General features: G+C 42.8%; 54 protein-coding genes, 1 pseudogene and 1 riboswitch (2 of these 56 cut by a window edge). Of the genes and pseudogenes, 6 read left to right on the top strand and 49 right to left on the bottom strand.

Features of this window, described 5'->3' with window-relative positions; genetic code table 11:
• The 10 genes from AC1DLM_RS13540 to AC1DLM_RS13495 form a co-directional block, all read right to left on the bottom strand.
• On the bottom strand, positions 1-1,559 hold the 5' portion of the coding sequence (locus AC1DLM_RS13540; RefSeq protein WP_477570248.1) for a cache domain-containing sensor histidine kinase. Its footprint begins 199 nt before the window's first position; the window shows 1,559 of its 1,758 coding nt (coding positions 1-1,559); its start codon is at positions 1,557-1,559; its stop codon lies beyond the left edge, outside the window.
• Positions 1,560-1,970: 411 nt separating this feature from the next.
• Positions 1,971-3,659 (bottom strand): cellulase family glycosylhydrolase, encoded by a 1,689-nt coding sequence (locus AC1DLM_RS13535; RefSeq protein ID WP_477570247.1) that lies wholly within the window; start codon positions 3,657-3,659, stop codon positions 1,971-1,973.
• Entirely contained in the window at positions 3,659-4,519 is an 861-nt protein-coding gene (locus tag AC1DLM_RS13530) for a carbohydrate ABC transporter permease (RefSeq protein ID WP_477570246.1), read from the bottom strand. Before AC1DLM_RS13530 ends, AC1DLM_RS13535 begins: the two co-directional genes overlap by 1 nt.
• Positions 4,516-5,403 carry a carbohydrate ABC transporter permease gene (locus AC1DLM_RS13525; RefSeq protein WP_477570245.1) on the bottom strand — a complete coding sequence of 296 codons (888 nt, stop codon included), beginning with the start codon at positions 5,401-5,403 and terminating at the stop codon, positions 4,516-4,518. The genes AC1DLM_RS13530 and AC1DLM_RS13525 overlap by 4 nt, the downstream gene beginning before the upstream one ends.
• A 33-nt stretch (positions 5,404-5,436) precedes the next feature.
• Positions 5,437-6,747, bottom strand: a complete 1,311-nt coding sequence (locus AC1DLM_RS13520; RefSeq protein WP_477570244.1) for an ABC transporter substrate-binding protein — start codon at positions 6,745-6,747, stop codon at positions 5,437-5,439.
• 123 nt (positions 6,748-6,870) lie between these two features.
• A complete protein-coding gene (locus AC1DLM_RS13515; RefSeq protein ID WP_441990702.1) occupies positions 6,871-7,959 on the bottom strand; it encodes a response regulator transcription factor in 1,089 nt (362 codons plus the stop codon).
• Positions 7,952-9,730, bottom strand: a complete 1,779-nt coding sequence (locus AC1DLM_RS13510; RefSeq protein ID WP_477570243.1) for a sensor histidine kinase — start codon at positions 9,728-9,730, stop codon at positions 7,952-7,954. Before AC1DLM_RS13510 ends, AC1DLM_RS13515 begins: the two co-directional genes overlap by 8 nt.
• Positions 9,731-9,974: 244 nt before the next feature.
• Complete coding sequence (locus tag AC1DLM_RS13505; protein ID WP_477570242.1) at positions 9,975-10,457, bottom strand: (2Fe-2S)-binding protein; 483 nt, start codon at positions 10,455-10,457, stop codon at positions 9,975-9,977.
• The gene (locus AC1DLM_RS13500) at positions 10,447-11,292 is read right to left on the bottom strand and encodes an FAD binding domain-containing protein (protein WP_477570241.1); all 846 of its coding nucleotides are present in this window, start codon (positions 11,290-11,292) and stop codon (positions 10,447-10,449) included. Before AC1DLM_RS13500 ends, AC1DLM_RS13505 begins: the two co-directional genes overlap by 11 nt.
• Positions 11,279-13,624 carry a xanthine dehydrogenase family protein molybdopterin-binding subunit gene (locus AC1DLM_RS13495; protein ID WP_477570240.1) on the bottom strand — a complete coding sequence of 782 codons (2,346 nt, stop codon included), beginning with the start codon at positions 13,622-13,624 and terminating at the stop codon, positions 11,279-11,281. Before AC1DLM_RS13495 ends, AC1DLM_RS13500 begins: the two co-directional genes overlap by 14 nt.
• 375 nt (positions 13,625-13,999) lie before the next feature.
• On the opposite strand from AC1DLM_RS13495, the gene AC1DLM_RS13490 reads away from it, so the two are divergent.
• A complete protein-coding gene (locus tag AC1DLM_RS13490; RefSeq protein ID WP_477570239.1) occupies positions 14,000-15,043 on the top strand; it encodes an FUSC family protein in 1,044 nt (347 codons plus the stop codon).
• 604 nt (positions 15,044-15,647) lie between these two features.
• On the opposite strand, the gene AC1DLM_RS13485 is transcribed toward AC1DLM_RS13490, so the two are convergent.
• The 11 genes and pseudogenes from AC1DLM_RS13485 to ehuB all read right to left on the bottom strand — a co-directional run bounded on the left by AC1DLM_RS13485 (position 15,648) and on the right by ehuB (position 24,662).
• A complete protein-coding gene (locus tag AC1DLM_RS13485; RefSeq protein WP_477570268.1) occupies positions 15,648-17,177 on the bottom strand; it encodes a glycine betaine uptake BCCT transporter in 1,530 nt (509 codons plus the stop codon).
• A gap of 220 nt (positions 17,178-17,397) precedes the next feature.
• On the bottom strand, positions 17,398-17,814 hold the full coding sequence (locus tag AC1DLM_RS13480; protein WP_441990695.1) for a hypothetical protein: 417 nt from the start codon (positions 17,812-17,814) through the stop codon (positions 17,398-17,400).
• A gap of 61 nt (positions 17,815-17,875) precedes the next feature.
• Positions 17,876-18,036: riboswitch (cyclic di-AMP (ydaO/yuaA leader) on the bottom strand.
• 5 nt (positions 18,037-18,041) lie between these two features.
• A pseudogene (locus tag AC1DLM_RS13475) lies at positions 18,042-18,316 on the bottom strand (DUF2179 domain-containing protein).
• 60 nt (positions 18,317-18,376) lie between these two features.
• Positions 18,377-19,288: an ectoine hydroxylase gene (gene thpD, locus AC1DLM_RS13470; protein WP_477570238.1), complete on the bottom strand. Its 912-nt coding sequence runs from the start codon at positions 19,286-19,288 to the stop codon at positions 18,377-18,379.
• Positions 19,289-19,306: 18 nt separating this feature from the next.
• Complete coding sequence (locus AC1DLM_RS13465; RefSeq protein ID WP_477570237.1) at positions 19,307-19,693, bottom strand: ectoine synthase; 387 nt, start codon at positions 19,691-19,693, stop codon at positions 19,307-19,309.
• Between the two features lie 12 nt (positions 19,694-19,705).
• A complete protein-coding gene (gene ectB / locus AC1DLM_RS13460; protein WP_477570236.1) occupies positions 19,706-21,010 on the bottom strand; it encodes a diaminobutyrate--2-oxoglutarate transaminase in 1,305 nt (434 codons plus the stop codon).
• Positions 21,007-21,531 (bottom strand): diaminobutyrate acetyltransferase, encoded by a 525-nt coding sequence (gene ectA / locus AC1DLM_RS13455; RefSeq protein WP_477570235.1) that lies wholly within the window; start codon positions 21,529-21,531, stop codon positions 21,007-21,009. Before ectA ends, ectB begins: the two co-directional genes overlap by 4 nt.
• 15 nt (positions 21,532-21,546) lie before the next feature.
• Positions 21,547-22,425: an ectoine/hydroxyectoine ABC transporter ATP-binding protein EhuA gene (gene ehuA / locus AC1DLM_RS13450; protein ID WP_477570234.1), complete on the bottom strand. Its 879-nt coding sequence runs from the start codon at positions 22,423-22,425 to the stop codon at positions 21,547-21,549.
• 12 nt (positions 22,426-22,437) lie between these two features.
• Positions 22,438-23,091: an ectoine/hydroxyectoine ABC transporter permease subunit EhuD gene (gene ehuD / locus AC1DLM_RS13445; RefSeq protein WP_477570233.1), complete on the bottom strand. Its 654-nt coding sequence runs from the start codon at positions 23,089-23,091 to the stop codon at positions 22,438-22,440.
• A gap of 1 nt (position 23,092) precedes the next feature.
• Positions 23,093-23,755: an ectoine/hydroxyectoine ABC transporter permease subunit EhuC gene (gene ehuC, locus AC1DLM_RS13440; protein ID WP_477570232.1), complete on the bottom strand. Its 663-nt coding sequence runs from the start codon at positions 23,753-23,755 to the stop codon at positions 23,093-23,095.
• Between the two features lie 4 nt (positions 23,756-23,759).
• Positions 23,760-24,662 (bottom strand): ectoine/hydroxyectoine ABC transporter substrate-binding protein EhuB, encoded by a 903-nt coding sequence (gene ehuB, locus AC1DLM_RS13435; RefSeq protein ID WP_477570231.1) that lies wholly within the window; start codon positions 24,660-24,662, stop codon positions 23,760-23,762.
• Positions 24,663-25,000: 338 nt separating this feature from the next.
• Between ehuB and AC1DLM_RS13430 the strand changes: the two genes are divergently transcribed.
• The gene (locus tag AC1DLM_RS13430) at positions 25,001-26,845 is read left to right on the top strand and encodes a cation:proton antiporter domain-containing protein (protein WP_477570230.1); all 1,845 of its coding nucleotides are present in this window, start codon (positions 25,001-25,003) and stop codon (positions 26,843-26,845) included.
• Between the two features lie 24 nt (positions 26,846-26,869).
• On the top strand, positions 26,870-27,196 hold the full coding sequence (locus AC1DLM_RS13425; RefSeq protein WP_477570229.1) for a hypothetical protein: 327 nt from the start codon (positions 26,870-26,872) through the stop codon (positions 27,194-27,196).
• 100 nt (positions 27,197-27,296) lie between these two features.
• Here the strand turns inward: AC1DLM_RS13425 and AC1DLM_RS13420 are convergent, their stop codons facing one another.
• Positions 27,297-27,539, bottom strand: a complete 243-nt coding sequence (locus AC1DLM_RS13420; RefSeq protein WP_477570228.1) for a spore germination protein — start codon at positions 27,537-27,539, stop codon at positions 27,297-27,299.
• A 429-nt stretch (positions 27,540-27,968) separates the two neighbouring features.
• On the opposite strand from AC1DLM_RS13420, the gene AC1DLM_RS13415 reads away from it, so the two are divergent.
• Genes AC1DLM_RS13415 through gerPC form a run of 3 tightly spaced genes read left to right on the top strand, consistent with a single transcriptional unit; the run spans position 27,969 to position 28,781 of the window.
• Positions 27,969-28,187, top strand: a complete 219-nt coding sequence (locus AC1DLM_RS13415) for a spore germination protein (RefSeq protein ID WP_441990683.1) — start codon at positions 27,969-27,971, stop codon at positions 28,185-28,187.
• 13 nt (positions 28,188-28,200) lie between these two features.
• The gene (locus AC1DLM_RS13410) at positions 28,201-28,389 is read left to right on the top strand and encodes a hypothetical protein (RefSeq protein WP_477570227.1); all 189 of its coding nucleotides are present in this window, start codon (positions 28,201-28,203) and stop codon (positions 28,387-28,389) included.
• Positions 28,390-28,427: 38 nt separating this feature from the next.
• Positions 28,428-28,781, top strand: coding sequence for a spore germination protein GerPC (gene gerPC, locus AC1DLM_RS13405; RefSeq protein WP_477570226.1), 354 nt, complete (start codon positions 28,428-28,430; stop codon positions 28,779-28,781).
• Positions 28,782-29,397: 616 nt separating this feature from the next.
• Here gerPC and AC1DLM_RS13400 read toward each other — a convergent pair.
• The 27 genes from AC1DLM_RS13400 to AC1DLM_RS13270 all read right to left on the bottom strand — a co-directional run.
• Positions 29,398-29,844, bottom strand: a complete 447-nt coding sequence (locus tag AC1DLM_RS13400; RefSeq protein WP_477570225.1) for a PNPOx family protein — start codon at positions 29,842-29,844, stop codon at positions 29,398-29,400.
• A 134-nt stretch (positions 29,845-29,978) separates the two neighbouring features.
• Entirely contained in the window at positions 29,979-31,433 is a 1,455-nt protein-coding gene (locus AC1DLM_RS13395; protein ID WP_477570224.1) for a methyl-accepting chemotaxis protein, read from the bottom strand.
• Positions 31,434-31,553: 120 nt separating this feature from the next.
• Positions 31,554-32,573 (bottom strand): 4-hydroxy-2-oxovalerate aldolase, encoded by a 1,020-nt coding sequence (gene dmpG, locus AC1DLM_RS13390; RefSeq protein WP_477570223.1) that lies wholly within the window; start codon positions 32,571-32,573, stop codon positions 31,554-31,556.
• A gap of 13 nt (positions 32,574-32,586) precedes the next feature.
• Positions 32,587-33,480 (bottom strand): acetaldehyde dehydrogenase (acetylating), encoded by an 894-nt coding sequence (locus AC1DLM_RS13385; RefSeq protein ID WP_477570222.1) that lies wholly within the window; start codon positions 33,478-33,480, stop codon positions 32,587-32,589.
• A 2-nt stretch (positions 33,481-33,482) separates the two neighbouring features.
• On the bottom strand, positions 33,483-34,268 hold the full coding sequence (locus AC1DLM_RS13380) for a 2-keto-4-pentenoate hydratase (protein WP_477570221.1): 786 nt from the start codon (positions 34,266-34,268) through the stop codon (positions 33,483-33,485).
• Positions 34,269-34,281: 13 nt separating this feature from the next.
• Entirely contained in the window at positions 34,282-35,142 is an 861-nt protein-coding gene (locus tag AC1DLM_RS13375; protein WP_477570220.1) for an FAD synthetase family protein, read from the bottom strand.
• A 186-nt stretch (positions 35,143-35,328) separates the two neighbouring features.
• On the bottom strand, positions 35,329-36,282 hold the full coding sequence (locus AC1DLM_RS13370; RefSeq protein WP_441990673.1) for a VOC family protein: 954 nt from the start codon (positions 36,280-36,282) through the stop codon (positions 35,329-35,331).
• A gap of 50 nt (positions 36,283-36,332) precedes the next feature.
• Positions 36,333-37,529 carry an acyl-CoA dehydrogenase family protein gene (locus AC1DLM_RS13365; protein WP_441990672.1) on the bottom strand — a complete coding sequence of 399 codons (1,197 nt, stop codon included), beginning with the start codon at positions 37,527-37,529 and terminating at the stop codon, positions 36,333-36,335.
• A gap of 10 nt (positions 37,530-37,539) precedes the next feature.
• Entirely contained in the window at positions 37,540-38,178 is a 639-nt protein-coding gene (locus AC1DLM_RS13360) for a GntR family transcriptional regulator (protein WP_441990671.1), read from the bottom strand.
• A 135-nt stretch (positions 38,179-38,313) separates the two neighbouring features.
• Positions 38,314-39,159, bottom strand: a complete 846-nt coding sequence (locus AC1DLM_RS13355) for an alpha/beta fold hydrolase (protein WP_477570219.1) — start codon at positions 39,157-39,159, stop codon at positions 38,314-38,316.
• 283 nt (positions 39,160-39,442) lie between these two features.
• Positions 39,443-40,423 carry an electron transfer flavoprotein subunit alpha/FixB family protein gene (locus tag AC1DLM_RS13350; RefSeq protein ID WP_441990669.1) on the bottom strand — a complete coding sequence of 327 codons (981 nt, stop codon included), beginning with the start codon at positions 40,421-40,423 and terminating at the stop codon, positions 39,443-39,445.
• A 53-nt stretch (positions 40,424-40,476) separates the two neighbouring features.
• Complete coding sequence (locus AC1DLM_RS13345) at positions 40,477-41,271, bottom strand: electron transfer flavoprotein subunit beta/FixA family protein (protein WP_441990668.1); 795 nt, start codon at positions 41,269-41,271, stop codon at positions 40,477-40,479.
• A 35-nt stretch (positions 41,272-41,306) separates the two neighbouring features.
• Complete coding sequence (locus AC1DLM_RS13340) at positions 41,307-42,152, bottom strand: aspartate/glutamate racemase family protein (protein WP_441990667.1); 846 nt, start codon at positions 42,150-42,152, stop codon at positions 41,307-41,309.
• A gap of 53 nt (positions 42,153-42,205) precedes the next feature.
• Positions 42,206-43,564, bottom strand: a complete 1,359-nt coding sequence (locus AC1DLM_RS13335) for an FAD-dependent oxidoreductase (RefSeq protein ID WP_441990666.1) — start codon at positions 43,562-43,564, stop codon at positions 42,206-42,208.
• A 4-nt stretch (positions 43,565-43,568) separates the two neighbouring features.
• Positions 43,569-44,018: a GlcG/HbpS family heme-binding protein gene (locus tag AC1DLM_RS13330; protein ID WP_441990665.1), complete on the bottom strand. Its 450-nt coding sequence runs from the start codon at positions 44,016-44,018 to the stop codon at positions 43,569-43,571.
• Positions 44,019-44,047: 29 nt separating this feature from the next.
• Positions 44,048-44,776 (bottom strand): SDR family NAD(P)-dependent oxidoreductase, encoded by a 729-nt coding sequence (locus tag AC1DLM_RS13325; RefSeq protein ID WP_441990664.1) that lies wholly within the window; start codon positions 44,774-44,776, stop codon positions 44,048-44,050.
• A gap of 5 nt (positions 44,777-44,781) precedes the next feature.
• Entirely contained in the window at positions 44,782-46,191 is a 1,410-nt protein-coding gene (locus AC1DLM_RS13320) for an FAD-binding protein (RefSeq protein WP_477570218.1), read from the bottom strand.
• 30 nt (positions 46,192-46,221) lie between these two features.
• A complete protein-coding gene (locus tag AC1DLM_RS13315; RefSeq protein WP_441990662.1) occupies positions 46,222-47,097 on the bottom strand; it encodes an isocitrate lyase/PEP mutase family protein in 876 nt (291 codons plus the stop codon).
• Positions 47,098-47,123: 26 nt separating this feature from the next.
• Positions 47,124-49,157 (bottom strand): (Fe-S)-binding protein, encoded by a 2,034-nt coding sequence (locus AC1DLM_RS13310; protein WP_477570217.1) that lies wholly within the window; start codon positions 49,155-49,157, stop codon positions 47,124-47,126.
• A 26-nt stretch (positions 49,158-49,183) separates the two neighbouring features.
• Positions 49,184-50,161 (bottom strand): electron transfer flavoprotein subunit alpha/FixB family protein, encoded by a 978-nt coding sequence (locus tag AC1DLM_RS13305; RefSeq protein ID WP_477570216.1) that lies wholly within the window; start codon positions 50,159-50,161, stop codon positions 49,184-49,186.
• Between the two features lie 16 nt (positions 50,162-50,177).
• Positions 50,178-50,945 (bottom strand): electron transfer flavoprotein subunit beta/FixA family protein, encoded by a 768-nt coding sequence (locus tag AC1DLM_RS13300; protein ID WP_441990659.1) that lies wholly within the window; start codon positions 50,943-50,945, stop codon positions 50,178-50,180.
• Between the two features lie 38 nt (positions 50,946-50,983).
• Entirely contained in the window at positions 50,984-51,919 is a 936-nt protein-coding gene (locus tag AC1DLM_RS13295) for a fumarylacetoacetate hydrolase family protein (RefSeq protein WP_477570215.1), read from the bottom strand.
• 44 nt (positions 51,920-51,963) lie between these two features.
• Positions 51,964-53,157 carry an acyl-CoA dehydrogenase family protein gene (locus AC1DLM_RS13290; protein ID WP_441990657.1) on the bottom strand — a complete coding sequence of 398 codons (1,194 nt, stop codon included), beginning with the start codon at positions 53,155-53,157 and terminating at the stop codon, positions 51,964-51,966.
• Between the two features lie 29 nt (positions 53,158-53,186).
• Positions 53,187-54,683, bottom strand: coding sequence for an FAD-dependent tricarballylate dehydrogenase TcuA (gene tcuA, locus AC1DLM_RS13285; RefSeq protein ID WP_477570267.1), 1,497 nt, complete (start codon positions 54,681-54,683; stop codon positions 53,187-53,189).
• Between the two features lie 26 nt (positions 54,684-54,709).
• The gene (locus tag AC1DLM_RS13280; protein WP_477570214.1) at positions 54,710-55,663 is read right to left on the bottom strand and encodes a VOC family protein; all 954 of its coding nucleotides are present in this window, start codon (positions 55,661-55,663) and stop codon (positions 54,710-54,712) included.
• Between the two features lie 25 nt (positions 55,664-55,688).
• Positions 55,689-56,528 carry an alpha/beta fold hydrolase gene (locus tag AC1DLM_RS13275; RefSeq protein WP_477570213.1) on the bottom strand — a complete coding sequence of 280 codons (840 nt, stop codon included), beginning with the start codon at positions 56,526-56,528 and terminating at the stop codon, positions 55,689-55,691.
• 122 nt (positions 56,529-56,650) lie between these two features.
• Positions 56,651-57,671: the 3' portion of a V4R domain-containing protein gene (locus AC1DLM_RS13270; RefSeq protein ID WP_477570212.1), read on the bottom strand. It continues 800 nt past the right edge of the window; 1,021 of the gene's 1,821 nt are visible here — the last part of the coding sequence; the start codon falls outside the window, past its right edge — the gene reads right to left on this strand; the stop codon is at positions 56,651-56,653.

The raw sequence follows: 57,671 nt of genomic DNA, 5'->3' as shown, positions 1-57,671 counted from the left end.
CCATTGTCCTCTATACGAATCACACAATCATCCTCTTGAATAAAACCCTTGATACGGATATGGCCCTTTTTACGACTATTCTTAATGCCATGGTAAATCGCATTTTCAATAAGTGGCTGCAAGGTCAACTTTACAATATTAAAATCAAGCACAGCTGGTTCCATATCTATTTCATAGGTAAAGCTGTCCCCGTAACGCAACTCTTGAATTGTAAAATAATGATTGATATGCTCGATCTCCTGAGACACAGGAATAATCTCGCTGCCTTTACTAATCGATATACGAAAAAAATCGGAAAGTGAGGTTACCATCTGGCTTGCTTCTTTCTTTTCGTCCAGTTCAATCAGATGCTTAATAGAATACAGTGTGTTATAAAGAAAATGCGGCCTGATTTGAAACTGTAGTGCTGCTAATTCCGCCTTCCGCTTTTTTTCCTGCTCTTTCTCTATCTGCAAGAGCAGCTGTTTGATCCTATGGATCATATCCCTTATCCCTCTATTCAATACGCCAATCTCATTTCGCGACAGTTCCTTGAATTCGATGTCAAGGTTGCCTTCTTCGATCGTATTAATTTTTCGCGTAAGTCGAATGATCGGCTTCGTAATGATATTGGCCAGAAAGTTAGACAAGAAAATTGCAATCACAAATAAAATACACATAATCACTAAGATCAGGTATTTGATGTAGCTCACTTTATGGAGTAATTCATCCTTAGGTACAACCGCAGCTATTTTCCATTTGTTGATTCTTAATGTATCGTAAACAACAAGCATCTCATTCCCAAATTTATTGGTAATTGTGATTTGTCCGGATGCTTGTGCGGTTTGCATGACTAACCGCTGCAATTCAGAATCCTTAATCTTATATTTTTTCGCAACATTCTTGTAGGAGATAATTCCTTCCTCGCTAATTAGGCTTAAATAGCCATTATTACTTATTGTTGGATTACTTAAAATCGTTTGAAAAAATGAATTTTTTATATTAAAAAGAATAATACCTTTACTATGCTCAACATCTTTACCCAGCAGATTATATAAGCTTACCACTTTCCCGCTATCATTCTGATTATGAGAAGTCCCAAAAGGGTCAGTATGAAGGGTTTCCCAATGGATAACAGAAATCGGGTCGGTTGCTTGTCCAATCCTGTAAGGTTCAAGCGAAAATTTCACCTGTTCGGTCAGGTCATCTTTTCTGTAGAACGCTGGACGGTCATGGTTGTAATAGATCAGCGTAGAATCGATCAAAGCTCGATCGGGAGAAGCTCTGTTCAATACTCTATTCAATTGCAGATAATCTTCCGTTTGTAAGTTATATGCTGGATCTTCCGTACGCATCGAAATATCGGATAAGTCAGAATCACTAACGAGAATAGTCAGACTCGTCACCACATCTGTTAATTTATCGTTTAGAAATCTTTGGGTTTGAGAGACGGTATCGGAAATACTCGTAAATGCATTTTTTTGCAACTGACTGGAAGCAAGTAGGTAGGAAAATAAGCCAGTAGTAAATACGAATAACATAATAATTGGGATAATTATTACTAATATGGTCGATTTCAACGAACGATTCCGAATGAATGACAGGGTAACCCCTCCATAGTTTGATCAGATATTCGATTGGTGTGTAGGTTGTCTATGAAATGAATATATAGGGAAATAGATAAATGAGGAATTCAATATTTTTTTAGCTTTAATCAATATCTTTTCAAGATTAATTTCACTTCGTCGCCTTTTCATGGAAATTTTTCTAATTTTTTAATCATACGATAAACTTCTTACTTAAACACTCAACAATTTTTGCAAATGCTGAATTATTTTTTCTGAAAAAGGGCATCGTGTCACAAGCGACATACCGGTCCGGATGAAATCAGAGAATTTTTGATAAATGAGGTTGATTTTTATGAAACCGAAAAAGCCGCGTTTTCACGCGGCCCAGATTTTTTAGGAGAACTATATTTTATAATGCTTGTTCTATTTCTCTTCTAACTCATTCACCGGTATAACTTCGAGCCAATCAATGCGCACTCTGTTTTCCACGGATTTAAGTACAATGCGATGTAATCCAGGACTAAGCTGGAAACCGTTGTTCAATCGTTGCGTACTCCATGATTCCCCAATAATCTCTACCATCTCAATTAATTTGTCATCGACTGAAACGGCCATCCGCGCTCTTTCATTAGGAGCAATTGCGCGCAATTCAACTGTATACAGAGAGACATTGGAATTATGACCCACTGTGAATTCATAAGCAAACCAATCTTGAGGTGTTAATTGTACACATAATCGTTCATCCGCTTGCCAAGGTTCCCCTTTACCATGGTGAAAGTTAGGTGTCGTTCTAGATCCTTCAATAAAGAAGATATTCGTTCCGTCATTTATCCGAAATCCAATGTTTTCATCCACTCGATTCATGATTCCGTAACTTATGCCCTCACCTTGATAGCCATAAAAAATAGCTGGAATACGAGTCGATGGTCTGCGGAAAAGGGAATCCGTTACTTCTTTTTGATACAAACATTGCTCAAAAGAAATATTGTGCAGGTATTCCCATAAAATGTGCTCGGCTGCTGCCTTATCTGGTTTAACTCCGCCTTCTAAATAGTCAATCAACTGCTGCCAGCCTGCTKGCTGTATCACAGAGCAAGGCGAATTAATTTTATCCATTTTCTTCCAAGTCCAAAAATTCCAAGAAATATTATGATCCTCGAATAATCGAAATGCACCAGCATACCATTMCTTATTATTCTCGCCGCCTTCGCCCATAAAGATCGGCACGTTCCATTCTTCACGCTTATCCAAATAAATCTGAATACTCTCCGTATCCGGGCTGTTCCAGTATTTATGAAATTGAAGCATAAGATTATCGTCAATCTTTTCATTAAAAATCGACCAATCTGTGGCCCAGTGCACACCTTCCAAAATAATCATATGACGATCATCGACTTCACGAATGGCTTTCGTAATTTTTTTATAAAGCGGCATGACTTGATCATTATAGGCTGAAAACCATTCAGGCAACGGCTCGTTCAAAAGATCATAACCTGCCACAATCCACTCATCCTTATAACGCTCAGCCAGCATTCGCCATAACGCGACTGTGATCTCTTGATTCCGCTCGTTCATAAACAGCTCAGGTTTATCGAACTCCGAATCATCGATATTCGTTCCTGTCTGTCCTCCACTGGCACCGTGCAGATCAAGAATCACATAAAGCCTATGCTCACGACACCAATCAATGACGTTGTCTATGATCTTCAAATGAGCTTGATGATAACGAACAACCTCACCATCACTATCCTCTATCAAAAACCTGGCAAGAATCGGTACACGAACAGAATTGTAACCATCCGCAGAGATTTGCCGAATATCCGACTCAGACGTATATCGATTATAATAAATCTCCCAGAATTGCTCAGCCTTCTCTTCGCCAATCAACTCCTTAACCATTTGTTCGATTCGTCTTGGTCGATCCCCCTGATCAGGAAAAAGCCACATGTACCCTTCCGGAAGCATCCAACTGCCAAAGCCAACGCCACGAAGCAGAATCTCCCTTCCTTCACCGTTTATCAGCTTTTTGCCTTTGGCTTTTAAAAACCCAGTTACTTCATGACCTCCAGTTATCACAACAAGACTCCCCTTCTCCAATCCAATTGATGGCATTATCCTTTGATCGCACCTTCTGCAATCCCATTAAGAATATATTTTTGCAGAAATAGATAAAAGATAATGACAGGCAGCATAGCCAGCAATAAGGCAGCTAAAATATTTGACCAATCATTGCTGTATTCGCCAAATAACATATTCGTTGATAAGAGCAGTGTATATCGATCCGAATCGGTCAATATTAACAATGGCAAAAGAAAATCGTTCCATATCCATAATAAATTCAAGATCGCAATGGTAGCTGTGACAGGTAGTAGTAGCGKAAAAATCACAGTAAAGAACAATTTAAACTCTCCACAGCCGTCAATAACGGCAGCCTCATCCAAATCTCGAGGTATGGATTTCACAAAACCATGATATAGAAAAATGGCCATGGACACACCTAACCCGATATAGATGAAGCCAAGTCCATAAATTGAACCTTGGATGTGTAGTTCTCTAGATATTTTCACGAGGGTGATCATGACCGAGTGAAAAGGGATTAACATCGAAAGAATGAAAAGTCCAAACAAAAAGGCACTCAATTTCCCTTTCGTTCTGGACAGCTTGTATCCAGCCAAGGAAGCACAACCAATAATCCCAAATAAACCAACAACAGCAATTTGGATCGTATTCGATAGACTTCTTAGAAAATGTATTTTTTCAAAGGCGCTCGAATAATTGGAAAATTGAAAATCAGCAGGAAAGGATAGAATATTCGTCAACATCTCGCTTTGCGTTTTCACAGAATTCAATAACCCCATATAGATTGGAAATAACATCACAACCGTTCCGACGAGCAAGAAGAGAAAAATAAGAGATGAGCCGGCACGACGACTTATTAGGCTAAGTCTAACACGTGCATCTTGACTACTCATGCTTCCACCTCTTTTCTTTTCATGATCCACAATTGAACGAGCGTGACGATAAAGACAATCAAGAACAGAATCATTGCCTTAGCGCTAGCATAACCATATCGACTACTCAGACTAAATGCTTCTTCATAAATATTAAGCGCGATAACCTGTGTAGCCCGCCCCGGTCCACCGCCAGTCAAAGCAAATACCGCATCAAATACTTTAAAGGAACCGTTTAAAGTCACGAAAAGACCAATGGTCAAAGCCGGATATATCATGGGTAGCGTAACATTTCGAAAGGTTTGCATCGCATTAGCACCATCTATCGCAGCAGCTTCTTTCAGCTGTTGCGACACCCMTTGAAGTGCTGCAATATAAATGACCATTAAATATCCTACGCCACTCCAGAGGGAAAGAATTAAGAGTGTATAAAAGGAGAATCTTGGATCCCCTATCCACGATTGGTCTAAAAAGTGAAAGATCGTATGTTCAGCTATATAGGGTAAAACCTTAGTGAAAATAAACATCCACATAAACCCGCCGATAATTAAGCTAATCATATTCGGCATAAAGAAGATCGTCCGAAACCAAACCTTACTTCGTTGTTGAGATTCAATTAACACTGCCAAAAGGATAGCCAAAAAATTTGATAATACGACCATGAAAATAACGTATTTGAGTGTAAACCAAATGGCATCCAGAAAGTATGGATCATCTGTGAGCGCTTCGATATAGTTGCTCAATCCCACCATATTATAGGTGGGATTGAGCCCATTCCAATCCGTCAAGCTGTACCATATCCCCCCAAAAGAGGGGCCGAGTACAAAAACGGAATAGAATAGTATTGCGGGAAAAACGAAGGCTAACAGGATGATGTTTTGCTTCCTATTCCTTGTAAAAATCATTTTGTATCACTCCTAGTTAACCRTTACTCAGCTTTACTTAGCAGCTTTAACTGCTGCTGCCCATGTTTTATCCATTGTTTTAATAAATTGCTCTTTGGTTATGTTTTTAGCATAATAACTTTGCAATAATTTAGCTTGCTCGTCTGTAACTCCATTTGGCAGCTTCAAATCCTGATACGCTTTCCCTTTTTCTACATAGGCGGAGGATTCCTTAACCCACGGATTCACTTCGAATTTATGAACGGTTGAGATGGGATTGAATTTCAATTGTTTAAATAGCGCGGAAGAATCTTTCTCATCCAGCATATAGTTTAGTAAATCAAGTGCTACTTCTTTGTTTTTAGTTGTTGGAGATACAGCTAAGGAAGTAGAGGTTGAAAGATTAATCATGGTATCTTTGGAATCATTGCTTACAGGTAGTGCTGCAACACCCATTTCAAAGCTTGGATTAACTTTCAGAATGGCATCCGCATTCCAAGGACCTTGCACCCACATAGCGGATTTTCCATTGGCGAATTCAGCGGCACCAGCTTCATTACCAACCTCGAAAGGTTTTTTCGTGCCGTTTGCGTTAATGAGATCGATAATATCAAAAATGGCTGCTACATCACTATATGAAGCCTGACCCGCACTCATCTTTTCAATCCAATCAGGATGCTTCGAGGAAACAATACCACCAAGCGATTGCGCAGTCATAAGTTGTGGGACCCATGATTCTTGAAAAGCCAGTTCAAATGGTGCAATATTCGCTGCAGTTATTTTTGCGATAACAGCTTTCATTTCATCCAATGTGTTTGGAGGTGTAATACCCAAATCCTTGAATATTTTTTTATTGTACAAGTATCCCCATGTTGTGCTTTCAAAAGGCAGCACGACGATTTTACCATCGATCGTAACGGTCTTCTTCACAGGTTCATACAAGCTTTTAATGGCTGCTTGACTAGATAAATCACTTAGGTAACCTGCCTTGTAATAAGCCGGTATATCATTTGCATGAATGGTAAACAAATCTGGTGCGTCATTCGATGCTAGACGAGTTTGTAAGATCTGCTTGGATTGATCCGAATTAGGCATTTCCGTTTTAATCGTGACATCTACATTTTTCTCAGCCAATTCTTTCGCTTTAAATTGCTCGAAGTATTTTTCAAATTGTTCTTTATACTGGGGATAGCTCATAAATACATTTAGTTCTACTTTTTTCGGAGTTGCCGTCGCCTTTGTACTGACTGGTGCGCTTGCAGGTGCTGCAGGACTCGTGTCTGTATTCGTCTTACTTGTGCTAGTGCCGCATCCTGTAGTTAACATCAAGCCTAGAATAATACCCAAATGAAGCGTTTTCCTCATGGATCGTTCCCCCTCTGATTTAACTGCTCCTTCAGTATAGTGGAAGCGTTTTCTATAATCATTTCAGGATATTAACATCTTCTATTGCACAATATTGATATATCATTTGGACGTACAATCCAATTATTTTCGCAATTCTCCGGGGGCAATTCCATAATGTTTTTTAAACACCCTGTAGAAATAGGCAAGGTCTGGATACCCTGTCATTTCAGCAACGTGTTTAATAGATAACTTATGATCCACAATGAGTTCTTTGGCTTTTTCCATGCGTTTGAGATGAATATAATCGGTCATCGTTTCTCCAGTGAATGTTTTGAATGCCCGACTTAAGTGCTCTTTACTTATATAAAAATAAGCGGCGAGTGACTCCAAAGTAATCGATTCGTTATAATGCCTATTGATGTACGCGGTCACTTCTCTCAAATCCAACTTATTTCTATTTTTCCGTGCCTCCAGTAGTAAAGCAATAGCCTGATTATACATCCGTTCAATCTGTCCAATGGTCTCTATCTCAGAATTCCAGCCCATTTGATCGGACGGCTGTTGTTCCAATTCAGATATGATATGGTTCCATTCCAGCTCACTTGTGGAAACAAACTCTTCGAGCATTAGTGTAAAGTCATGACCGATTTTATTCAGAATACTGCCATCGAATTGTTCAACCTGCATCGACTCCATAAATTCTCCTAACGACTTCAACGTTTGAATGACACCTGATGCGTTTAAATCCAACATATAACCGTAGATCAATTGACGATATTCCAAATACTTATCGAGTGAACCCTTATCGGCAAATACAAGAGGTGTTTTCCAAGATACTTCTGATGTTTGCTTGGCTTGCTGCAGTTCACGAACACATTGCGCTAGGGCAGCATTCAGCTCCACTGGATCCACCGGTTTTAATAAGTATTCCTTCGCTTGGGATCGAATAGCTTGCTTTAAATAAACAAAATCATCATATCCACTCATCACAATGATCTTAAGCAAAGGATGTTTATCATTCAGCGCCTTTAAAAGCTCGACACCATCAATACCCGGCATTCTCATATCTGTTACCACGATATCAGGTGTTAGCTCTGCGACCATTCGCAATCCTTGTGTTCCGTCCTCGGCCTCACCTATTATCGTTAATTGGAGCTTGTCCCATTCTCCAAGCTGCTTGATTACTTTTCTTGACCAAGGCTCATCGTCTATAATTATCACTTTATACATCTTCAAACTCCTCCTCTTCCAATACCGGCAATACGAATAAAACGATCGTTCCCTTCCCTAACTTGCTGAAAATACGTATACCATATCTTTCGCCAAAATGCAGCTTCAACCGGGAGTCGACATTTTTCAACCCAATGCCTTTTCTTTTTCCACTTTGCTCATCTTCAGATAATTTCGAATTATTATTTTCAATGCAAGAACGTAAACCTATTCGGATATGTCCAAGCTTCTCTTCGTCTAGACCTACGCCATCATCTTGAACAGCAATTAGAAGTTGATTACGGATTCGTTTGATTCTTACCTCAACGAGCCAGTTGCCTTCTTTTTTATGCAGTCCATGTTCAAATGCATTTTCTACAATAGGCTGGAGGGTGAATTTGGGAAGCTGGCTCTCAGCAGGCAAATCATCTTTCTCAACCAACACTTGACATCGCCCAGTAAACCGCTGCTCCTGAATAAATATATAGTTCTGCATATGTTTGAGCTCATCTCTAAACGTAACCAAATCGCTCCCCGTACTGATTGAATATCTTAATAAATCTCCAATCACCCGTGTAACTCGATAAATCTCAGGTGCATCCTTCTCTAAAGCCATTCCTCCAATTAGATGTAGGGTATTGTTGAGAAAATGYGGATTGATCTGAGCTTGCAGTGTCCTCAGTTGCGCAGTCTTAATGTCTATTTTCCCTTGATATTCTACTTCAATTAATTCTTTAATGCGTTGCATCATGGAGTTGTATCCATGCTCGAGCAGGCCAAGTTCATCACTGTTTTTGACTGATTTTAATTCAAAGCTTTGAATTTCTGCTCTTCTCATGGTTCGAGCTAGACTTATAATCGGCTTACTAATACGAAGCGAAAAAAGAATAGAGAGAATGATCGAGGCAGCAACAAATAAGCTCCCAGTGACAATACCGGCATTAATCGTAGCTTGTGCGCTGCGATTTATCGTTTCGAGCGGTATGGCTTTTATCAGGGTTAATTTACCATTGCTAACTTTCTGCATAAAAAAATAATACTTATTGGTTTTCTGAATGCCAAGACCACTATCAGGTACAGCAAGACTTTTTAATAGCATGGAAATATCTCCCAACGCCTGTTCATTCTTAGACCCAGATAATAATTCCCCTTCATCGTTGCTCAATAAAATGGAGCTGTCTGCTTCAGATCCAAGAATACTACCGACCTCATCCCAAACCTTACGGTTGATCTTAACGGAGAGACCACCCAGCAGCTTACGGTCTTCAAACCGATTCATACTGTGAAACGCATAAACTCCATTTAGTTCCTGCTTAAAATAAATATTAGTCGGGGTATCTAGCATTCGGCTCCAAGGTCCAGTCTGGATATCCATAAAAGAAATTAAACGGCCAACATAACTTACGGATAATGCCTGTTTGTTTTCATGAATATAAAGCGTAAAATCATCAATTTTACGGGAATTCGAATGTAATAATGAGGTTAGGGTATCACCAACATATTTTTGCGTTAGATATTGTACATTTAAATTTGGATTAGCTACTTGTTGAAGATTCCCCATTAATTCCGAATTGATTTGAACCGTATAAAATAAAATGTTCATCTGCTCAATAAGCTCATTCAGATATTGATTAGCCCATTCCATACGTGAGTTATTGGCACTAATCATTTCCTGTTCCACCGAATGACGTGTATTGTTGCTAGCAAGCCATGTTACAGTTACAACAGGTAGTGTAGTTAAACAAATCATCAAAACCATCAACCTAAAACGGATTCCTATTTTTCTTTTCACGAGTAGCCCCTCTCCCCAATTTTACGATCGATAAGAAACTATTCGTGTGATATAACGCGAATCCTCTAAGCAGCAGGATAAGATTTCAGCAAGCTTTTGTTAATTGGATTTACTGACGTTGCGATGGTTGAGTTACAGAATAAGCAGTCCAAGACTGTTTGATCCAGTTTTGGACTGCTTATTGTTGGTGCCCACTTATAAAACTACCACTATTAAAACTTGAATGGAATGAATCCATTTTATGTTATGCCTTTCCAGCTTTACGAATAAGAACGGATTTCACCGCTTGTTCTATTTCTTTGTACCCCGTACATCGGCATATATTTGATTGTAACCAATCTATAATTATCTTATCATCTGCATCAGGATGGGTTTCTGTTAGAGCATGACAGTTCATAATAAATCCGGGAGTGCAGTAACCACATTGAAATGCCCATTCCTCAACGAAAGCTTCTTGTATAAGGGTGTTATGTAAGCCTTCAATCGTGGTGATTTCAGCACCTTCCGCTTCCATGGCTAACATTAGACATGATTTGATAGGCAGTCCATTATATAGTATTGTACAAGCCCCACAATCCCCATTCTCACAGCCAGGTTTTGCTCCGGTCATTCCAAGGTTCTCTCTTAATACATAAAGTAACGTATTCGCTGTTCTACAATGAACACGCATCTTTTCACCGTTAATATGAAGTTCTACAATTAAATTGTTATTATTACTAGTTGGCAAGGTATTCCCCTCCCAATTGATGTATAACATCAGTAAGTGCACCTTTCAGAACCCATTCGCGGTATTCGGATGATGCTTTTATATCATTTAGAATTGGAGCAGGCAATCTTTTAACCGCTTCATCAATTCTGCTTTGAACTGACAGATGCCTGTTATTTATGACTTCCTCAATCGACTTAGATCGAAAGGGAAACGAGCATACGCCGCTGAAAGCAACTCGAATTTCTTTACCYGTATTCAGTGCTGCTAAAGTAACAAGTGGGTAGTCAATTGCTGCCTGTTTTCTTTTTTTCATAACTACGTAGGGCATATCAATAAACTTTTTGTCGATAATCGCTGTAACTAACAGTTCACTTGGTTTAAGGTGGAGAGTTTGATGGAACAATTGATGAATAGAAACCTCCCTGATTTCGTTTAACAGTGCGATTTGTAGCTTACAGTCCGTTAGCAAAAGAGGTAAAACCGCTTCTTTATAGATAAACCTGCYACAGATATTTCCACCCAAAGTAATCTTATTGCGTGTAGTCCTATCTGCAATTCCCACGGCCGATTCCCCAAGGAGTGGAAAGGTCTTTGAATCATATAACTCATTTAAAGTAAGAGCAGAGCCAAGCATCAATTTCTCATCTGCATACGTTAATGCTAGGCAATCTGAAATTCTTTTGATGTCAATTACAGCTCCGGTATATTGGATATTTATTCTTCCAAGTGAAATGATCTCTGTTCCACCGGAGTAATAAAGGGGCTGTTTCCCCTGCTGAGTTAATTGATGATGTAGGTGGACAGCCTCTCGAATAGTTGATGGCCTATAATATTCAAAATCATATGGAATCATACTGGGTCTTCCCCCTAGTCTTCCATATATATTCTGGAAAAAGTGGCAATCGAGTAAGCGCTGTTCCTGCTGCTCTGGATAGCGCGTCTGCGAGTGCAGCAGGCATGCCAATCAAGCCCTGTTCTCCTAATCCACGCGCACCATAGGGGGCTTCAAGACAAGGCGTTTCTACAAATACAACCTCATATTCTGGATTCTCCCCATACCTCATAAGATTGTAATCCCTTAGAGTAGGGTTTAAAACTAATGCGTTTTGGTCAAAAATAAATGTTTCTCGATTTGCAAAACCAAGGCCCATATTCATTGCACMCATAATTTGACMTTCGGCTCCTTTTTGATTCAGCACTTTCCCAGCATCAAGTACTGAAACTGCCTTCACAATTTTATAGGTACAATCCCTTGAGTTGAATTCTACTTCAACGGACTGTGCGCCTACGCTCCATTCCGGACCTGGACGGCCCTCTCCAGTTTCCGAATCTATATATGTCATAAGATTCTGCGTATAGGTACCTCTCCCGATAATTTGTCCTCCAATCGTATTACCGTTAGGATACGTATAGCCATAACAAATGTCCTTTATCTCGATTTGAATCAACGGATTGGGTACATAAAACACTCTTCCTCCGCTCACTTCTAAATCTTGAGCCCTTACTCTCAAAACTTGTTCTGCAATTACCTTTAATTGATAAATTGCGTCCGCAGCTGCATCAATGACTGCCCAGCCTGCCATTAATGTCCCACGGCTTGCAACCGTTTTCCAGTGTTCCGGAGTTGATGATGTATCAACCTCCATTTTGACATGGATTTGATTTACATCCATTTTCATTTGTTCCGCCAAAATCTGAGTTAGCACTGTTTTGGTACCTGTTCCGATCTCGACAACTCCGCAAATCAAATTGATACTGCCGTCAGGGTTAAACATTATGACTGCTCCTGAGCCGGCATTAACATCAATGGATGAGTTTTTCCAAAAACAGCTGATTCCCTTAGATCTTATGGTATATGGGTCAATTTTCTTTATTCTCCAAGTATCCCAAGAAATAATTTCTCTTAGCTTATGGATACAACCTGGTAAATCTCCCAAATTACTGTTGGTTAGCTGTTGTTGGGTCGGGCTTGTATCCCCTGGAGAAATGGCATTCTTTAAACGAAGTTCGAGGGGATCCATTTGTAGCTTTTCCGAAAGACAATCCATCGCCCGTTCCATAGCAAATGTCAGTTCAGAGTGGCCATACCCTCGATAAGCAGAAGCATATGGATGGTTTGTGTATATACATAAACCGTCACAATGTACATGTTCAATTGAGTAAGGTCCTGAGCAGTCTATAACCGCTGCATTTACAACATCAATCGCTTTATCTGAATATGCACCTCCGTCGAAATAATAAGTTATCACTGCAAACTTAAGCTTACCTTCTTTTGTTGCACCTAGCTTCACTTCCGCCTCAAGCCCAATATGAACTGGAGAAGTTATCAAGTCTGCTTCTCTCTGATTTTGTATCTTTACCTTTCTTCCTCCTACCGCTTTAGATGCTAAATAAGCAATGAGTTCCAATTGAATAGATGCCTTGCCACCGAATACTCCGCCTACCAATGGAGTATTAACAATAATTCGACTTGGCTCTAATCCAAAGTAAAGCGCCATATATTTTTTCACGGCAAATGGAGCTTGAGATGACGTTTCAATCACAACTGTGCCGTCTTTCTTAATTTCTGCCAACGCACATCGGGTCTCCATGGCAGCATGATCCGAAGGAGCGAACGCAACCGTTTGTTTAACAACGAACTCACTTTCATGCCTACCTATTTCTATATTTCCTTTCCTAACTTTGCTTATGTTTGCTATATTGGTGCCGGACTGAGGATTGGCATTATTGGTATGTTCATACTTATCCAAGTGCTCATGGATCAGTGGTGAATTTTTTTCAATTGCTGCTAATGGAGAATTAATAACTGGTAATTGATCATAAGTGACTTGTATAAAACTCGATGCTCTTGTGGCAATTTCCTCGCTATCGGCTACGACGGCGGCTATTATTTCCCCATGATATCTCACTTTATCAATTGCAATAATTGGTTTATCTCTTAGATCTTCCCCTGTTAGCACATCACAGTACGCTCCAGTTAAAATCGCACGAACTCCATGGATATTCCAGGCTTTGGATAAATCGATCTTCAAGATTCTGGCATGCGCATAGGGACTAATGACCAAGTTGCAGAACAGCATTCCAACTTGTATGAGATCTCCAGTATATCGGGCATTTCCTGTTACCTTATCCAGTGACTCTTTTTTGGGTATGCTCTTCCCGATATACACTCTTTCTTGTTCCATTGCCCACACCATCTCCGTTATATACTTGTTTGTTAATTATATGAGGTATAGCAATGGTTATTACAAGATAAGAACGATTGAATAAAGCCCAATATTCCTGCAGGAGCTAGTTAACATCCACGTCAAAAAATCCGATATGTTTTTTCTAAAGCGTACTTAAATAACTAATTTGGATAATTCAGTATTATGTACACACATATTATTCAATAGTTAGTTGTCGTTTTTACTTATGTAAAAAACCACATATAAAGGAACTTAATAAAACGAAGAGCTATTTAAGCTTGTGTTATTAAAATGGCTCTATTTGGGGAATAAAGATGGTATGAATATTTGAAGCATGGCCATCATGATGTAAAGAATTTCGGAGGATAACGTATGACCAATAAAAAAAATCAAACAAGTGTCTACACTGGGAAAATAATTTTGAAAATAGCTGTCACTTGCTCTTTATCGTGGGAAATAGGAAAACTATTAGGATCTGCACATCCTTATCTCGCTCCGTTGTCTGTAATCCTCTGTATGAAAAGCACACTAACACAATCCCTTCACTTTGCTATGAATCGTATGGTTGGAACAGTCATAGGGGTGGCTTTTACTGCAATAGTTCTCATTTTTTTTCCCAAGCCAAACGCTTTGATATTGGGTTTACTTATTTTTGCAGGTCTATGGATAGCCAAAGGATTACGAAGAAATCAGATTGTATCAGAACAGTTAGCAATAACCATTTTGCTCGTGCTTGTATTTGAACCTAAGTCTGGTAACTATATCGTTGACCGTCTTCGAGATACAAGTGTTGGAATTTTGCTTGCAGTTATCATACAATTGTACGTATTTCCGGCTAATTATAAAAAAGAAATTAAAAAGATGATCATTCCATTTACTAATCAATTATCAGAATTATTTCGGCGTACTGCTGGCTGGGTTCATCGGGGGTGTCATAAAGATGAAGGAGAACGGTTAACACAAGAGATTAAACATTTCCTTGAGATGAGCCAAAATACAGACAAGTCCTTAATGGAAATGAATAAAAATATGAAATATTATCCCCTCTCAGCACAAAAATACAGAACAATAACAGGTTATCAGAAACAATTAAACAGTTGGAGAGATGCTATTATGTATCTAGAATGTACGGTAAAAACCGTTGGCAAATGGTCTACTACCGGACTCATGTCAAATATGGATAGAAAAAATTGTTCTAAACAATTGAAAGAAATAGGGGAATTTTTCCATCATCAAGCCGAAACATTGGAAGCCATTAGGGGAGAAATGGCTATAGAACCCTTTAATATGTATGTCAAACCAATTTTTCTACATATTTGCCTTCCTGAACAAATAAATTCACCTCCATTTAACATCGTATTCTATCAAGATACGCTAGATCTTGTCAGGAGCTTAAATGAGATCAACAAACTTTAAATGTTCATTACTGTAAAGCAACCGAAAATTAGTAACTTGGATTACCTCTCTGTAATCCTTAGCTATTGTCGATTTAGAGGCGAGAAATCAAGATCAAGAATAGCATTAATGACAGGGATTGCCCAGATTCTGAAAAAGATTGCCAACAACTGGCCAGGGGGCCAATAGGATGGCAATCTTTGGAGGTATAGTGCTTTAGAGCTTTTTTATTTGCATTCGTATTTTACAATTCTGTTTACTAGTAAGTAAGCCCGACCAATCGCCTTGTAAAAAAGGGGTAGAATGCGCATGGATTATGGTATTACTTTCGATAAAGATACAGGAGGCATCACCAATATTAACATTTGAATCTCTAGAAACGTGATTGATATTGATATACCCGTTAACAAATGATTTCACCATGGCATCGTAGCGGTTGTCTTCATGAAATTTATATTAATCATAATAACCACTCCCTTCTATTTAGCCGCCTAACAACTACGAACTTTTTATTATAGGCTATTCACTTGAATCATAAATGTGTTCTATTCCAAAAAGTTCTATATGGTCAAGGGTGGAATATTGCATGGACTGTTGTATCATTTATGCAACCATACATATTCCGTTATGACTCTCTTCCCATTAATAGCTCGTCAATTTTCTTCATACGACTCTGTTCTCTACTTCTCATCGTCCTTTCCTCCTGCCTTAGGGAAACGATTAAGGAAACACACATCCCGATAATGATGATCGCAAATGGAAGAGCTGCTACAATGGATGCTGTCTGTAAACCACTTAAGCCACCGCTAATTAGAAGAACTATAGCAATAGATGACTGAAGAACTCCCCACACAATTTTCACTTTATTCGACGGGTTTGGATTACCTTTGGTTGAGAGCATGCCCAAAACAAAAGTGGCTGAGTCAGCAGATGTAACAAAAAACGTAATAATCAATAAGGTGGCAATAAAAGCAATAATCCCCCCCATAGGCAGCTGCTCTAGTGTTAAAAATAAAGCAGATGTAACATCCTTTTCAGCCGCGGCCGCAATCGGATAATGATCAAACAACTCTAAGTGCAACCCTGTTCCTCCGAATACAGAAAACCAAACGAAGCTAAATAAACTTGGGATCAAGAGAACACCTAATACAAACTCCTTGATTGTTCTGCCTTTGGAAACACGTGCAATAAAAGTACCGACAAAAGGACCCCAAGCTATCCACCATGCCCAATAAAATAACGTCCAGACACCAACCCAGGTTCCCTGTGTAAACGGAGTCATTCGTAGGCTCATGTACACAATATTTTGCAAATATCCCCCTAAAGTAGAAGTAAATAAATCCAGAATGAAGGAGGTAGGGCCAACTACAAATACGAAAGTCATTAGCAAGACGGCTATAATTAAATTGGTATTGCTCAATATTCGGATCCCTTTGTCCAAGCCTGTCGTGGCCGAGAGCAAGAATAAAACCGTAACCACTGCAATAATGACCACTTGAACAAATGGACTTATTGAAATACCGAACATATGATTTAATCCGCCATTAATCTGAAGTGCACCTAAACCAAGCGAGGTGGCAACACCAAATACAGTAGCAATGATGGCAAGTGTATCTATCACACCTCCAACCCATCCCTCTGATATCTTGCCAAGAATGGGTGAAAAGACGGCGCTAATTAGCCCCCTCTTACCTTTCCGGAATTGAAAGTAAGCTAAGGCTAGCGAAATGATGGTGTAGATTGCCCATGGATGAACTCCCCAATGGAAAAAGGAATAACGCATGGCTAGTCGTGCAGCTTCTATGGATGCTACAGAAGCTCCTTCAGGAGGGGATAAAAAATGGGATAATGGCTCAGACACCCCCCAAAAAACAAGCCCAATCCCCATTCCAGCACTAAACAACATAGCGAACCAAGATGCTGTTGAATATTCAGGCTCATCTTCATCTTTTCCCAGTTTAATCCTTCCGTACTTACTAAACGCAAGATAGAAAGCAAAGAGTAAGATACCAAACGTTGAAATTAAGAAAAACCATCCAAAATTATTAATCGAAAAGTCGAAGAGTGAAGTCGCGGAATCAGCCAGCTTATTAGGGGCAAGAGCTCCCCATAAAACAAAAGCCAAAATAATAACAATTGAAATATACAAAACCATTTTTATAACCATCCCTATATACTATTTTATATTAATCATTACCTAATTAGGAAATATAATGCATTAAAATGCCATTTCATCTGATCCGAAACAAAATATAGCCCATCAAACCACAGCTTTAAACACATAGTTGTGGTTTGATGAGCTCTTACTTTTTACTCTCTTCTATTTAAACTCTACAAGTTTCCATAAACAACTTAGGAAATGTATCGACCTACCTTTAAGGCAAAAGAGATGATACCTCATTGTTCGTGTTTATGTACGTAAATTGGTTAGCACCCAGGCCTCTATATGCACTCCTTGACTTATCCCCTTTTGTTACAACGTGTATCGACTCAGAGCCCCACTCTTTACAAATTTGAATATACCTGCTGCATAGATTAAAACTAATTTCAAATAAATAAACTTTACTTATTTGGATATCAGGGAGCACCCAAGTCGCGGCATCTTCGGTGTCAACCATAATAATCGAATCCACACCCATAGCTTCCAGCTTTTTCTTTCCATACTTATTGTTCGTGAGTGCATAATATTGAATGCCTTTTGAACGTAATAGATGAATGAAATCTTTTCCCGCTCGGTTCGGAGCATTGACCAGTACATACTCAGATGAATTGGATTCTTCCTTGTTTTTCATTTTACTTTTCCCCCTTTGAGAGGCAACGAAAATTAGCCTTTAAGCCACACTCCTCCTCGTTACCTCTACACAATTACGCTTACGAAGTTAGCTGTCGGATTCGGACCTGAGAATAGCCCTACTCAATACATCTGAGATTCACCCCAACTGTGCATGCTGCCATACACCTGCTTACTTGGTTCCCCCGCTCTTGCCTCGTGCAAGACTCAGCGCTTACCCATGCCTGCTTATTTCCGAATCATTTTCAACCAGAAGCCACCATGCAAGCTCTTTGGTTCAAGCGTAATAATAAACGCTTTCGAATCCACGTTGCGAATGCAGGCGTATAAAAACTTTTCATTTTTTCTTCGTGCCAATACTTCCAAAACCAATCGTTCTCTTCTATCATGCTAATCGCAGCGGCTGTATATTTCTCCCCTTTTAAAGTCAGGATCATACGGAGTGTGAAACAAGAAACATACACGATTTGAATGCCTAGAATGCTGCTTAATATTGCTAACACACCGCTTCACCTCTTTGATTACCGATGAGGACCTCACTAGGAAGATCCTTAAACATCATGTCATGATAAGCGTTCAGCGATAAAATCTGGTCTAGGTCCCTTACCTGAGTAAGGAGCATTGAGTTTATTCAGCATACTATTATATACAATGAAAACATTGCTGCGCGGATCTGGGGTAATATTACTATTTGAACCGTGCATTAAATTACAATCGAATAGGAGGATGGAGCCAGCTTTACCCGTAGGTGCAACAATACCGCCTTGTTTGGCAAGCTGTTTTAGACTCTCTTGGTCAGGAACCCCATATTCTTGACGGCGAAGCGAGGATTTATAATTCTCATCCGGCGTTTCCCCGACACAGGAAACAAACGTACGATGTGAGCCAGGTATAACCATAAGGGGACCGTTATTGGCATGATTATCTTCTAACGCAATTGAACAGCTAAGCGCTCGCATTCTCGGCATCCCATCTTCCACATGCCAAGTTTCAAAATCCGAATGCCAATAAAACTCTTTACCTGTAAATCCTTGTTTAAAATTAATTCTGGATTGATGGATATAGGTTTGGCTACCCAGAATTTGATTAACGATATCTTGTATACGTGGATCCGAAGCCATTTGTTTGAACACTTCGTCATCCCGATGCACAGCGAATATAGATCTAATTTCATCATTCCCTGGTTCTCTGATCACTTCAGGCTTCTGCACTTCTTTGCTTTGCTCCCAAAGTCTTGCTAGCTCTTGCTTCCAGAATTGAACCTGTTCCTCGGTAAAAAAGGATTCCAAAAACAAATAACCATTTTCCTCGTAAAATGTAAGCTGGTCCTTACTAATTTCTGTCTGATTAATTGTAGGGTTATAAACCACCAGATCCTGCCGCTCCAGTAGCTTTGGCTCCTGATAGATTCTTGATGGATAGCTGTCTTGCATGCTCGATCGATTCACCGTAATTTGCCCCTTGGATGTTAACATGGATTGCCACTCTCCTTATTAGATTGGGTCTAACGGGTATGTCCCTTCAGCATCATGAACTTCTCGGCCTGTTGTAGGCGGATTAAACACACAAATCATACGCATATCCGTTCTACCGCGCAGCAGATGTTTCTCATGACCGTTTAAGACATAGAGGGTTCCTGCGGAAATGGGATAAATCTCTTTGCTTTCGAGGACTTCAATCTCACCGTCTCCTTGAATACAGTACACGGCTTCAACATGATGTTTGTACCATATCTCTGTTTCAGTACCGGCTTTAATCGTCGTATCGTGCAAAGAGAAGCCTACCTGGTCACTTTTCACAAGCAATCGTGTACTATACCAAGTTTCTGTATCTACATGGAATTCAGTGCCGACTCTTTCGGCTAATTGTCTTACAATCATGTCCTGCTCCTCCTATGCCTGTTTACTTGTCAACTTTAATTCTGCAGCAATTTCTTCCATACTTTCTCGTAAAATGTCCAATCCTTGGACTAAGCCTGCTTCATCAATGATTAACGGCGGCATAATTTTGGCAACCTCACTGTCGGTTCCAGAGGTTTCCATGATCAGTCCCTTCGAGAAGGCACGTTCGGATATTCTCTCTGCTACGCCACTAATTTCGAAGACAATACCTTGCATAAGTCCTCTTCCTCTGACCTTCCCTTTTAATTGTGGGTAAGAGGCTACCATTTCTTGCAGACGGATATTCAGCAGCTTGCCTTTCTCCATAATACTCGTCGAGAATTGCTCATTCTCCCAATACCGAAGCGCTTCCGAGGCTGTAATGAAGGCCAAATTGTTGCCTCGGAAAGTACCGTTATGTTCACCAGGTTCCCAAATATCCAGTTCAGGTCGAATCAGTGTCAACGCCATTGGCAAACCATAACCACCGATGGACTTGGACAGACAGATAATATCCGGTTTAATTCCTGCCTCTTCGAAGCTGAAGAAAGTTCCCGTTCTTCCACAACCCATCTGTACATCATCGACGATGAGTAGAATACCTTGCTCTTTACATAACGTATCAAGACTGCGCAACCATGAAATGCTCGCCTCGTTGATTCCGCCTTCACCTTGAATCGTTTCCACGATGATCGCAGCCGGCAGCGAGACGCCGCTTCCCGTATCTTGAATATAATTTTTCATGTATTCAATTGTGTCGACGCCCTCACCCATATACCCGTCATATGGCATAGATACCGTATGATGTAAGGGAACACCTGCACCTCTTCGCTTGAATTTATTGCCTGTTACGGATAAAGCACCGAGCGTCATCCCATGGAAGGCATTCGTAAAACCAATAACCGTTGATCTTCCCGTCACCTTACGGGCAAGTTTTAATGCGCTTTCTACAGAATTAGCACCTGTTGGACCAGGAAACTGAATTTTATAGGAAAGCTGCCTAGGCTCCAAAATAATTCTTTGAAATCGTTCAAGGAACTGTTCCTTCGCTTCTGTTGCCATGTCTAGACTATGCGTAACGCCATCAGCTTGAATATATTGAATCAGCTTTTCCTTTAAATCAGCATTGTTATGTCCGTAATTCAATGCGCCAGCACCCGCAAAGAAGTCAATATATTCTTCACCTGTACGATCCCATAGCTTATACCCTTTCGCTTTTGTAAAAATAGTAGGAAAAGAACGGCAATAGCTGCGAACCTCAGACTCCAGCATGTCAAAAATATGTAGGGATGGTTTACTCGGATCTAATACTTTCATGAGTGAGTTCCTCCTAATTGTTGATTAATAGGTCCAATTTGTATCAATCGTTCATCCTCGTGTACATCTCCTGGGAACAAGTAGGAAGAGAATCCTTCACTTTCTAATAGTGGTGCTTCCATTTCTTCCGCCAATTTACGGAATAACCGGTTTGATGCTGCGTTGCTTGGTGAGATGGTTGTTTCTACATACCGTACCTCGGTACATGAAGCTCCGGATATTAACTCACGTAGAAGAGAATACGCAATTCCCTTTCCTTGATGCTCCGATGAAACAGCTATTTGCCATACAAATAGTACTTCAGGATTGGATGGTCGAATAAGTGAGGTCACGAATCCAACAATCTCCGTGTCGATTTCCGCTACTAAACAAGTATCAGTAAAATATTCACTCAACATGATGTAGCAGTAGGCTGAATTCACATCAAGCTTCTGACTATCCTTAACTCGCTGCCACATGTACCTGCCATCCTGCACGGTTGCTTTTCTAATTACGCAGTTATTCGTATCTAAAAGAGTCAAGAGGAATCCTCCTTCTTATTCGATGGATGTCGATACCTGCCCTACACCGCCCATAAACCAGGTTTGTCGAAAGCGACTTAGAAAGGATTGCAATCTAGGACTATGTGGATTTCCGAAAATCTGGTCCGGTGTTCCCTGCTCAACGATCGATCCGCCATCGGTAAAGAGGATGCGGTCCGCAATATCCTTGGCGAAATCCATCTCATGTGTGATCAGCATCATGGCCATATCCCTTTGCGCGGCAAGATCCTTGATGACGGAAAGCACTTCACCTACAAGCTCGGGATCAAGAGCAGACGTTGCTTCATCGAACAGCATAATTTTCGGTCGCATAACCACAGCTCTTGCAATCGCAACTCGTTGTTTTTGTCCGCCTGACAAGCGAGACGGATATTCCATCGCTTTATCGGCTAAGCCAACTTTGTCCAGCATCGCCATGGCACGTTGTTCCGCATCAGCCCGTTTCAAACCAAGGACATGAATTGGGGCTTCTATAACATTACCCAGCACAGTCATGTGCGGAAATAGATTGAAATGCTGAAACACCATACCAATGTGACTGCGAATTTGATGCAAGTGTTTATCATTTGCCGGGATTAACTTGCCCTTCACTTCTTGATGCCAGAGCATCTGTCCATTCACCTCGATGGTGCCTGCGGTTGGTCGATCTAACGTCATGAGCATCCTAGCCAATGTCGTTTTCCCAGAACCACTCGGTCCAATGACAGCTACCTTTTCACTAGGGAAAATATCCAGATCAATGTCTTTAAGAACTTGAATATCTCCATATGACTTACTGACACCACGATATTTGACAATGGGATTCCCATCTTGTGAAGCAGGTGTATTGAAACGTTCAATAGGGTTGCTGACTGACTTCTCTATTGCATCCATGTAAATACCCCTCTACTTATTTCTTTGAAAATATCTCTCTAGCCATCCAACAAGCAGTGATGAAGGATAGCTGAGTAGCAAGAACAACAGCCCCACTAGCGTAAATGCTTCCAAATAACGAAATGATCCAGAACCAATCGCTTTCGCTGTCTGTAAAAGCTCTACGAGTGTGATGGCAGACAGAATGGGTGTCTCTTTGAACATAGTAATTAAATAATTCMCCATAACAGGAATGATTGGCGGCAGCGCTTGGGGTAATATAATACTCCMCCACGTATGCTTAACGTTGAAGTTTAGCGCCCTAGATGCTTCCCACTGTCCCCTTGGAACAGCTTCAATGCCAGAGCGAAACACTTCAGACATATAGGTACTATAATGAATACCTAGCCCAATAACACCCGTGGTGAATGGTGAGAAGGAAATACCGTACAAGGGAAGTGCATAAAACAGGACAAACAATTGCACGAGCAATGGCGTACTTCGTATAAACTCCACCCACGCTAGAGCAGTTCCAGCAAGTACCTTACTTTGTGATCTGCGAGCCAGTGCTAGCGGCAATCCAAGTACGATGGCAATGAAAAAACCTACAAGTGTCGCTCCGATCGTGATMGGTAATACCTTCAAGAGTTGAGGAAAAATATGCCAAGCATAGTGCCAATCCCACATGCTAATACCGCCCCCTAATTGTCCTACGCTCCATGTAACGAATGATTAACGTTAAGGCATAGGAAAGGATAAAGTACAGGATCAGCATGCTGGTGAATATTTCAGTTGTCTTGGAGCTGTCGAACGTACGCAGTATCATACCTTGATAGGTAAGATCTGTGAGCGTAATTAAATAGACCAATGAGGTTCCCTTCAACAACTCAATTTGCAAATTGCCGAAGGAGGGGAGCATTCGAACAAATGCTTGTGGAAGAAGGATACGACGCATTCTTCCATACCGACTCATGTTCAGCGCAATGGCTGCCTCATATTGCCCTTTGGGAACTGAAAGAACTGAGCTTCGCACAACTTCAGAACCGTAAGCCCCATAGTTCAGCCCCAGCGCAATAACTGCCGCTGTCATGGCTGGAATCTGGATATCCAGAAGCATTGGAAGTGCAAAGTACAACCAAAACAATTGAATTAACAACGAAGTGCCTCGAAAAACTTCAACATATACCGTAGCTAAATTACGTACGAGCCAAAAGCCAGATAAGCGCATCAAACCAATAGCGAACGATATAATTGCTGAAAGTATAATTGCGAGCAAAGTAATTTCAAGCGTAACAAGTGCTCCTCTTGCCAACAAGGGGAAAAAGGAAAAGAAGGTCTGTAAGCTAAACATGCGATTACCCTTTGGACAGCTGTTCGGCCGTCATATCACCGGGTAATTCCTGATCCGTAAATCCGAATGGCTTCAATATTTCTAGTAATTGTCCTGACTTTTTCAGCTTATCCAATTCTGCGTTGAAGGCTTCTCTAAATGCTGTATCCTCCATACGAAATGCCGCCGCGCCATAGCCTCTAATGCTTTTCCCATCAATTTCTGGTTGTTTAAAATCCATCACCCGCTCTATCTTACTATCTTTGGCTGAGGCTAGTGATGCTTGTAAGGAAGGTCCTGTCATCGTTACCGTCTGTACACGTCCCGCTTGTAAGGCAGAAATAGCCGAGGGTTGATCTGGTACTGTAACGATTTGATCTTTGGCCACGCCAGATTTCACCAAGTATTCATTCTCGATAGCGCCTACCATAACAGCTACCTTTACGTCTTTATTAGCAGCAATATCTTTATAGCTATGTAAATTGTGAGGATTTCCTTGTTTAACTGCAATCGCTTCGCCAATACTGTACTCTGGATTTGCAAATGCAACTTCTTTGCTTCGTGCTGGGTTAACAAACATACCTGCCGTAATGACATCGAAGCGTTTCGCCTTCAATCCGGGAATTAAAGACCCGAATTCGGTTAAGACGCCGTTCATCTCATTGATCCCCATATTTTTCAAAATAACACGTGCCACTTCTACGGCCTCTCCCGTTAACTTACCGTCTGGCGTTGCATAAGCATACGGATTTTCATTCGCAAATCCAACTGTAATGAACCCTTGTTTTTTGGCTTTCTCAAGTGTATTCTCCTGGGTCGTTGACTTTTCATCGTTTGCATTTGTTTGGCTGCTTGTACTTTGGGATGTACAACCCACCACTGTCAACACGAGCAGTAAACATAGCGCGTACGAAAACAACTTATTCATTCAAAAACTCCTTTTTTCCATTAATTTGGGGCCCTACACAAGTGTAACATGATCCTTTATGTATCACACCCTTGGTTATCCTGCCTCAGAGTCGCTCAGCCCCTCTGTCCCTCCTTAAGCGTAAATAAGATGACATATGCAAGAAAAAACTCGCTTATCCCTCCAAATGCTCAATTATACGCAATATTCAAATTATATCGTTAAAGAAGAGAAATACCGCAATAATGCTCATTATCACGTGATTATTCTATATATGTTTGTATAAATGGCGATTTTTCGCTAAAATTATGTTAATTAGATCATTTACGGCTTATTTTCGAAAAGTTTAGGAAGCGGTGATGCTGAGTATGGAACACGGCAGTGGTTCATTAGGAAGTCTTATCCTTGTGGTTACAATTTCATTTGTCATTCCGATCCTTCTATATCATTTACGATTACGCGTAATCCCTGTCGTCGTCGCTGAAATACTCGCAGGCATCCTTATTGGAAAAAGCGGATTCGATCTGGTTGGTAATGACCCTTGGGTGGAATTGCTCTCTTTACTTGGTTTTATCTATCTCATGTTCCTAAGCGGCGTTGAAATCGACTTCTCTTCCTTCTCCAAACAAAAAGATACCACGCTCAAAAAATATCAACCAATGACTGTTGCGGTCATCATTTTCTTAGGTATCTTCGTTCTTTCAGGTGTGATGTCTTGGGGACTGGTGGCATTGGGTCTTGTTAATCGCGCATTTTTGACAACACTCATTATTGGTACGATCTCGCTTGGGGTTGTTGTTCCCGTTTTGAAAGAACGTAAGATGCTGCAATCGAACTTGGGACAAACCCTGTTATTAATCACTGTACTAGCTGATTTCTTCACGATGATTCTCCTCGCATTTTATGTAAGCTTTCTTTCTCGAAATATGACCAAGCTGGTATTTTTACTGTTGTTTTTTTTATTAGTCATTCTTATCTATAAGTTTGTTAAAAGGTTTGCTTCCGGCAAAGTTTTTCAAGTCTTGGGGGAAAGTTCCATTCAATTCGGGACGAGAGCTATCTTCACCTTGATAATGGCCATTGTTTTTCTTTCCGAAAGCTTAGGCGTCGAGAATATTTTAGGTGCTTTCCTAGCCGGAATAATTGTGTCGCTGATGCGTCCAAAAAAAGAATTTATCCATCAACTCGAGTCATTTGGCTACGGTTTCCTAATCCCCATCTTTTTCGTAATGGTCGGAGCCAAACTGGATCTCACTTATTTATTCAAAGATACGAAGATACTAATGGCGATTCCACTACTATTACTTGTGATGTTCCTTGCGAAGATGATTCCCATGCTCATTTTGAGAAAATGGTTTAGTTGGCGTGATGTTATCAGTTCTGGCATCCTCTTGTCATCTAAGCTTAGTCTTGTTATAGCTGCGGCTACATTAGCCTTAGATCTGCATATCATTGGTGAATCCTTTCATGGCGCACTCATCATGGTTGCGATATTAAGCTGCCTACTGTTTCCAACTCTATTTAATAAATTGGCTCCCGTGGTAACAGAAAGTAAGCAGTCCATTGCCATTATTGGATTAAATCATATCACACTCCCTGTTGCACAAGATTTCATGAAGGATGATATGTACCTAATTCGTGTATTTACGGCAAATGAGTTCGAAGAAAGCTCACGCGGGCATGAGCAACCTATTAGCGAGTTTGTTCAGGTTCTGAAAGAGATGACGGAATCACTGTTAGAGCAGAGTGGCGCTTTTGATGCTGATATCCTAGTACTTGCTACGATGGATGATGCCTTCAACATCCACATCGCTAGAAAAATAAAAGCTGATTCTGATAAGAGAGTTCTCGTTCGAATCGAGAGTCCTGAAACACAGCGTGAAATCATGAGTGAAGGATTTGAAGTATTCTCCACCCTCTACGCGGCGCGAACCGTGTTAAGAKCTCTGATCGATAGCCCAGGTGCGCTAAAGTTACTATCTGAAGAAGAAGGAACGATATTTGAGGTATCTATTCAACACCTGCCCTATCGCTCCACTTTCCTTCGTCAGTTACCAAATTTAGAAAATTTGTTGATTTTGCGTATATACCGCGGCCAATCGTATCTGATACCACATGGGAATACTGAAATAAGGTTAGGAGATCGTTTACTGGATAGTGGCCCACCAGAGCATGTCGAGGCATTTCGAGCAGCAGTAAGTTAACCAACTATCTTAGGAGGACTAATATTGAATCAACGTATTTCTTACACGCATTTGCAAAAGCTTGATGGGCAACAACAAAATAAATTACGCGAATTGTGGGAGCCGCAAGAAGGCGAATACATGGCCACAGGTGACCATGAAGAAATGATTTATTTTTTAAATGGTGTACAAAAAAATAAGTCACTTCCCTTGCTGTCTCTTGGTCAAATGATGGCTTGCTTGTCTCAAACTGGAGACAAGTTATCTGTAAATTTTTCTGAGGATACTTGGGAGGTTACGATTGACGGTAAAACTTTTCAAGACTTTGAATTATGTTCTGCTCTCTTCGAAGCGCTTATCTCTAACTTATAAGCAAATATTTTAAATGCCTAGAGCCCTCCGAACAAATCCTGCTGAATAGAGTTGGGTTTGTTCGTCTTTGGGTAGTACTTCCTTTATAATTTTGCTGTTTTTACACTTGATTTGTTGTTGCAGGTTTAAAATCTTGATCATTAATCGGTGCATCGATGAAATCATTATCATTAATAAAGTTCCATACATTTATTGTTATAGAATTTCCAATAAAAAGGCCATTTCCTAAATTATTCTTACTATGTGCATCCCAGCTTGATTGGGCATTTTCTCCAATACCTACTGATGCATTTCTTTGCTGATTGTTGATGTTTATACTGTTAAATAAGATTGAACTGGGCATAAATGCTCCTCCTGAATCCTCTGCTAATTGCCAATTTTTTCCATACTAAGCGATAAGGTTCTTTGTACATGTTGGTTCTATGAACAATTAGTGATTTTTTATTGTATTCGCCTATAAAGTAATTGTTACTAACTTGGCGTGGCAATAGCTTAAAACACACTTAAAGTTCGCTCCGCTTTTCTCCAGCAACAATTTGAGACACAGATGCCCATGAAAATGAATACACTACATCATAAAAGTGAATGAAAKGGAGTGGGAATCGGATGAAACGGCTGCTCGACAGCATCAAATTATTAATAGTGCCGGTTGCCTTGTTAATTATGAGGCTTACTCGGGCATCTTTCAGGCATCTCAACCTCCCCCTCGCAAACACCGCATGCGCGCAGACGTCTGATATTTTGCGGTCAAACCTCCTAAAGGATGAGTTTTATGCCGAATGTATTTAACATTTTTAACATCAGAATCAATGAAGTCGCTACTGGTGGCGTCGTCAATTTCGGAGACAACCTATTGCGCGGAAATGCGGCAAATTCTAAAGCAGTCGGCGGCAACACTGTCATTGGGGACGCCACTTCTTCCGTAAATACGGACCGAAACAATGTTCTGGATCCGGATCTCAACGATCAAGGAAACAGCAATCTCGTATAGGAGAGCGCAAAAAATGAACTTTTATATTAACAATATTAAAATCAACTCCATCGCAAACCTAGGTGCCCTCAATATCGGCTTCAACATTCTGTCGGGCAATCAGGCGACAGAAATTGCGGAAGGCATAAATGAGAAGACTGCCAATGTAGTGCCAGATGAAGAGTTGTTGCCGCCCCCACATCCTGTGGTCAACACCACTTGATCGCTGAGAGTAAAGTCATATCTGAAGGAGGCGGCATCATGTACGATGCAAATGTTTATCTGCATTCCTGTATTTGCCAATTTGAGCAAAGGATCACTATGCTGGAATTTAAGCAATCCGAGTTAGAGGCGGAAAATCAACGTTTGAAGGATCAATTGTTTGGGCTCAAAGATACGCTGAACAATCCGGCCGAACCAAAGCATACAACGCCTCCAAATATTACCTACAAGATTCAGGAACTGCACGTTAATGAGCTTAAAGGTACATTAAACATCGGTATAACTTCAACCGCAAATACCGAACAATTGCGCGATATGATTGAAAAACTCAAAACTAATCAGGGAAATATCGCCGAAAATATGGTTTTTTCACAAGATACAGAAAGCCCCTAATAATTGATTATGAACATCAAATATCCCTCACCTGGCGGTTGGAGAAGGTTCCGGGCTAATTGTTGGCAAAGATCATCTTTTTAGAGTTTTTCGACAGCTTAAACATAAGCTTCTCTTTTGTAAGTACAAAGAGGAGCTTTTTAGCCGTTCAATTCCCCATCTTACTTCAAGTGATTTCCCGGAAGAACCCGCCTTAATCTTGCTGATCTGAGTATGATGCTCCGGAAGGCATTGGTGTTTTGTATTGTATGCAAACTATATTCTATTAGAGTTCTATTCAGTAAAACTATTAAGCTTAAATAGTAATGTATTATGTAACCTTTCCCTCACTTTTTTATACATATTAGAATTGAAAAAATAATATATTGCTGGTTAACTATCAACTAAGAGTACTATTGCTTATAAAACAAAAGACCCTAGCACTAGGCTAAGGATCTTAGATTTAGGGTTAAAAGTATTATGATCCCAATGGCACAAAATATATACTCAGTTATTTCGTTATAAATATAATATTGCATTATAAATAAATTTTATCTTATATATTACATCATTAATGAGGATGTCAAAATATGAAAATTTGAAGGGCTGCCGGATGTCGGCAGCCCTTCAAGTTGCATTAATCTTTTAATAACTCATACACTTCCGTATCCAACTTCTTGGCAAGTTCTGGATTGTATGTTTTCTCATAAGCTGGCTCAACGGTTACTTTTCCTCCGTAGAAGATGACATCCTCCACCTCATAAACATGTAACGTAACCACACATAACTTCATGGTTTTCTCAATCACTCCAGATACCTCTGCAGCACCATACACCGCGTAACAGCTTCCGGCTCCTATGAAGTTAAGAACCACATTCGGATTATTACGGATATTCTCAATACTAGAGGCTTTATGGCCCAGTGCAATCTTTACTTTAGTTCCGTCTTGAGATGCAAGCACCCAAGATACAGCACTAATTTTAGGCAAACCTGTATTCACGTCGATCGTAACCATCGTTACAATTTTTTCACCTTGTAGTGAAGTGACTAAATCAGAACTCAGTTGCTTCGCAGAAATTACCATGCTTTTTCCCCCTTTTCTAAATGGTGCTAATTCTCTACGCCTACTGATAGACCGAGTTCCAACTTACCGAAAATCTCCCCTACATAGTGACATCATCATTTTCGCATGAGACCGTTTTAGCAAGTTTCATGCATCTAATAAACTATAGCCCTCAGGGAATGTTCAACCTCATTGATGCTTTCAGAACTTTTCTTATTACTTTCAAATAATGCTTCTACTGTTGCCAAAAGCTCTTCGATTGCAGCGGCTGATTGTTCGGACACGGCAGCGAGGTGCTCTGTGGAATCTTCGATGGTTTCCACGGTATGGTTCATATCATCCATGTGGCGACTGTAGCTATCGGAAATTATATCTAAATTGGATATCGCATGATTGATCCTTTCGAACGTCGCTTGGGTATTCCTCGAGATCGTATAGCTCTCTTCCATCTGAGAAGATACATGTTCTATTCTATCTAGGTTTTGATTCGAAAGATTTGATAATTGCTTCAAGCATTCCGTAATCCGATCTGCTGCATTCGATGATGTATCTGCCAGCTTACGGATCTCAAAAGCGACAACAGCAAACCCCTTCCCTTGCTCTCCGGCTCTAGCAGCTTCAATGCTTGCATTAAGCGAAAGCAGATTCGTTTGGTTTGCGATTTCTTTGATTGTCTGGCTGAATTCGCCAATTTGCGCAATTTGATTAATTAGGGTATTAAATTCCTCAGTCATGGCGCCTGTGTTATTTTTAAACTCAGTTAAGGTGTGAATCAACGTCTCAATCTGCACATGTCCCGAATGAGATAGATCCTTCGTACTGGCACTTTCCATTCGAAGGGTATTCGTCGAAGCGGACATCGTCTTAATCATCTTGGATAGATCTCCAACTCTGTCGTTTATGGTAATTGTTGATTCCATCTGTACATTGGATCCGCTTGCAATTTGTTGAAACGATTCTGTCATTTCTTCGAAAGATTTATTATTTTCCCTGCTGTTTTGGGTAATGAGTGCCATATTCTCCGAGATCGTTTTTACCATGTTCAAGATAGCTATTTTCTGATGTTGTTGGATGAACATCAGTTCTTCTGTTGTGTTGCGAGATTGCGCCATCTCACGCAAAACATAATTCGTTACACGCAGCAAGGAGAAAAGCACAATGTTAATCAAAATAAAGTAGATAACATATTTAGAAGCAAGATCACTCGACAGCTCAAATTCTTTCATCGTCTTGATCATGTAAATCAGCAATCCTAACCCGTAAGCACTTGCGGCAATCATCAAGGATAATCGCATATAAATTAAAGTGATGATGATGAAAAAATAGATTTGGAATATATTCGAGAGATCGGGCTGGGTGAAAACCATGACCGTTGTATTGGATGCAGTTAATCCTACGGCCAGGTAGCAAATATAAGGTATGAAACGCTTAGTAAAATGCAGTGTTCCGAAGACAATAGTAAGGACAAAACAAGTTCCTACGATGATTAACGGGCTTCCTGTTACTTCCTTTAATGCAACCAATGATAACAAAGCGAGCAGTAAAACAAATAACAAAGCTATAAACACAACATGATTTCGGCGAACCCAATCTCTTTCTTGGGGAGTCAACTGATTTTCTCGTGACGATCTAGGAGAAAAATAACGAAGATATGAGATCATTCGCCCATTCCTTTTCTACTTATTTAATCATGTCCAAGCCGAGTCAGTATATAACAAATTAACAAACTGTTAAACGAGTGCTTTTTTCTGTTCTGCAAACCGGGCAGCGACATCATAAATCAAATCTTCCTGGCCGCCAACCGCCTTCATTTTGCCGAGTTCCACTAAAATATCGCGCTCATCCACGCCGAATTTTTTCGCCGCTTCTTCCGTATGAAGGAGAAAACTTGAATAGACGCCGGAGTACCCCATAATCAAGCTTGAGCCCGTTATCTCCTGCGGACGCTGCATATATTTCGCAACGATATCGTTCGCTACGTCCATAATTTTGTACAGATCTATTCCCGTTCGGTAGCCCAATCTTTCAAGCACTGCCACCATGACTTCTGTCTGCGTATTTCCACTTCCTGCCCCGAGGCAGCGCAGGCTTCCGTCGATGTAAGTCGCCCCTGCTTCTACAGCAGCAACTGTGTTCGCCATTGCCATAGATAAATTGTTATGCCCATGGAAGCCTATTTCGCATGATAGTGCATTCTTCAACGCAGAAATCCGCTCTTTTACTTCGTGAGGCAAGAGCGTTCCGGCAGAGTCTGTTACATAGACGACTTCAGCCCCATAACTTTCAAATAATTTGGCCTGCTCAACAAGTACGTTAACTGGCGCCATATGCGCCATCATTAGAAAGCCAACGGTTTTAAGCCCAAGCTCACGACCTAGTTCAATGTGTTGGCGTGCAACATCTGCTTCCGTAACGTGTGTCGCCACGCGTACCATCTTCGCTCCTGCTTTCACCGCATTCTGAAGATCTTCCTTGATACCGATCCCKGGGATGAGCAGAACGGATACCTTGGCATTGCTGCTTTCGTCCACTGCCGCCTCGATTAGCTTTAATTCGTCGACTTTGGAAAACCCGTATTGCAGGGAAGAACCACCAAGACCGTCACCATGTGTAACTTCGAAATAGTTGACGCCTGCCAGATCGAGTCCGCGTGCTGTTGTTCTCACCTGTTCTTCCGTGAAAGCATGCCTTATCGCATGGCTGCCGTCCCGCAGCGTCACATCCAGTATTTCCAAACTCCGATTCGCCATGATGTTCCCTCCTTTATTTGTTGGTCGCAGCATTCGCCTGCTTCGCTATCTCATTTCCTACCTTTGCCGCAGCAGCGGTCATAATATCCAGATTTCCGGAATAGGAAGGGAAAAAGTCACCCGCGCCTTCCACTTCGATAAACACAGAAATTTTCTTTCCATCGATCTGTGGTTTGCCGCGCAGGCGGTAGCCCGGAACATACGTCCTTACTTCTTCAGCCATTTTTTCAATAGAATCAATAATTTCCTGTTCCTTGCCTTCTTCTTTGACGAGGGCATGTATCGTATCACGCATAATAATCGGCGGATCGGCCGGATTTAATATGATGATGGCTTTGCCTTTTTTTGCGCCACCGACTTCCTCGATCGCTCTGGCGGTTGTCCGTGTGAACTCATCAATATTCGCACGTGTGCCTGGTCCCGCGCTTTTGCTCGCTACAGTAGCAACAATTTCTGCATATTCAACCTGGCATACACTGTTGATCGCGCTGACGATAGGAATCGTTGCTTGTCCACCGCAGGTCACCATATTCACGTTAGACTTGTCTAGATGCTCATTGAGGTTCGCCGTTGGAACCGTAAAAGGGCCAATCGCGGCTGGGGTTAAATCAATTACTTTCTTCCCAAGTGCAATCAACTTCTCACTGTGGAGCTTATGTGACTTCGCAGATGTTGCATCAAAGACGATATCAACAAGTCCCGGACACTCCAGAAGACGCCCCACAAGTCCGTCGATTCCATTGTCAATGGTTTCATAGCCGCGATTACGGGCCCGCGCCAGTCCTTCTGAATCAGGATCTATTCCGACCATAACACTCATTTCTAAATACTCACTGCGCTCAATCTTATACATTAAATCGGTTCCGATATTGCCGGAGCCGATAATTCCCACTTTATACTTGATCATGGTCACTCCCCCTGCTTTTTAAAAGTAGCCGATACGGATCCGATTTTGGCAAACTCTGCTTTAAACGTATCCCCATCCTCAATTGGAACAGCCCTGGAAAGTGCTCCTGACAGGATCACTTCGCCGGCATGCAGAGAAATATCGTAGTGCCCGATTGCATTCGCCAACCAGGCTACAGCTCGCGCTGGATGGCCCATGACCGCTGCGCCTGCCGCCGAATCCATGAATTCGCCGTTTTTATAAGCCACCATACCTAGCAATGGAAGATCTAATTCACTTAGTTGAACAGGCTTTCCTCCGATAATGGCTGCCGCTGAAGATCCATTGTCTGCCACGGTATCCTCATACTTGATCTTCCAATCTTCAATACGACTATCAATAATCTCAATTGCCGGTACTACATAATCCGTCGCTTCGAATACATCTTCAATCGTCACACCAGGACCCTTTAAATCCTTTTTCAAGACGAATGCAATTTCAAACTCAATCTTTGGCTGAATAAAGCGGTCCAGTGGAACCGTTTCACCGTCTTTGTACATCATATCATTCAGAATAAACCCGAAATCCGGTTCATCCACTTTGAGCATATCCTGCATCGCTTTACTTGTCAGTCCGATTTTTTTTCCAATAATGACTGCACCCATTTCCACCTTTCGGCGGATGAATTCAAGCTGGATCCGATAGGCATCGTCAACCGATACCGCTGCGTCAGATGATGTTAGTGGACTAATCGGCTTTTTCGTCGTTTCCGCTTCCATGAGAGCGACAGCTACTTTTTGAATATCCATGTTCAGTTCTCCTTTATACCATAAATTCCCATTTTCGCTCATTCCACTCTCTCTTATAAGAAGAAAAGCTCGCAGCATCCGGGATACGGCGGTGCCATATAATGGTTAACCGCCCTTGAATATGCTGGCCTATCTCTGTAACAAATCGAAGAGATAGGCGTTCATTGTCTTGAGTCACGATCACTATTGCTGGTTCTGATTTCATGCCATTATGAATGGTAACCGCGTAGCGACCCGGTGCAGGCAGTGTATAGTAGGGTCTTAGCTGAAGTGAAACACCATCCCAGTCACACTCCACTTCGTATAAGCGTCCGAGAAAATCGGGCAGATCCTCCACAGTTCCTTTTGACAGCTTTTCACGAATGCATGTTGAACTGATTTTTTCACCTCGGCTCTCAACTTTAGGCACTTGTGTCACTTCAATGAGACCGCCGGAGTCGCTCTTCAACCGCCCCATATTCCCTACTCCCTTGTGTCCGTAGGAATAATCAAATCCAGCGACTACATGAATAATACCAAAATCTGTCAAATATTGGGATGTGAATTGTTCAGGTGAAAGAGAAGCAAAACCTATATCGAATTCAACGATATAAAACGTATCCACACCTAATGTTCGAAGCACTTTTTCTTTGTCAGAAAGCGGCATTAAATAGTCAACCTTCGTTTTCCCTTTGGATAAAACAATTCTTGGATGCGGGAAGAAACTCATGACCGAAAGAGAAAGTTTTTTTTCTTCAGCTATACCGGCAGCTGTCTCAATCACTTTTCGATGTCCAATGTGGATACCATCAAAAAATCCTATGGCAATTACGCTCGGTCTTGCTTTTTGCTGCCAATGCGACAGATTAGCCGGGTTTACATATACCGTCTCCATGCAGTCCCCTTCTTTCATTAGTGATCTACAATAGACCGCCTGACAAAACCGGCTTTCCGTCAAGTCGTTCAAACAATACTTCTTTATGATCCTTCAGTGGCAAAAATCATCGATAATTCCTGCTGATTGGCCCGCTAGAATATTGACAGAAAATGTTTTTCACTATTTACCGTTTCGTAAATGCGCTTAAGCTTCGATTGTTGGATTATTATCCGGATCCATGTCCATCTGATCGCCCCAATAAGTAAACCCAACATCCATATCCTCTAAGCCCCACTCCACTGGCTCCCAGTCCGGTTCAAAGATTAAATAACTGCCGGTAAACAACTCTACTCGCAAGCCGCTGCCCGGATCTACAACATATATATACATCGCTTGAGAAATACCATGCTTACCTGGGCCTTTAAACTTTATGCCATGCTCGCTCAGGATGTCTGCCGCACGAAGAATATCTTGGCCGTTGTCAAGCCAATAGGACATATGGTGAATTTGATTCGTTGTCGGTGATGTCGGATCGCTGCTGACCGCAACATCGTGAACCAGATTCGTCACACTCATCCAGCCAGCTACAAGAGAATCATCGGGGGCTTTGATATATTCACGCATTTTAAATCCAAGCTGCTTGGCTAAATAATCAGTAATAACTTTGGCATCCATGGAAGTTAAGATATTGACATGGTCAATTCTTCGCGGCGATACACCCTGTCTCCATGACTTATGTCTTTGATTTTTCAACACAGAGCGCGTGGAATCTTCAGCAAAAGGTTTCGTCATTTCAAAGTAAATTTCAAAACAATGCTGGCTCGGCAATTTAAATCGGATCGCTCTACCTTGTCCCGCTTCCTCTCCCGCTTCAACCCACTTCACCTGTGTACCCGCGGCTTCCAGAAGCTTTGCAAAGCCTTCTACATCCTCCTGACGTTTTGCTTTCCAGCCAATATGGTCTACATAAGCCCTGTCTCCAGCTGTTATCGAAAGGGTATGATGCTCAAAATCTCCCCATGCTCGTAAATATACCGTACCGTCTACGACTTCCGTTTCTTCTAAACCAAGCACATCCTTGAAAAACCATAGTGATTTCGTAAGATCCGGCGTGACGAGAGCTACATGTCCTAACTTGGCAATTTCAGGTAAATTCATTGAAAAACCCTCCTTCAATTTGTGGTTCTATCTGCCGTTCCGGCTGTCCATTAAACAAAGTAAGAATTCGGTTCCTGCCCGCACAGAACTCGTCCGTACGTTTCAATTAAACTGGATGCCGTAATGAACCCATGTAAATGCAGTGCCATAAAGTCACGATAAACTCTTTGCAAAGGGTTTTTATCATAAGCGAATACGGACCCGGCTCCTTCTACCAAAAGGTCAATCGCTTCCTTGCACAGTTGATTCACGTAACCAAAATCCGCTTTCACTTTCACAATTTCTGCCGTATCCATTGTCTTGCCCATTTGCGCATAAGCATCCATTTTATCGACCGCACGATAAAGGTGCAGCTCGGCAGAATCAATTTTCAATTGCGCTTGAGCGATTTGCCAATGCGTAATTGGCGCTTCATTCATTTTGCTGTAGAACGTGTTACCGATTCCAGCTTTTGAAACGCGTTCCATATGAATATCCATGGCCGCCTTAGCCATGCCCAAAGCAGGCCCGACAATCGACAAAGTAAGCGATGGAACAAAGGAAGTTTGGTATAACGGAATATCTTTAAGCTGTTTCGATGTGTAAAGACCTTTGCTTGCCAAACGATCGAGCGATACCCGGTGTTCAGGAACAAAGATATTCTTCACTCTTACACTGTTGCTGCCTGATCCCCTTAACCCCATAACATGCCAATCATCGAGAATTTCCATTTCGTGACGGGGAACGACCATAATAGCCATTTCCATATTCCCATCTTCATCAGCAATCGGGAATCCGAAATACCCCCAATCGGCATGAAGACATCCTGAAACGAACGGCCATTGCGCTTCTTCGATGAAATATCCACCTTCAACACGTTTAATTTCAATTTTTGTCGGCTTAAAGTTGCCGGCTAAAATAATATCTTTGTCCATTGATGCAAAGATATCGTCCAGCGCTTCCTGCTTAAATGCAAACGCAATCATATAATCCCTAATATTAGTCAGCGATACAAACCAACCTGTTGATCCACATCCACGGGATATTTCCGTTAAACACTCTGTAAACGCTCTCATATTCAATTGAAGGCCACTATAAATTTGCGGCCGTAGTATTCTTAGAATGCCTGATTCTTTCAAATCATTTAAGGTATCTTCGGGCATTCTTTTGATTTTTTCCATCTCTTCAGCACGTTCGCGCAATTTAGGAATAAGAGCTGTAGCCCTTTCTACCAATAGCTTGCTTGTTTCCAATACGCTTTGTTCCATATAGAGCCTCCTAGTTAGAATCATTATGGACGTACTTTTCCAGCACAATGCTTGCTACCCGACTATTATGCATTTCCATCAGGCTTTTGGCCATCTTGCTGTTTCGATCTTTCAGGCTATAATAAATCATCCAATGCTCGGTTTGCGATTTCTTTCTCTTTTCGCCAACGAACAAAATATCCGGGTTGCCTACATAATTCAAGTAATCCCAAAACTGCTTGGCGAAATTTAACGTAAAATGCAAGTTTGAAGCTTCATAGATTGTGCGATGAAACTCCGTGTTGAGATTGGCATAGTTTTGATTAGTCATTTCCGGGCGTTCCATTTTAACCAACAAATTTTCCAGTTTGGCCAACTGCTCGTCGCTAATTTTTAATGCAGCCTGTTCCGTCATCAAGTACTCCAGATTGGCGCATACCAATAAACGCTCATGCACTTCGTCGTAGTCCGGCTTCTTCACAAATACGCCAACCTGAGGAATAATCTTAAGGAATCCTTCATCTTCAAGCTTCGATAAAGCCTTGTGTATGGGCGTACGGCTTATGTTCAATGTCTCTGTAATTTCATTGACATTGATCGCAGTATCCGGATCCCAAGTACCGTCAGTGACAAGTTTTTTAATATAGCGGTAAGCCTTATCAATTTTCATATGTTCAACATCCTCGATCCTCATTAAATTTGATATCTCTATATTAGGGTAGTTTCTTGTGAAATTCTAGTAAAGCTCACTGAACATGCACCCAATAGATCAATCTATCAAAAAAGAGAATCCAGCAGCTCACTATTAAATTTCACCGTCAAAAAAAATTGACGTTAGCTTCACAAATTTATCTTTCTGCTCAACCTGTGCCCAATGACCGCAACGCTTTAAGCCATAAAGCTGAGCATTCGGCAAATATTGCATCATGGAAAGACTGCTTTCAAAAGGTACAAAGCGATCCTCATACCCGTGTATGAGCAGAAATGGATGCTTCATCCGTTTAAGGGCTGATGGAGKGATGAGCAAATCAAGCGGATTCGCATGCGCAAACGTTGATTCATAGGATCTGCGGACGTCAGGCTTATTAAACATTTCCAACCGTTCCTTCACAATTTCCTTTAACTTATCTTCCAAAATGCTTTCGTCGTACACAAACCATCTCAATAAGTTTTCAAATGCAACTGGATCGGGAGCCTTATGAAACGTTGATAATCGATAAAGCTCAGGTGTGAACTCATATTTGCCGCCGCCGGCCCCCATCAATACAATCCGGTCAAATCGGTCGGGAGCGTGCATGACCAGATGTAACGAAATAACTCCCCCAAGGGAATTACCTACTAAATGTGCTTTTTTAATCTCCATGGCATCCATCAGCGCAATAATTTGACTAACTCGCTCGTTCATCCACTCTATGCCATTTTTCGGTAGATCTTCGGGATGCTCGGTATTTCCAAAACCGAAGATATCAGGAGCAATCACATGATATTTGTCTTCAAAGTGAGGCAGTATATCCCTCCAATTGGTCTGTGCGCTAACCCCCGGACCGCTTCCGTGAAGGAAAATGATCGTTTCCGAAGATTTATCCCCACCTTCATTAAGAAATGTTTGATAATTTCCTGTCTGAATCTTCCTGGTTGATACCGTCGCCATAAATTGCAACCTCGCTTCTGAAATTATATCACTATAATTTTAGTTATTTAATAAATTGCGATTTTTCCATAATTAATTGATTTTTAAGCGCTTTCAACATCTAACTGTAATTTTAATGCCTAATTTATTAGCTGTCAATATATTAAAGCCAAATACTTATTTTGAATTATTTACTGCAGCATTTATTCACTCTATAACGCTAAAAAGGCTGACTTAAGCCTATGCTCGAGGCAGCCTTCTTTCCTTTTATACCAAGATAACTGATATCGGAAACGCAGTCTTATCAACTAGATAAACTTTTCAGCTTTTCAGTAAGAGCGGGAATCACAGTCCTGTAGTCGGCAATGATACCCATATTGGCACGTTTGAAAATAGGGGCATCTGGATCCAAGTTAATTGCGACAACGGTCTTCGCACTTGTCATACCGGCCAAGTGTTGACTGGCACCAGAAATTCCAACGGCTATATAAAGGTCTGGAGCGACGACGGCTCCAGTCTGTCCTACCTGTAGGCTAGATGGTACCCACCCGGCGTCACAGGCTGCACGCGAGGCACCTACCGTTCCGCCCAACACGTCCGCAAGTGCCTGCAGCTCCTTAAAACCATCAGGTCCGCCAAGGCCGCGCCCGCCGGAGACGATAATACGAGCATCCTCAAGCCGGATGCCAGACAACGTCGCTTGGATCTTCTCGACCAGCTTCGTTACTGCTTTCGCTTCCGATACAATGTAGTCGACCGGAATGATTTCGCCCGTGCGAGTCGTATCGGGAATAGACGGATCCTGGCTCCTTTGGCGCATGCCAACAACAACTTTAGACCGGCTGGTTGTATACTCCCCGTATGCCTTGTCACCGTAAATCGGGCGAATCCATGTCAGCTTGCTGCCATCCGTATTGAAATCAGCTACCTCTGTAATGGCAGAAGCGCCAAGACGCGTGGCCACTCGACCTACAAGATCCTTGCCCACCCTATCAAAGGAGAGGATAAGCACGTCTGCATCAGACTTTTGCAAAACGGCGCAAAGGGCATCCACGTACAGTTCAACATGGTACTCGGCTAGTGAAGGGCTGGAAACGGTGTAAGCTTTGCTGGCCCCGCAGGCGATAGTTTCCCCAGCGGCAGCTGGGGCCGCCGGTCCTAGCAGGACAGCTCCCACTTTCCCGCCGGTCGAGCTAGCCAGACGGCGACCAAACGCCAGTGCTTCCCGAGCACCCGAGCTTAGGCTTGCTCCCTCCAGATGTGCATATATAAGAATTTCGGACATGGTTACCTCCTAAATGCTTTTCCGTATGGAAAAGCTGGCATCGTAAGCGTAAGCTAAATAATCTTGAGCGCCAATAGCTTGTCAGCCAACTCACTAGCAAGCTGAGATCCATCTTTGCCAGGCAACACCTCGCAGGCGATATCCCTGTTCACGACGTAGGCCCGTTCCAACTTGACGCCGGGTTGACACTTCGCTGTATCCAAATTAATCTCCGCCGCCTCCAACAGTTTAATCGGCTGGCTCTTGGACAATCTAATATCCTTAACTTTGGGTAACCGGGGGACATTGGTCTCGGAGCTAATGATTGTGAACACAGCAGGAAAAGGAACGCTTATAATGGCATGACCACCCTCTGCCTCACAGGTACCCTTTACACTGCTGGAATCCACCTCCAAATTAGAGGCAAGCGTCACACACGGAATAGCAAGCTCTTCAGCAATAACAGGTCCTACCAAACCCTCTTCAATATCACTGGCTTGGTATCCTGTCAGAATTAGCTGAGCGCCCCCCAAGGCTCTGATCGTTTGCGCAAGAATATGTCCAACGACCTGACCATCGAGATCTGTCCATGCGGAATCCCAGACCCGCACAGCGTTATTGGCTGTGAAGGACAACGCCCGTCGAAGGATATCCTCTGAGGAGTCATCACCCAAACAGAGCGCGGTCACCGTGGCTCCGGGTGTCTTATCCCGAAGCTGAATAGCCAGCTCTAGCGCGTTTTCCGCGAAGGAATCCAGCACCATGTCGCTGCTTTCTTTCACCGGACGGTTAGTATGAGGATCGATCTGAAAAAATTGCGACGTGATCTCCGGGTCCAAAACCTGCTTCAGGCACACGACGATATGCATTCTTTGTTCACCTCTCGGAATGTATTCGTTTTACTTTATGCTTCTCCGCCTCTAACAGCCAGTCCCTGATCGTTTCGAGGGTCCGGTGCTGGCTCAAGTCCATACAGCTCCCGGAGTCTCTCTACGGCTTCGGCCGGCGGTTTTGCGTTAAAGTACCCTCGGCGGGTCATATAAACGCCGGATTCCCGGCGTAGGTCAGCTAACGATTCACACATCTTGATCCCGGCAGCAAAGGAATCGATCACTGGCACATCGCCAATCCTCGAAATCCCATGTGTTGCCAGGAAGATGTTCATCGGTCCTTCTCCAGGTATAATCACATCAGCACCTTGAGAAATGGCATCCTCTGCCGCCTTTCGAAAAGCTTCGATCACTGGCTCAGGGTCTTTGAATCCTGCCAGCACGGCGTCAAAGCCGACCGCAAGCGGTACGATGGGTCCCAACTTGCCGCCAAGACCATACCGGGCAGCATTTTGCCGGAGTTCATCCGCGAGTGGTGTCAAGAAATTGACTACACCAATACAATCCCCCAACATCGAGGCCATATGGAAAGAAGCTTGACCATAACCTACGACAGGGATATCCACCAGCGTACGAGCCTCCAAAAGACCTACATCTGGAATGGTCGCAATGAACATCGCATCGTACCCTGCCTTTTCAGCCATTAGAGCAGCCCGAACAAACTGTTCTCGGTGAAGGTTTTGCAAGTAAGCATGGGTGATATAATGCCCAGGATAATGAGTGGGATAAGTCTCTGTCGACACACCATGTAACACGACCTCCGCGTCTGGCCGGGCGACCCGACGGAGGTGGTTCACTATGGCATCTCGATATTGAGGAACCCTGTCAATAGTAGTTAGGCTTTGATGCCAGATTTTCATTTAAAGTACCTCCTCGTTGCATTGTTGATTGTAAATAGTTCTGTTATGTTACGTCACTCCGCTAATGCTGCAACTGCAGCTAATCGTCCAAACACCGCTGCCTTCCCAAGCGAACTTCCGGTCATGTACCCTGCTCCATGAAATCCCCCGACTACCTCTCCGATCGCATACAATCCCTGAATAGGCTCTCCATAAGGATTCAACACGCGCGTTGATGGATCCACTGCCACACCTGCGTAGGTTGCCAGCATAGCAACAGTCGTCTCGAATGCGTAGAAAGGCGCCTTTACAATCGGCGTTGGTGTCCCATAGCGGTGCGTTAACGTCTTCCGGCCGAAATCATCCCCAGCCCCTTCTTGAATCCTTTGATTATAGGTAGAAATTGTCTCCGCCAACACATCGGCAGGCACGTCAATGCAGTCAGCCAGCTCTTCCAGCGTGTCAGCTTGGTACAGGAGTCGACGTCGCTGAAGCAATTCCAGGTCATACAGCGGATCATCGGCCACACGCTTGTCCATAACGGTTTGATCCCATACTTGATAAGTTATGCGGTCAGGCTGACGAAACGCCGCGTTCCCTAACAGCTTATAGGAAATGGACTCATTGACAAATCTTTTCCCTAATTGATTGACGATAATTCCACCCTTGTAAAAGGCCAGTCCCTGGGACTTAACCGCCCCATTTGCTGTTGGATGGAATCCGAAGGTACCGTTCAGGTAAGGCAGGTCCCGAACCCATGCCCCGTGCTCCCATGCCATCTGTAAGCCGTCTCCTTGAGTCCCGGCGCCGCCGAGCCGGAGCGCTCCCTTGAGATGAGGGGCAAACTGCCCGAGCAGCTCCTCGCTTTTGGCGAATCCGCCCGTAGCCAGGATCACACCTTTGGAAGCCAGAGCGTTTTGCTCTTCTACCCCATATACGACACGATCAATCCGACCTTCGGCGTTTTTCAGCAGACGACGAGCCGGAGCATTGAAACGAATGGTCACGTTGGGATGTTCTTTCACTCTTTGGTAAAACGACTGAATCGCTTGGTGCGGATCGATCATGTGTCCGCGGGGTACACTGTGGCCGCTCACTGCTTCCAACGAGCGGAATTCGACGCCATGTTCGACTAACCACGCATATGTCTCTAATTGATGCCGGCCATAGGCGGCCACGAGCTCCAGATCGTTTACGCCGCCGCCAACCTCGATCATGTCATTCATAAGGGATGCAATGGAGTCGACGATGCCGGCCTTCTCCTGCATATCTGTCTCGGCGAAGGCCATATACCCTGAGCTAAGAACTGTACTGCCGCCCAGTGCATCCTGCTTCTCAAGCAGCAGGATGCTGGCGCCCTGCTCGGCTGCCTTGACTGCCGCGCACATACCCGCTAGTCCTCCACCCAAAATGATCAAATCATAGCGTTCCATCGGATTACACATCCTTTGGCTCAATGGTGTTTAACAATGCTAAGGCTGCTTCACAGATCTGCATATCATGTGAATAATGTCCTCCGCTAACGCCAATGCCGCCAACAACTTGACCGTCTATTTTGATTGGATAACCGCCGCCGAAAATAATTAATCTGGGTGTATGAACAATGCCATGCAACAACGGCGGATCATCCTTAATTCTGTCATACCACTCATGAGTAGCTCTCCGATAAGTAGCCGCAGAAAAGGCTTTATTCTGAGCGATATCTATACTTAGGACCGGAGCTCCGTCCATGACGGCAAGCGCTTTTGAATAACCGGAACTATCGACAATCGAAATGCTAAAAGGAATTGCCAGTTCCTTTGCTTTCTCCATAGCTGCTTCCAGCATTTTATTAGCCAATGCTAGCGTAATGTTCCTTGATTCAACCGTTGTTTTTAAGTTTTCCATTTATTTCATTTCCCCTCTCAATCTATATTTTATAAACTTACGGGGCGTCCGCTGCCGAACGCTTCAATTGCAGTTCCAGTGACGGCTGCCATTTCCGGTAAACATAATTCGGCGATGACATGGGCGATGTCTCTGGGATGCAACCAATTTTCTTTATTTACATCTGGGGCAATTTCCTTCATCATCTGTGTGTCAACAGGACCTGGACATACCGCGTTCACTCTGATTTTGTATGGCTTCAGTTCTTCACCTAATGCTTTAGTGAAACCCATTACAGCATGTTTCGAAGTAATATAGGCGCTTCGGTCAGGTCCGCCTTTTGTTCCCCAAATGGATGAAAGATTAATGATTACTCCGTTTCTTTTCTCTATCATTTGCGGCACTACGGCTCGTGCAAATAGAAATACCCCGCGAATGTTGACATCCTGGACATAGTCCCATTCTTCAATTTCCATTTTATGGAATGGCTTTATACTCATCACGCCTGCATTATTAACTAAAATATCAATGGAACCCCACCTTTGTTGTGTTTCCATGACAGCTCTTTCTACATCTTCTTCTGAGCGAACATCGCCAACCAAAGAAATCGCTTCTCTGCCCATTTCTTGTGTAATATAGTTGGCCGTATCCTGACTTTCCAGTAGATTGTCGGAAAATACAGCTACTTTAGCTCCTTGTTTCGCCAAAAGAATACAGGTCTCTCTGCCGATCCCTCTGCCGCCCCCGGTTACTAAAGCTATCTTTTCGATTAAATCCAAGCATATCACCCTTTCCGACTTAGATAAGACACGGCATCTTCACCCGCTCGGCGACCAAATACAAAACCACGCAGAACAGATGTTCCTCCTGGATATTTCCCATAATAGAGACCGGCTGTTTCACCGATCGCATATAAACCCGGAATCGCCTCATCATCTTGCGATAGAACTCGGCCATTCGTATCGGTAGCTAGTCCCCCATTGGTAAACACATTCGCACAAACCATTGGATACGCGATAAACGGAGCTTTATCAATTGGAATCGCCCAATTCGACTTCGGCGGAGTAATCCCGATTGCCTGTTTCCCGTCTTTCTTATCCGAATGAAATTCCCCCGGCTGGACTGCGGCATTAAAAGATTCGACGGTTGCCATTAACTGGTCAGCAGGCACCCCAATCTTTGCGGCCAGCTCCTCAAGCGAATCTGCCACAATCGGTGGTTTATCCGTTTCCAAGGCTCGTTCGTAATTCGGGATATCATACATCCTTTGATCGCTGATCACATAGGCGATGTGGCCAGGAAGATCGTGGAAAATCGTCCGGGCAACCTCTTCATATTGCTCGTCTACCGTGGTTTTTCCTTCATCGACAAAACGCTTGCCATATTTATCGACGAGAATGGCGTAAGGGTATGTCATGACTGTAGCCTCTTCCCGCTTGCTTCGCGGGTCGACGGGTTCAGCATGGAAGGAATCAAATTGGCCGGCTGTTTTGGCTCCGATCGCCATAGCCATTCGAATGCCTTCTCCTTTGTTGTATCGCCCGCCCTCAGCAACAGTTGAAATTTTATGCGCATCTCTGCCAATATATTGCGCCATCATCTCCTGATTCCCCTGGAAACCTCCCGATGCAAGCACAACAGCACCGACTTTCAGTTGAACCGAAGATCCTCCCTTTACCCTTACGGAGAGTCCAAGAATCGCCCCCACATCGTAAAGCAGTAAATTCCAGGCTGTCGCCTCATAAATAATCTCGACGCCAAGTGCATTCGCCCGGTGGGATAACGTATCCAGGATGGCGCGACCACCACCTACGGGCAGCAGACGCGGCTTGGATGACGTTAAAAACATCGTCGGCAAGGAGTCGAAATCAACGCCTTTCTCCTGTACCCACCGAAGTGTATCCCCAGCGTTCTCCGCGAGCGTCTCGATGTACTTCCGATCCGAATAATTGTCGGAGAAAGCGATCATGTCCTCTACAAAGTTATCCGCAACTTCATCGAGGTTTTTCATCCGCATGTACGAAGCCGTCCATCGCGAGTTTCCGCCCCTGTGGTCAAAATCAGTGCGTTCCAGGATGGCGATGCGAATATTGCGTCCCAATTTCTTAGCATTCTCCGCAGCCGATAAAGCCGCTGCTGTCCCCGCTACACCACAGCCTACTACAACAATGTCATAGTCCAATTCTGTCTCCATGTTCCTATCCTCCTTGATGTAATTCCCTATTTACGGTAGCTCACGCAAATACTTGTTTTCCCATTCATTGATCTGATTGAGTTGAAATAGAGATTGTCTCTCTTCCCACGTACAAATCAATTCCAATACATTCTTGTGTGAGCCCTCTTTATGTAGTATTTTCAGAGATTCATTGATTCCTTTAATGGCAGAACGAAGAACCGTATTCGCGCAAAGCATGATTTTAAAACCAATTTCCTCTGCTTCATTTAAAGAAATAAGCGGGGTTTTTCCACCCTCCACAAGATTGATAACCTGAGGTATTCCTTTCAAAGAGCTTGTGATTTGTTTCAATTGTTCAATCGTGGTAGGAGCTTCAACAAAAATAATATCAGCACCAGCCTCGGAATATGCATGTGCCCTTTCTAAAGCATCATCGATCCCATTTACGGCTAATGCATCTGTACGCGCAATGATTGATAAATTTTCGTCTTGCCTTGTATCTACGATTGCCCTAATTTTATTAACCATTTCTTCTTTTGAGATAACCTGCTTCCCTGTGAAATGCCCACATTTCTTGGGTGAAACCTGGTCCTCCATTTGAATGGCAGCCGCTCCGGCTCTTTCAAACTCTCGCACTGTACGTATCACATTAATCGCATTTCCGAATCCCGTATCTATATCCACAACGATAGGAACTGTGGTAACATCGGCCATTCGCGTTACGATTTCTACTACTTCCTTTAAAGTGGTTAGTCCAACATCCGCCCACCCTAATTGAGCATTGGATATACCAGCACCCGTGGCGTATATGGCCTTAAATCCTATTCCTTCTATTAATCTAGCTGACAAGGCATCATACGCCCCAGGCAAAATAAATGTACCTGGTTCTCGCAGCAGTTCTTTGAATTTTTTTGTCTTGTTCATGGCTTAGAGCTCCGTTCTTAATTTTTTTAGCTCACAAGTGAAATTTCCACGATCTCAGCAATGTCTAATGCTTTCACTTGCCCTTCGGCTTCCTTGGATTTGATACCATCGTTCATCATGGTCAAACAGTAAGGACAGTTGCTTCCAATGGTAGTCGGATTCAATCGCAAGGCCTGTTCTGTACGCTCAATGTTAACCCGTTTTCCTTGACTTTCCTCCAACCACATCATGCCGCCACCCGCTCCGCAGCACATGGCATCTTGTTTATTACGCTCCATTTCCAATACCTGTACACCTGGAATAGACTGTAAGATCTGACGCGGAATATCGTATATGTCATTGTAACGGCCGATATAGCAGGAATCATGATAAGCAATCGCTTCGTTGACTTCCTTCATCGGCTGAATGCGGCCATCCTTGATCAGCTTTAGAATGAATTCCGTATGGTGATAGACCTCAGCCTCCAAACCAAATTCAGGATACTCATGTTTAAAGGTATTATAGGTATGCGCGCAGATTGTCACAATTTTCTTGACGTTATAAGCTTGGAAATTGACAATATTTTCACGGCATAGCTGCTGGAATAGAAATTCATTCCCCATACGGCGAGCCGTATCGCCCGAGTTTTTCTCCTCATTACCCAAAATCGCAAACTTGACTCCCGCTACATTCATGATTTTGGCAAACGCTTGGGCAATTTTTTGACTCCGATTATCAAAGGAGCCCATGGAACCAACAAAGAAGAGGTATTCAAAATCTTCCACTTCATTGACTGTTGGCACAACAATATCTTCGCGTCCTTCACGCCATTTGATGCGTTCCTTGCGGTTGATACCCCATGGATTGCTTTGACGTTCGATATTTTGGAAGTAGCGCGTGGCCTCATGCGGCATTCTTCCTTCCGTTAAGACCAGGTACCGGCGCATATCAACAATTTTCTCGACATGTTCATTGGCAACTGGACACTGGTCTTCACAGTTCCGGCACGTCGTGCAAGCCCATAGCTCCTCTTCCGTAATGACATCTCCAATTAAATTGGGCATTTCCGCAATCTCTGAAGAAGCTGCCCCATGGATGTGCTTAGGCGCGAAGCCCGGTATCCAAGGTGTTCGGGAAGTGACGACAGCTCCCTTTTTCGTCAAGTGATCGCGCATTTTGACGATTAAATCCATCGGAGACAATGTCTTGCCTGTGCCGGATGCAGGACACATATTCGTACAACGGCCGCACTCCACGCACGCAAACAAATCAACCAGTTGATTCTGTCTAAAATCTTCAATCTTGCCAGCTCCGTAGGTTTCCTGTGTTTCATCCTCAAAATCAATGGTAGTCAGCTTGCCCACAGGCTTCGTATCCCTCATCATAACGTTCACAGGCGCAAACATTAGGTGAGCATGCTTGGACTGCGGGACATAGACGAGAAACGAAAGCAATGTCAGCAAATGAAGCCACCAAAATGTATAAAACAGCGTTCCCGCCGACCCCTGACTGATTCCTGTAAACAGCGAAGCAATAGCGGAAGAGAACGGCGTATGCGTACTTGCCTCTTTCCCCAGCCAAAGCTGCTCAAATGCAAGACTCATCACAACGGATATCATGAGAGTCGTAAGGAAAATGATGACAAGGCCGGACTTTAACCCTCTCTTTAAACGAGGCAGCTTTTCCACATAGCGGCGATAAAAGGCATACATCACCGCTAGCAAAATTAGAAACACGGTTATTTCCTGACTTACGCTGAAATAGGCGTGTGCCGTACCAAGCGGAAATTCAAAGCCTTTGAAAAAGCCCTTGAGAATTAATTCAATAGCTCCCAATTGCAGAATCAAAAAGCCGTAGAACATAATGAAATGCATCACACCGCTTTTGGAATCCTTAAACAGCTTCCTCTGACCCAATACATTGACCATGAACTCCTGGATACGGATGCCCATATCCTGCTTTAAATTGGACGGTTTCCCTAATTTGATGAACATTACACGGCTATACACAAGCTGATAAAATAAATAAACAGCATATCCGGTTACAGCAATGAAGGCTACAAAATTCAACAATGCTAACACTTCACTACCTCCTTTACATCAGCTAATCAGTTCGTTGCACCCTGCAAAATTTTTCTGAATTCATCGGTTAGTAAGGGGACAACATCAGCTAAATCTCCTACAATTCCGTAGTCAGCCACCTGAAAAATAGGTGCTTCGGGATCTTTATTTATCGCCACAATCACTTTGGAATTGGACATCCCCGCTAAATGTTGAATAGCGCCGGAAATCCCACAAGCAAAATAGAGGTCTGGTGTTACCACTTTTCCAGTTTGTCCGATCTGCAAGGAATAGTCGCAATAGTCAGCATCGCAGGCACCACGAGATGCCCCTACTGCTCCTCCCAAAATTTCAGCCAGCTCTTGCAGCGGTTTGAAGCCTTCAGCATTTTTTACTCCGCGCCCGCCGGAGATGATCACTTTCGCTTCGCTTAAATCGACTCCCCCGGCAGCTTTCCTTACGACTTCTTTGACGATCGTGCGTAAATCTGTGATGGTTGGATGAAAGGAAATCACATCCACTGTTCTGGGCGACTCTTTGGTTGCGAAGTTATTCGAACGCAGCGTAGCAAAAATAATTCCTTCATTAAATATCTTCTTTTGGAAGGCCTTCCCTGAGTAAATCGGTCGGATAAACACGATATGATGATCCACGAGCTCTACCCCTGTACAATCCGTAACGAGACCCTCTCCCAATCTAGCTGCCAATCTCGGAGCCAGATCCTTCCAAATAGCTGTATGGCCCATGAGAATTGCATCCGGCTGTACCTCAGCAATTAATTGAACGAGCGCTTGCATGTAAGCATCTGTCGTATAGACCGATAAACTCGCATCTGAACTGACATAAAGCTTGTCTGCTCCATAGCGAGAAATTTCCGGAATATAGGCATTCGGATCGGTCTCAAAAAGGGCAGCGACAATTTCTCCGCCCCCTGCGATTTGCTGAGCTACTGTTAAAGCCTCCAAGGAAACCTGGCGTAATTTACCCTCTTTTACTTCCGTTAGCACGAGAACTTTTCTTTCCACTTTTTCTCCCTCCCCCTTATATGACCTTATCTTCCGTACGTAGCAGTTGGACTAATTTGCCAACTTGCTCCTTGATCTCTCCCTGGAGGACACGTCCTGCCTGCTTTTTGGGCGGCAAATATTGCTGGGTGACCTTCGTTCGCGCGTGAGAGTCTTCCTCAGAAACGCCAAGCTCTTCAATCGACACTCTCTCTATTGGCTTTTTCTTTGCTTTCATAATTCCMGGCAGGGATGGGTAACGAGGTTCATTTAAGCCTTGCTGTGCAGTTATCAGCACAGGTAAGGAAACTTCAACGGTTTCCACATCGCCTTCCACATCGCGCTCGATGGTCGCCTTCTTGTCAGTGATCGATAAACGGGTAATGGTAGAAACATGAGCTATCCCCAGTTCTTCCGCAACACGAAGCGCCACCTGACCGGCTCCTGCATCGACGGACATATTCCCTCCGATAATTAGATCATAGCTTCGATTCCGAATCACCGCCGCCAACCACTTGGCAACACTGGTTTCATCACAATCCCTTTCATTTTGCTCGATGAGAACTGCATGATCCGCTCCCATCGCCAATGCCGTGCGCAGTGCACTCTCGACCCGTTCAGGGCCAAACGTCAGGACAGTTACTTCGCCTCCAACGTCCTCTTTCCATTTCACAGCTTCTTCAATTGCATACTCATCATACGGATTGATAATGAATTTGACGCCATCCTCACTGATCTGCCCATTCTGGATCACGATCTTCTCTTCCGTATCAAAGGTTTGCTTTAACAAAACAAGGATATTCATTGCTTTCCCCTCCGGCTGCATCCATTCTTGGTTTGCACTTATACTCTGTCTGCCTCAACAATCCGAGTCTCGATAGCGCCGATGCCGCTGATTTCAACCTTTACGACATCGCCGTCTTTAAGGTACAAACCTTTGGAATCACCCACACCTCCCGGCGTCCCCGTGCAGACGATATCCCCCGGCTCCAGCGTCATGATGTTCGATAGAAATTCAACAAGATAGTTTACGTTAAACACAAGCTGATTCGTGTTCGATCTTTGTCTCAGCTCGCCGTTTACGGATAAAGAAATGTTCAACACATGCGGGTCCGGAATTTCATCCTTCAGCACTAGACAAGGACCTATAGKAAGACTCTTATCAAGTGTTTTCCCTTGCAGCCACTGAATCGTCCGATTTTGTAAGTCTCTCGCTGTAATATCATTGACAACCGTATATCCCGCCACGTAGTCCAACGCATCAGCCTGAGAAATATGTTTGCATTTCTTACCAATAACGAAGGCAAACTCCGCTTCGTAATCAAGCTTTTGCGTCAGCTTGGAGGATAACGGGAACTCATCATATGGTGCGGCAATTGCCGTGCTGAATTTATTGAAAATAACGGGAAATTCGGGATATCCCAAGTTCATTTCTTGGATATGATCCTTATAATTTAACCCGACACAGATGATCTTGTTCGGACGAAGTACCGGCGCTCCAAGCGTGATATCGCTCATTCGAACCTTTGCTGCCGATCCGCTGCCGGTTAAAGCATATTGAAGCGCTTCTTTTGCGGCATGAAGCGTAAGATCACCGCCTTCAAGAAAGGCCGTAGTGTCTGTCGGAAGCAGTGCGCCGGCAATCACCTCTGCTCTTAACTGGCCTTGCGCTTTCAACTTCTCGATATACGCTTGCTGCGGATCTACAATGGTTTGATCGTCTGCCAAAATACCAATTCGATAAGGTTGATTATTCAAGGAATAAGTGACAAGTTTCAATGTAAACTCTCCTATCGCGTATGAGATTTGTGCTTCGGCAGTATCTAATACCTTAGAGCATTAGATTCCAGTCCGCTCAGAACCCGACCGTAATTCTCTTTGGTAATGTTAGGTGAGAGCGATCTGTGTGAATACAATGTCCAAAAATCACGGAATATTCGTTGAAGAGGGTTTCCTTCATACACAAAACCTGATCCGCTGGCAAGCATCAGAAGATCAAGAGCTTCTTTGCACATCTGATTGGCATATCCGATATCGGCCAACGCCCTTACTCTTGTAGGTTTATCCATGTATGTTCCACGCTGCGCCCAATCATCAAGATCATCGGCAACCCGGTAATAGTGCATGGAAGCTGAATCAATTTTCAATGAAGCTTCAGCTATCATTAGGTGCGTACTAGCCGCATCGCGTACATATTCTACACCGATATGAGCAGCTTTTCGGCCTGGCAGTTTATCCTGAAAAAATTCCAATGCGGCCTTTACCAATCCTAAGCCCGGCAACCCCAAAGACAGAATTAAAGAAGGGAAAAGCGCCGTATTGTATAAGGGCACGTCACGAAGGTGTTGGGATGCAAAATTTCCATTTAATGCTTGGGAAAACGAGACGACCCGATGATCCGGAATAAAAACGTTATTCATTTTAACACTGTTGCTCCCTGTCCCTCTTAGCCCCATCGTATGCCAATCATCCATGATCTCCATCTGATTAAATGGCACCGTCATCAAGCATTGATCGATTAACTTCCCCTTTTCATCCATAACAGGCATACCAAAGTAACCCCAACTAGCATGAAGAGAGCCCGAGCAAAACATCCAGAACCCCTCCTCAATCATGTATCCCCCTTCTACACGTTTGGCGATGCACTTCCTTGGCTCATAAACCCCTGCAAAAACGACATCTTCGTTTTCCCCGAAAATTTCTTGATGGGTTTTTTCAGAAAATGACTCCGCTACCATAAGCTCTCGAATCGCACAAAGTGCTACGATCCACCCCGTTGAACCGCACCCTTGGGAAATCTCGACAATACAATCCGTATAGGTTCTCATGTTGCTTTGAAATCCTCCGTACATGTGAGGACGAAGAATCTTGAATAGACCTGCTTCCTTTAACTCTTCGATTGTCGCTTCCGGTATTCGCCGAATATTATCCGTTTCCGCTCCCCGCTCACGCAATCTTGGAATGAAAGAGCGGGCTTTATCAACAAGCATCGTGTCTATCTCTGCAACTCTAGCCATTAGTATCATCTCTCCCTGAGTAGGATATTTTATAATTCGAATGATTTCATGCCAGAACTAGCAATAAAGCTAGCAGCATTTTCACCTGCTATTTTTCCAAAAACAGAACCAGCCATTAAACCGGTACCACCTGGATAGTTAAAGTAGAATAATCCCCCTACCATTTCACCCGCTGCATAAAGTCCTGGAATGGATTTCGATAAAACATCTTGAACTTCCGTATTAGCGTTAACTCGCAAGCCGCCGAATGTAAAGGTAATGCTGCATGTGACTGCATAGGCTTCAAATGGACCTTCATCCAACGTATTCGCCCAATTTGATTTATCCACACTGAGCCCCTCGGTACAACGGCCGTCTTTCATGTTGGGATTAAATGGGATGTCTTGACGGATAGCCGCATTGTATTCCTTCACCATGTTTAGAAAGGCTGCGGAATCAACACCCTCAAGCTTTTTGGCTAATTCCTCAAGGCTATTCGCTTGTACTTTCGTAGCCTGCTTAAGGCGATATTCATCACGTAATAAATGCGTTACCTTTCGATCGAAAATTTGCCATGCGAATTGTCCTGGTTGTTCAAGGATCACCCTGCCATATTTTGCGTACGTGTAATTACGGAAATCTGCCCCTTCATCAACGAAACGCTTCCCTTCCGCGTTGACCATAATCCCGAAGGGATAGCTGAGCTTCTGGGAGCCTTCGCCATATTCAGGCGCATAGCGATCCCCACCCACTGCGTGAGCGCCTGACCAGTTTCCGTAAGACATCGCGCCAATCCTTAAAGCCATTTGAATACCGTCTCCCGTGTTAAATCGGCTCCCTCTTGCTTTGGCCAAGTCCCACTTGGGACCTAAGTAGCGTGTTCTCATTTCTGCGTTTGCATGAAAGCCACCGGAAGCCAAGATAACTGCTTTGGCATGAATTTCGGTCGTTTTCCCTTTATGCTTGAAAATGACGCCACGTACACCCTCATCATCATGAATGAGCTCTGTTGCCATCGCATCGAATAAAACTTGAACACCTAAACGCGAGGCTTCTTCATGCAGCGCCCCCACTAAACCCGGTCCGCCGCCTACGGATTCAACGATCATTCCGCCCCAGAATTTGAATTTCCCGTCAACCTTAAAGGCTTGACGACCATAAATAGGCACAAACCTTACCTTATGGGATTTCATCCAAAGCATCGTTTCAAAGCTTTGACTTGTCAGAAGCGAAGCTAATTCCGGATCCGTCCGATATTCCGTGACATTGCACATGTCCTTAAAAAAGGCTTCCTCACTATACTCGCCAAAGTCTGTATTCTCGATTTCTTCCGGAGTAAGATCAGGGATAATTTGTTTCAGATCTTCTACACCGTTATAGACAAACCGAATGGATCCATGGGTAAATGTGCTGTTTCCGCCTTTTTCAGCTTCAGGCGCTTTCTCAAGCACAATGACATTGGCTCCGTTTTCCCTAGCAGAAATAGCGGCACACATGGCAGCATTTCCTGCTCCTATGACAACTACATCCGTTTCATATTTCCGCATCTCATTCACAATATCCCCTTCTCTGCTTAAGCTTCGATTGTGGATTTATTCAATTCCTTATCGCTCACAGTTTCACCCCAATAGGTGTTGCCGATCGCGTGATCCTCTTCCGCCCACTCCACAGGCTCCCAATCCGGTTCAAAAATCAAATAAGATCCACTGAATAATTCAACTCTGCATCCGCTGCCTGGGTCTTTCACGTATAGATAGATCGCTTGCGATACGCCGTGCTTGCCAGGTCCAACGAACTTTATGCCTTCTTCGCTCAAAATATCTGCCGCCCGCAGCATATCCTGCGCATTGTCCAGCCAATAAGAAATGTGGTGAAGCTGGTTAGGTGTTTTGGCCTGCGGCCTGGAAATAACGGCGATATCGTGTACTAAAGACGTCACACTCATCCACCCGGCCACGATCGATTTTCTATCGTATTTCACATATTCACGTAGCTTAAAGCCTAATTGCTGACCCAAATAATCGATAATATCGCCAACATCCATCGAGGTGGCAATATTGACATGGTCAAACCTTCTTGGGGATATGCCGCGACTCCAAGCCTTATAGGTTTGGTTTTTCAGTACGGAACGTCTGCCTTCTTCTGCTTTTGGTTTTTCAATATCGTAGTAAATTTCAAATGAATGCTGACTTGGGAGCTTAAAACGAATCGCACGTCCTTGACCTGCCTCTACACCTGCATCAATCCACTTGACTTCTGTTCCCGCTTTTTCAAGCAACTCCGCAAACCCTTCAACATCTTCAGGACGCTTCGTTCTCCAAGCGATGTGGTMAACGTAACCCCGATCGCCGGCTGTTAATGAAAGGGAGTGATGCTCCCACTCTCCCCATGCCCGCAAATAAATCGTCCCATTTTTTTCTTCTGTTACTTCCAAACCGATGACATCGCGGAAAAACCAGAGTGATTTATCAAGGTCAGGTGTAACGAGTGCAACGTGTCCTAATTTTGCTATTTCTGGTAATTTCATCTATTTATACTCCTTGAATCGTATTTTATATTTCGCTGGCAAAAAAAAGCTGAATTAAATGATTGAAGCTATCACGATTCTCGATTTGCGTCCAATGTCCGCATTTCGCATATACATGCATTTGTGCGTTTGGTAGATGTGAAAGAAAATAATAGCTGGATTCCACCGAGCAAACCTTGTCATCACGACCATGTACGAGTAAAACAGGCTGTTTTATTCGAGCAAGTGCCGTTTCAGGCACAGGCACAGCAGCAGTCGAGAAAATAGAATCATTGGAAAGACGTATTTCAGGTCGCATCGCCGTTTCGTATCTTTTTTCAGCGAGGATGTCGATCTCCGGCGCCAGCAGTTCCGCATCATACACAAACCAACTCATAATTTGCCGCAGTTTCTTGGGTGATGGATTTTCATAAAATCCCTTTGCGCGAGCTAGCTCCGGACTTAGCTTTGTATTCGGCGTCCCGCCAGGACCCATCAGGACTACACGATCAAAGCGTTCGGGATATTCTAATAATAATTCCAGAGCAATTGAGCAGCCTAACGAGTTCCCTACTAAGTGCGCCTTCTGAATACCCAGCTCATCCAGAAGCTCAATCAATTGATTCACCCAGTGAGTCATCCAGCCTTGTCTGTTTTTGGGGAGTATATCTGGGTGACCACTTTCTCCAAAGCCCAAAAGATCGGGAGCAATACAGTCATACGTTTCGCTGCAAGCATCTAACGCATACCGCCAGTTGGCCCAAGCGAAAACCCCTGGTCCGGATCCATGTAGAAACAAAATCGTTTCTGCATTACCCTCGCCTGCACGATTCACATACGTTTCAAAGTTACTGGTTTTTATTAATGCTTGACTCAGGTTCTTCATTGATAAACGCCCCTCTCTTGAAAGCCCTTTCTTATCTCTATTTTAGAAAATCCACTTTGCTCTTTCTAGAGAAAAAACCATCTGAATTCTTGTGAATTTCAGATGGTTTTTATTGTTTTTTGCTATATTTTAAACTCACCCAAAGCTAACAAAGAATCCAAAATCAATAAAAGCTGATAGCTCTGGGATGAATCCCGCAGCTCCTTATTCAGTAATTTTTCGATTTTGTTAATCCGATACATGAGACCACTCATCGACAGTGAAAGATCCTCCATCGTTTTTTGCAGTTTCCCGCCATTTGATAAAAATATGTACAATGTTTTTATCAATTCATTCATCTTGGCATCCTCTGATTTATATAAAGGCCCTAATTCCTGTTTCGCGATTTTTTGAATTCCGCTCACATTTTTTGAATTAATTAACACGCCTACGATTCCCAAATCTTTAAAATGAATAATTTTCTTCTCAACCGACATTCGCAATGAAATAAAAGACTCTTCCAAAGATTCCATGACATTTTCGATAGCATTCGATTGATCGCTAATGCCAATTTTATACCGATAACTTGGATTCGCATTTTCCATGTGTTTCAGAATCCGATCCATATTAGGAACTAAATGGATCGTTGAAGGAATGAACATAACTATACGGCTCTCATACTGTCCGATTAGTGCTTTATAGCCTTGAATATCCAAATACTTCACAATGGTCTCTGAAACTTGCTCAAAGTGATCATTATTGTGGGGAGCTGTCCCCTTTTCACAATAATCTATAGCTGCAATATAAAAGGGAGATTCAAAATCAAAGCCCATATAACGTCCACGATTTATAATTTCTTCCTTTGAAGAATATTGCTTTTTTAGAATTTGTTCTAAAAAATATCCCTTCATCTTTTCCAGTGCTTCAAAACTGGTTTTTTCATTTAAAAGGTACAAAGATGCTGCACTGGCTACCCTTTCAATAAACATGGAATCATTCTCAGCAATTTTCACAACACCTTCCAAATAATGAAATGTACAATATCCGATTATTTTTTTCTGTACAATGATGGGAGTAATAAGTCGTTCATGCCGAGACGTTTGTAATTCCGTCGTTTCATGAAATGAAGGCAACAGATTATTATGACTATATTTTTGAATTAAA

The organism is Paenibacillus sp. 01T442 (assembly GCF_056398345.1).
Note: the sequence above shows the minus strand (reverse complement) of the source record. Positions and strands in the feature narration are given on the sequence as shown.

Coding starts and splice junctions, on each gene's coding strand:
- AC1DLM_RS13520 (WP_477570244.1), bottom strand. CDS start 6,747: ATGAGGAAAACGCTTCATTTGGGTATTATTCTAGGCTTGATGTTAACT.
- AC1DLM_RS13515 (WP_441990702.1), bottom strand. CDS start 7,959: ATGTATAAAGTGATAATTATAGACGATGAGCCTTGGTCAAGAAAAGTA.
- AC1DLM_RS13490 (WP_477570239.1), top strand. CDS start 14,000: ATGACCAATAAAAAAAATCAAACAAGTGTCTACACTGGGAAAATAATT.
- AC1DLM_RS13485 (WP_477570268.1), bottom strand. CDS start 17,177: ATGGTTTTGTATATTTCAATTGTTATTATTTTGGCTTTTGTTTTATGG.
- AC1DLM_RS13480 (WP_441990695.1), bottom strand. CDS start 17,814: ATGAAAAACAAGGAAGAATCCAATTCATCTGAGTATGTACTGGTCAAT.
- thpD (WP_477570238.1), bottom strand. CDS start 19,288: ATGTTAACATCCAAGGGGCAAATTACGGTGAATCGATCGAGCATGCAA.
- AC1DLM_RS13465 (WP_477570237.1), bottom strand. CDS start 19,693: ATGATTGTAAGACAATTAGCCGAAAGAGTCGGCACTGAATTCCATGTA.
- ectB (WP_477570236.1), bottom strand. CDS start 21,010: ATGAAAGTATTAGATCCGAGTAAACCATCCCTACATATTTTTGACATG.
- ehuA (WP_477570234.1), bottom strand. CDS start 22,425: ATGGATGCAATAGAGAAGTCAGTCAGCAACCCTATTGAACGTTTCAAT.
- ehuC (WP_477570232.1), bottom strand. CDS start 23,755: ATGTTTAGCTTACAGACCTTCTTTTCCTTTTTCCCCTTGTTGGCAAGA.
- ehuB (WP_477570231.1), bottom strand. CDS start 24,662: ATGAATAAGTTGTTTTCGTACGCGCTATGTTTACTGCTCGTGTTGACA.
- AC1DLM_RS13420 (WP_477570228.1), bottom strand. CDS start 27,539: ATGCCCAGTTCAATCTTATTTAACAGTATAAACATCAACAATCAGCAA.
- AC1DLM_RS13415 (WP_441990683.1), top strand. CDS start 27,969: ATGCCGAATGTATTTAACATTTTTAACATCAGAATCAATGAAGTCGCT.
- AC1DLM_RS13410 (WP_477570227.1), top strand. CDS start 28,201: ATGAACTTTTATATTAACAATATTAAAATCAACTCCATCGCAAACCTA.
- gerPC (WP_477570226.1), top strand. CDS start 28,428: ATGTACGATGCAAATGTTTATCTGCATTCCTGTATTTGCCAATTTGAG.
- AC1DLM_RS13400 (WP_477570225.1), bottom strand. CDS start 29,844: ATGGTAATTTCTGCGAAGCAACTGAGTTCTGATTTAGTCACTTCACTA.
- AC1DLM_RS13385 (WP_477570222.1), bottom strand. CDS start 33,480: ATGATCAAGTATAAAGTGGGAATTATCGGCTCCGGCAATATCGGAACC.
- AC1DLM_RS13380 (WP_477570221.1), bottom strand. CDS start 34,268: ATGGATATTCAAAAAGTAGCTGTCGCTCTCATGGAAGCGGAAACGACG.
- AC1DLM_RS13375 (WP_477570220.1), bottom strand. CDS start 35,142: ATGGAGACGGTATATGTAAACCCGGCTAATCTGTCGCATTGGCAGCAA.
- AC1DLM_RS13370 (WP_441990673.1), bottom strand. CDS start 36,282: ATGAATTTACCTGAAATTGCCAAGTTAGGACATGTAGCTCTCGTCACG.
- AC1DLM_RS13365 (WP_441990672.1), bottom strand. CDS start 37,529: ATGGAACAAAGCGTATTGGAAACAAGCAAGCTATTGGTAGAAAGGGCT.
- AC1DLM_RS13360 (WP_441990671.1), bottom strand. CDS start 38,178: ATGAAAATTGATAAGGCTTACCGCTATATTAAAAAACTTGTCACTGAC.
- AC1DLM_RS13350 (WP_441990669.1), bottom strand. CDS start 40,423: ATGTCCGAAATTCTTATATATGCACATCTGGAGGGAGCAAGCCTAAGC.
- AC1DLM_RS13345 (WP_441990668.1), bottom strand. CDS start 41,271: ATGCATATCGTCGTGTGCCTGAAGCAGGTTTTGGACCCGGAGATCACG.
- AC1DLM_RS13340 (WP_441990667.1), bottom strand. CDS start 42,152: ATGAAAATCTGGCATCAAAGCCTAACTACTATTGACAGGGTTCCTCAA.
- AC1DLM_RS13335 (WP_441990666.1), bottom strand. CDS start 43,564: ATGGAACGCTATGATTTGATCATTTTGGGTGGAGGACTAGCGGGTATG.
- AC1DLM_RS13330 (WP_441990665.1), bottom strand. CDS start 44,018: ATGGAAAACTTAAAAACAACGGTTGAATCAAGGAACATTACGCTAGCA.
- AC1DLM_RS13320 (WP_477570218.1), bottom strand. CDS start 46,191: ATGGAGACAGAATTGGACTATGACATTGTTGTAGTAGGCTGTGGTGTA.
- AC1DLM_RS13315 (WP_441990662.1), bottom strand. CDS start 47,097: ATGAACAAGACAAAAAAATTCAAAGAACTGCTGCGAGAACCAGGTACA.
- AC1DLM_RS13290 (WP_441990657.1), bottom strand. CDS start 53,157: ATGGCTAGAGTTGCAGAGATAGACACGATGCTTGTTGATAAAGCCCGC.
- tcuA (WP_477570267.1), bottom strand. CDS start 54,683: ATGCGGAAATATGAAACGGATGTAGTTGTCATAGGAGCAGGAAATGCT.
- AC1DLM_RS13275 (WP_477570213.1), bottom strand. CDS start 56,528: ATGAAGAACCTGAGTCAAGCATTAATAAAAACCAGTAACTTTGAAACG.